The sequence below is a fragment of the Stagnihabitans sp. genome, from assembly GCF_964946895.1.
Genome location: NZ_CBBQHX010000037.1, coordinates 1 through 43042, shown reverse-complemented (window position 1 = coordinate 43042; position 43042 = coordinate 1). Strand labels below are relative to the sequence as shown.

At 62.8% G+C, this 43042-nt stretch carries 38 protein-coding genes and 1 riboswitch; of the genes, 26 read left to right on the top strand and 12 right to left on the bottom strand.

Annotation, left to right across the window (positions count from 1 at the left end):
- On the top strand, positions 1–255 hold a 255-nt coding region (locus AC1Y2B_RS19030; RefSeq protein WP_482254700.1), incomplete at its 5' end, for an integrase core domain-containing protein.
- 286 nt (positions 256–541) lie between these two features.
- Here AC1Y2B_RS19030 and AC1Y2B_RS19025 read toward each other — a convergent pair.
- The 4 genes from AC1Y2B_RS19025 to AC1Y2B_RS19010 all read right to left on the bottom strand — a co-directional run bounded on the left by AC1Y2B_RS19025 (position 542) and on the right by AC1Y2B_RS19010 (position 4518).
- Complete coding sequence (locus AC1Y2B_RS19025) at positions 542–1357, bottom strand: ATP-binding cassette domain-containing protein (protein ID WP_482254699.1); 816 nt, start codon at positions 1355–1357, stop codon at positions 542–544.
- Positions 1354–2370: an ABC transporter permease gene (locus AC1Y2B_RS19020; protein ID WP_482254698.1), complete on the bottom strand. Its 1017-nt coding sequence runs from the start codon at positions 2368–2370 to the stop codon at positions 1354–1356. Before AC1Y2B_RS19020 ends, AC1Y2B_RS19025 begins: the two co-directional genes overlap by 4 nt.
- A gap of 61 nt (positions 2371–2431) precedes the next feature.
- A complete protein-coding gene (locus AC1Y2B_RS19015) occupies positions 2432–3412 on the bottom strand; it encodes a substrate-binding domain-containing protein (RefSeq protein ID WP_482254697.1) in 981 nt (326 codons plus the stop codon).
- 107 nt (positions 3413–3519) lie between these two features.
- Complete coding sequence (locus AC1Y2B_RS19010) at positions 3520–4518, bottom strand: sterol desaturase family protein (RefSeq protein WP_482254696.1); 999 nt, start codon at positions 4516–4518, stop codon at positions 3520–3522.
- Between the two features lie 264 nt (positions 4519–4782).
- On the opposite strand from AC1Y2B_RS19010, the gene AC1Y2B_RS19005 reads away from it, so the two are divergent.
- The 3 genes from AC1Y2B_RS19005 to AC1Y2B_RS18995 all read left to right on the top strand — a co-directional run bounded on the left by AC1Y2B_RS19005 (position 4783) and on the right by AC1Y2B_RS18995 (position 7559).
- Positions 4783–5832, top strand: coding sequence for a LacI family DNA-binding transcriptional regulator (locus AC1Y2B_RS19005; protein ID WP_482254695.1), 1050 nt, complete (start codon positions 4783–4785; stop codon positions 5830–5832).
- Between the two features lie 75 nt (positions 5833–5907).
- Positions 5908–6882, top strand: a complete 975-nt coding sequence (locus AC1Y2B_RS19000; protein ID WP_482254694.1) for an aldo/keto reductase — start codon at positions 5908–5910, stop codon at positions 6880–6882.
- Positions 6879–7559: a creatininase family protein gene (locus AC1Y2B_RS18995; RefSeq protein WP_482254693.1), complete on the top strand. Its 681-nt coding sequence runs from the start codon at positions 6879–6881 to the stop codon at positions 7557–7559. The genes AC1Y2B_RS19000 and AC1Y2B_RS18995 overlap by 4 nt, the downstream gene beginning before the upstream one ends.
- A gap of 1262 nt (positions 7560–8821) precedes the next feature.
- Here the strand turns inward: AC1Y2B_RS18995 and AC1Y2B_RS18990 are convergent.
- Both AC1Y2B_RS18990 and AC1Y2B_RS18985 read right to left on the bottom strand, forming a co-directional pair.
- The gene (locus tag AC1Y2B_RS18990) at positions 8822–11206 is read right to left on the bottom strand and encodes a YbcC family protein (protein WP_482254692.1); all 2385 of its coding nucleotides are present in this window, start codon (positions 11204–11206) and stop codon (positions 8822–8824) included.
- Positions 11207–11230: 24 nt separating this feature from the next.
- Complete coding sequence (locus tag AC1Y2B_RS18985) at positions 11231–12793, bottom strand: proton-conducting transporter transmembrane domain-containing protein (RefSeq protein ID WP_482254691.1); 1563 nt, start codon at positions 12791–12793, stop codon at positions 11231–11233.
- Between the two features lie 102 nt (positions 12794–12895).
- Here AC1Y2B_RS18985 and AC1Y2B_RS18980 point away from each other — a divergent pair, with 102 nt between their 5' ends.
- The 7 genes from AC1Y2B_RS18980 (at position 12896) to AC1Y2B_RS18950 (ending at position 19129) form a co-directional block, all read left to right on the top strand.
- Complete coding sequence (locus AC1Y2B_RS18980) at positions 12896–13768, top strand: LysR family transcriptional regulator (RefSeq protein WP_482254690.1); 873 nt, start codon at positions 12896–12898, stop codon at positions 13766–13768.
- Positions 13769–14138: 370 nt separating this feature from the next.
- On the top strand, positions 14139–14381 hold the full coding sequence (locus AC1Y2B_RS18975) for a hypothetical protein (protein WP_482254689.1): 243 nt from the start codon (positions 14139–14141) through the stop codon (positions 14379–14381).
- Positions 14382–14508: 127 nt separating this feature from the next.
- A complete protein-coding gene (locus AC1Y2B_RS18970) occupies positions 14509–15522 on the top strand; it encodes a substrate-binding domain-containing protein (RefSeq protein ID WP_482254688.1) in 1014 nt (337 codons plus the stop codon).
- A gap of 36 nt (positions 15523–15558) precedes the next feature.
- Entirely contained in the window at positions 15559–17007 is a 1449-nt protein-coding gene (locus AC1Y2B_RS18965; protein WP_482254687.1) for a sugar ABC transporter ATP-binding protein, read from the top strand.
- Positions 17004–17966 carry an ABC transporter permease gene (locus tag AC1Y2B_RS18960; RefSeq protein ID WP_482254686.1) on the top strand — a complete coding sequence of 321 codons (963 nt, stop codon included), beginning with the start codon at positions 17004–17006 and terminating at the stop codon, positions 17964–17966. The genes AC1Y2B_RS18965 and AC1Y2B_RS18960 overlap by 4 nt, the downstream gene beginning before the upstream one ends.
- The gene (locus tag AC1Y2B_RS18955) at positions 17963–18904 is read left to right on the top strand and encodes an ABC transporter permease (RefSeq protein WP_482254685.1); all 942 of its coding nucleotides are present in this window, start codon (positions 17963–17965) and stop codon (positions 18902–18904) included. Before AC1Y2B_RS18960 ends, AC1Y2B_RS18955 begins: the two co-directional genes overlap by 4 nt.
- 15 nt (positions 18905–18919) lie before the next feature.
- Complete coding sequence (locus AC1Y2B_RS18950) at positions 18920–19129, top strand: tautomerase family protein (protein ID WP_482254684.1); 210 nt, start codon at positions 18920–18922, stop codon at positions 19127–19129.
- On the opposite strand, the gene AC1Y2B_RS18945 is transcribed toward AC1Y2B_RS18950, so the two are convergent.
- On the bottom strand, positions 19130–20047 hold the full coding sequence (locus AC1Y2B_RS18945) for an SMP-30/gluconolactonase/LRE family protein (RefSeq protein WP_482254683.1): 918 nt from the start codon (positions 20045–20047) through the stop codon (positions 19130–19132).
- Positions 20048–20401: 354 nt separating this feature from the next.
- Positions 20402–20635, bottom strand: a complete 234-nt coding sequence (locus AC1Y2B_RS18940; protein ID WP_482254682.1) for a hypothetical protein — start codon at positions 20633–20635, stop codon at positions 20402–20404.
- 218 nt (positions 20636–20853) lie between these two features.
- Here AC1Y2B_RS18940 and AC1Y2B_RS18935 point away from each other — a divergent pair, with 218 nt between their 5' ends.
- The 5 genes from AC1Y2B_RS18935 (at position 20854) to AC1Y2B_RS18915 (ending at position 26065) form a co-directional block, all read left to right on the top strand.
- Positions 20854–21999 (top strand): extracellular solute-binding protein, encoded by a 1146-nt coding sequence (locus AC1Y2B_RS18935; RefSeq protein WP_482254681.1) that lies wholly within the window; start codon positions 20854–20856, stop codon positions 21997–21999.
- A 71-nt stretch (positions 22000–22070) separates the two neighbouring features.
- Entirely contained in the window at positions 22071–22886 is an 816-nt protein-coding gene (locus AC1Y2B_RS18930; protein WP_482254680.1) for an ABC transporter permease, read from the top strand.
- A complete protein-coding gene (locus tag AC1Y2B_RS18925) occupies positions 22883–23683 on the top strand; it encodes an ABC transporter permease (protein ID WP_482254679.1) in 801 nt (266 codons plus the stop codon). The genes AC1Y2B_RS18930 and AC1Y2B_RS18925 overlap by 4 nt, the downstream gene beginning before the upstream one ends.
- 1 nt (position 23684) lies before the next feature.
- Positions 23685–24746: an ABC transporter ATP-binding protein gene (locus tag AC1Y2B_RS18920; RefSeq protein ID WP_482254678.1), complete on the top strand. Its 1062-nt coding sequence runs from the start codon at positions 23685–23687 to the stop codon at positions 24744–24746.
- Positions 24743–26065 carry a CehA/McbA family metallohydrolase gene (locus AC1Y2B_RS18915; protein ID WP_482254677.1) on the top strand — a complete coding sequence of 441 codons (1323 nt, stop codon included), beginning with the start codon at positions 24743–24745 and terminating at the stop codon, positions 26063–26065. Before AC1Y2B_RS18920 ends, AC1Y2B_RS18915 begins: the two co-directional genes overlap by 4 nt.
- 8 nt (positions 26066–26073) lie before the next feature.
- Here the strand turns inward: AC1Y2B_RS18915 and AC1Y2B_RS18910 are convergent, their stop codons facing one another.
- Entirely contained in the window at positions 26074–26925 is an 852-nt protein-coding gene (locus tag AC1Y2B_RS18910) for a glycerophosphodiester phosphodiesterase (RefSeq protein ID WP_482254676.1), read from the bottom strand.
- Between the two features lie 241 nt (positions 26926–27166).
- On the opposite strand from AC1Y2B_RS18910, the gene AC1Y2B_RS18905 reads away from it, so the two are divergent.
- Entirely contained in the window at positions 27167–27331 is a 165-nt protein-coding gene (locus AC1Y2B_RS18905; protein WP_482254675.1) for a hypothetical protein, read from the top strand.
- A gap of 140 nt (positions 27332–27471) precedes the next feature.
- On the opposite strand, the gene AC1Y2B_RS18900 is transcribed toward AC1Y2B_RS18905, so the two are convergent.
- Positions 27472–28416 (bottom strand): LysR family transcriptional regulator, encoded by a 945-nt coding sequence (locus tag AC1Y2B_RS18900; protein WP_482254674.1) that lies wholly within the window; start codon positions 28414–28416, stop codon positions 27472–27474.
- 91 nt (positions 28417–28507) lie between these two features.
- Between AC1Y2B_RS18900 and AC1Y2B_RS18895 the strand changes: the two genes are divergently transcribed.
- From AC1Y2B_RS18895 to feoB, 8 genes are all read left to right on the top strand, one after another.
- A complete protein-coding gene (locus tag AC1Y2B_RS18895) occupies positions 28508–29041 on the top strand; it encodes a hypothetical protein (protein ID WP_482254673.1) in 534 nt (177 codons plus the stop codon).
- Positions 29041–29613: a thiamine pyrophosphate-dependent enzyme gene (locus AC1Y2B_RS18890; RefSeq protein ID WP_482254672.1), complete on the top strand. Its 573-nt coding sequence runs from the start codon at positions 29041–29043 to the stop codon at positions 29611–29613. Before AC1Y2B_RS18895 ends, AC1Y2B_RS18890 begins: the two co-directional genes overlap by 1 nt.
- An 8-nt stretch (positions 29614–29621) precedes the next feature.
- Positions 29622–31088, top strand: coding sequence for an aldehyde dehydrogenase (locus tag AC1Y2B_RS18885; RefSeq protein WP_482254671.1), 1467 nt, complete (start codon positions 29622–29624; stop codon positions 31086–31088).
- Positions 31085–32242, top strand: a complete 1158-nt coding sequence (locus tag AC1Y2B_RS18880; RefSeq protein ID WP_482254670.1) for an NAD(P)/FAD-dependent oxidoreductase — start codon at positions 31085–31087, stop codon at positions 32240–32242. Before AC1Y2B_RS18885 ends, AC1Y2B_RS18880 begins: the two co-directional genes overlap by 4 nt.
- An 11-nt stretch (positions 32243–32253) precedes the next feature.
- Positions 32254–33015 (top strand): SDR family NAD(P)-dependent oxidoreductase, encoded by a 762-nt coding sequence (locus AC1Y2B_RS18875; RefSeq protein ID WP_482254669.1) that lies wholly within the window; start codon positions 32254–32256, stop codon positions 33013–33015.
- Between the two features lie 3 nt (positions 33016–33018).
- Complete coding sequence (locus AC1Y2B_RS18870; protein WP_482254668.1) at positions 33019–33447, top strand: VOC family protein; 429 nt, start codon at positions 33019–33021, stop codon at positions 33445–33447.
- A 302-nt stretch (positions 33448–33749) separates the two neighbouring features.
- Positions 33750–34022: a FeoA family protein gene (locus AC1Y2B_RS18865; protein WP_482254667.1), complete on the top strand. Its 273-nt coding sequence runs from the start codon at positions 33750–33752 to the stop codon at positions 34020–34022.
- A 22-nt stretch (positions 34023–34044) separates the two neighbouring features.
- Positions 34045–35919 carry a ferrous iron transporter B gene (gene feoB, locus AC1Y2B_RS18860; RefSeq protein ID WP_482254666.1) on the top strand — a complete coding sequence of 625 codons (1875 nt, stop codon included), beginning with the start codon at positions 34045–34047 and terminating at the stop codon, positions 35917–35919.
- A 12-nt stretch (positions 35920–35931) separates the two neighbouring features.
- Here the strand turns inward: feoB and AC1Y2B_RS18855 are convergent, their stop codons facing one another.
- Positions 35932–36972: a HoxN/HupN/NixA family nickel/cobalt transporter gene (locus AC1Y2B_RS18855; RefSeq protein WP_482254665.1), complete on the bottom strand. Its 1041-nt coding sequence runs from the start codon at positions 36970–36972 to the stop codon at positions 35932–35934.
- Between the two features lie 78 nt (positions 36973–37050).
- Positions 37051–37260, bottom strand: a riboswitch (cobalamin riboswitch).
- A 193-nt stretch (positions 37261–37453) separates the two neighbouring features.
- Entirely contained in the window at positions 37454–38545 is a 1092-nt protein-coding gene (locus tag AC1Y2B_RS18850) for a TIGR03032 family protein (RefSeq protein WP_482254664.1), read from the bottom strand.
- Between the two features lie 517 nt (positions 38546–39062).
- On the opposite strand from AC1Y2B_RS18850, the gene AC1Y2B_RS18845 reads away from it, so the two are divergent.
- Positions 39063–43042 (top strand): beta strand repeat-containing protein (locus AC1Y2B_RS18845; RefSeq protein WP_482254663.1); only part of this gene is annotated, 3980 nt, incomplete at its 3' end.

Here is a 43042-nt window from a genome sequence, read left to right as displayed (position 1 = left end):
CATCCTTGGACGAACGGCCAGGTCGAACGCATGAACCGGACGATCAAAGAGGCGACCGTCAAACGCTTCCACTACGATGACCACGAACAGCTGAGAAATCACCTTGCCAATTTCATCAGCGCCTACAACTTCGGGCGAAGACTGAAGACACTCAAAGGCCTCACGCCCTATGAGTTCATCTGCAAACAATGGACAATCGAGCCCGAAAAGTTCACCCTAAACCCGATCCATCAAATGCCGGGACTGAACAACTAAGACCTCCCCGTTACCGAAATCCTGACCCTAACCTCTTCCATGGACGCTTCATCCTTTGTAGAGCCCGATCACGCCCTACCTTGGCACAAGATGCCGTCAGAGGGGGCGTCCACCCTATCGCTTACCTTTGATCGAACACTCCTCGACATCTTCTTGACAGTCACCTCGAACGAACAGACCCGGGCCGGCAGTTTCCCGGCCCGGGTTTCTCGTTGTGTCCGCGTGGTGGAGAGGCACGACGGACACGTCATGGCGGTCGGGGAGTAAGCGGCCGCCGGGGATAGGATCAGGAAATCTGAGGCGCGTGGCCGTCATGCGTTGCCATGTAACCCTCTACCGAGGCTTCCAGCGAGGCCATGGTTTCGCCGCCCGCCATTAGGTCAGTTATCTCTTCTCGAGTCTTCTCGCCCTTCTTGAAATCGGCGGCGACTGCGCCGCGAATCAGGACGGCGAAGTGGTCGCCGACGGCCATTGCGTGCATAACCTGATGGGTGATGAACACCACGGCAAGACCACGGCGCTTGGCCTCGTTGACGATGCGCAGGACGTGCGCGGCCTGCTTGACGCCAAGCGCCGCAGTCGGCTCGTCGAGGATCAGCACACGGGCACCAAAATGCACCGCCCGGGCGATGGCCAGCGACTGTCGTTCGCCGCCGGAAAGACCACCCACAAGGCGGTCGCCATCTGTGATGCGGGTGATTCCGAACCCTTGCACGGCTTTGACCGCGACATCGTTTGCAAATTTGCGATCAAAGACCTTGAAGGGCCCCCAGCCTTTCGTCGGCTCGACTCCGACAAAGAAACTGCGGCCGATGCTCATCAGGGGAAAGGTGCCGCCGAACTGGTGCACTGTGGCGATGCCGCGATCGGCGGCCTCGCGGGGGGTGGCAAGACGGATCGGCGCACCATCCATCAGGATCTGACCTGAGGTGGGCTGATGCACGCCGGACAGGAGCCGGATCAGCGTCGACTTTCCGGCTCCATTGTCGCCGAGCAGGCACAGCACTTCCCCGGCGCGGATCTCCAGGTTGATGTCGTGCAGCACGTCGATGGGGCCGAAGCTTTTGTTCACACCCTTTAGCGAGACGATGGAGGCGGTCATACCTTGGCCCCTTTCTTCGGCGCATAGGACAGCGCCATCTTGCGGAAGGTGTTGTTCATCAGAACCGCCAACAGCAGCAGGACGCCGATGATCAGGCTGGCCCAGTTGGCATCAAAACCGGTGTAGTAGATGCCCTGGCTGACCACGGCGAAGGTCAGCGTGCCCAGCACGATGCCGAAGATGGACCCGTATCCGCCGGTCAGCAGCACCCCGCCGACGACGACAGAGATGATGGCGTTGAAGATATAGCTTTGTCCGGCAGAGACTTGGGCAGAGTTGTAGAGGATCGCTTGGCTTAACCCGACAAAGGCCGCGCTCATCCCCGAACACATGAACAGAATGATCGTCACACGCTCGGTCGGGATACCGGCATTGCGGGCGGATACCTTGTCGCCGCCCATAGCCAAGATCCAGTTGCCGTATTTGGAATAGTGCAGCACGAAGGCCCAGAAGGCGGCAGCGGCGATCCACCAGAAGATGGTGACCTGATAGATGGCCCCGATGAAGTGACCCAACAGGAACTTCGCCTCCGGTCCTGCTTGCAGCTTGACGCTGGTGGTGCCGGTGATGATCACCGCAAGGCCCAGGAGCAGACCGGCTACGGCGAATAGGGTGCCAAGCGTCACGATGAACGAAGGCACAGCGGTCTTGACCACCAGAAGTCCATTGACCAGCCCCACAACGGCACCTAAGGCCAAGGCCGCTACGACCCCCAGCGTGATGGGCAGGCCGAAATGGCCGGAAACGATGGCGCAGGTCATCGACCCGGCGGGGACCATCGACCCGATGGAGATATCCAGCTCTCCCGCGATCATCAGCAGGCCAATCGGAATGGCGATGATTCCCAGCGATGCCGCCACATTCAGCCAGCTTGCTGCCCCACTGAACGAGGCGAACTTGGCACCGCCAAAGATCCAGAAGAAGGCGAAGACAAGGGCGAGGCCAAGGAATGATCCGGTCTCGGGCCTGCGCAGCAAGCTGCCAAGCGACATGCGGTTGATTGGATCTGACATGAGGGACTCCGAAGGGAAGTTGGCCCGGAGGATAGCCTCCGGGCCAAGGGGACGCAGCAGCTTAGCGGTAGCCAGCCCCGGCACCGGCCAGCGTGGCGTCGATATTGGCCTTGTCAACAATGCCTGGCCCGGTCAGCACCGGAGCAGAGGCAATGGCCAGACCGTAGTTCACGTAGGCATCCGCCATCGTCACGGCGAGGAAGCCTTGCAGCCAGGGCTGCTGGTCCACCGCGAACAGTTGGGTGCCGGCCTTGATACGGCCCAGACCGGTGCCGTCCATGTCGAACGAAGCCAGTTGCACCTTGCCCGTCAGACTCGCCTGATCAATCCCGGTTGCAGCCGAGTTGGCGTCCGCCGCCGAAATCGTGATGGCGCCGTCAATCGTGGTGTCCTTCAGAAGCGTCGCCTTGATCGCCTCGGCCACGGCCGTCGGGTCACCGAAGGAGGATGCCGGCAGCGGCAGTTGGTTCGACACGCCGCCATTCTTGGCCGCGCCATCGGCCACGCCCTTGCAGCGGTCTTCCAGGTTCTGCGCGCCCGGAACCGTATTGACGCAGATCACGTTCTTGAAGCCGTGGGTCGCATAATAGGCACCAGCGGCGAGACCCGCTGTGTATTCTTCGTTGCCGATGTAGTTGATGGCGCCGAGTTCCTTGGCCTTGTCCGCGCCACCGGCGTTGTACAGGATGACCGGAATCCCAGCGGCTTGTGCGGCCTTGATCGCCTCGTCTTCCGAATCCGGCACCCAATCCGGCACCGCGATGACCGAAGCGCCTTGGCTGATCGCGGTGCGCACCAGATTGGCCGCGTCGCCGCCGATGTTGTCATAGTTCTGCAACATCAGATAGTTGACCGTGCCGCCATGCGCTTTGACGACCAGCGTGCCGTCGTCGATGCCCTTCTTGACCTTGGCAAAGAAAGGGTCATCTGCCTTGCCGCCGACCACGGCGACCGATTTGCCATCTGCCAAGGCCATCGAGGCCCCGAAGGCCAGCGCGGTGGTCGTCAGTGCCAGCCGCATGAGGGTTTTCTTCATCGTCATAGGTCTTTTCCTCCCTGAAACCGTCCTTGGGACGGGGTTTCTACGTTGGTGGTCTGGCCGTTTCTGGCCGTTGCCGGGGCAGGCTCCTCCCGTCCCCGGCAATTCTGTCAGGACTTGTTCATCCGGGCCTTCTTGGCCTCGAACCGCGATTGCATCAGCGCCTCGCCGTCTTTGGTGCCGTCATGAAAGGTGCCGAACCAGCGGTCGAAAGGGACCAGACCGTCGGAGTAGTTCACCTCGAAATACTTGTGGTGCAGATAGTGGGAATAGGCCTGCGTGCTGATGGCACCCTCACCCACCTCGATCTTGTCGAACCCGATGTGGCCCACGACCGCCCCCGTCCCGGTGACCTGCAGGTGATACAGCACCAGCAGGGGATGCGAAGGCACAACAAGATGGATCAGGATGTCGGACCAATAAAGCAGATGCTCCACCGGATGCATGGACAGGCTGGACCAAGGCGAAGGGTTGACTGAGTTGTGGTGAACCGAGTGAACGTATTTATAAAGCGGCCCCTGATGGATCAGCCAGTGGATGCAGAAGAAATGCGCCTCGTGAAAGAGCGGGATCAGCAGGCCGAAGATCACAAGGCCCCACGGATGCGCGTCAAAGGTCGTCCACGGGCCCCAGCCTATGGCCCAAAGGTGCAGCATGACGACCTCGTACGCCGTCCAGATCGGAACGCCGGTGCCAAAGCTGCGGATCATGTTGTCAAGGTTCTGGCTGCCGAACAGGAAGACGTCGGACTTCTTGTCCGCCGGAAAAAGTCCGTTGAATTTGAATCGGTTGCCCTGCGAGCGACGGACGTAGAGGCGCAGTTCCATGAGGCCGTAGAGGACGAAGACGATGGCGGAATTGCGCAGCCACAGGTAGCCGATCCAGTGCCAATCGAAGCTCTGCATCGCCTCCCGGGAAGGGGTAGCAAAGAACCAGATCGCCGCTCCGAAAGCGAAGAACAGGGCGTTCCACGGCAGGAAGTAGTGCGGCAACCATGCCAGCAATTTGGCTGGACGCGGCGGCCAGACGAACAACGGCGCGCTTTCCAGCCGGGCGCTGGGAGAGAAGTCGCCTCGCTTGTTCCTTGTGCCAAATTTCAGATCGTCCATTCAGTCCTCCGCCCTCCTTGCGGCAGGACTGGAACGGGGTCTCGAAAGACCCGTTTGTCCTGCGGCGCAAAGCATTCGTTCTGTTTTGACGCAGTTGCGTCGGTTTCCCTTTTTCCGGTCAACTCGTACGTTTGGCTGACCTTTCGCGACCCGGATGCCGAAGCTCCGATGCGCCTAGTGATACCTTCGCTTGACAAATTGTCGCAGTCTGATGTGATTGGATTCAATCATTAGTGGTCGCGACGAAATCAAGGCATTGAAAGAATGAGCAAAAAAACTTCGAGCCGAGTGACGCTTTCCGATGTTGCGGCCAAGTCTGGGGTCGCTTCGGCAACGGTCGACCGGGTGATCAATGAACGCGGCAACGTCAGTGACGAGGTCCGCAAGCGCGTGCTGGAGGCTGCGCGGGCCTTGGGGCTGAAGCGGATTCTGCCTTCGGCCCATCGCAGCGTGGTCCGGATCAACGTGATTCTGGCCCGACCTGAACTGCCCCTGATCCACCGGATGGGCTTTGAATTCCGCCGTCTGGCGCAGCGGATGGACCATTCCATCGCGATCCACCGTACTGTGCTGGAGGATGAGGAGCCTGCCACCATCGTCGACGCGCTGCGCCGTGGGCCCTACGACGCGGTGATTGTCTATGCGCAGGACCATCCCCAGATCCGCGCGGCCATTGCAGATCTTGCCGACCAAGGGCGGCCGGTGGTCACGATGATCTCGGACCTGCCCGGCTCGGCCCGGTTGGCCTATGCCGGGACGGATCACTACAAGGCGGGTCGCTCGGCCGGATATTTTCTGGGGTTTATGGCAAGGCCGGGCTCGATCGTGGTTCTGTGCAATCATCTGGGCTTTCAATCTCATGCTGAGCGGGTTCACGGCCTGAGGGACCAGTTGGCTGGCTCTCACCTGACCATTGCCGAGGTGGTGGAAGGCGGCGATGATGCCATCCGCTCCGAGGCCCGCCTGAAAGAGGCGTTCCGCCGCCATCCAGAGACGGTCGCCATCTACAATGTCGGCGCCGGGAACCGGGGTGTGGTGGGGGCGATCAAGGCCGACCTTCTGCCGCAGCGCCCGTTGTTCATCGGGCATGAACTGACGGCCTTCACCTATACCAGCCTGCGCGACGGCCTGATGACTCTGACCATCGACCAAAGCCCGGAACTGCAAGCGCAATTCGCGCTTGAGGTTCTGATGCACCATTTCGGCTTTGATGGCGCAAGCCGGGTGGCGCCGCCCTATGCCTCCACCGTGCCCATCGTGCTGTACGGGCCGCAGAACTTGCCGGAAACCATGCCAGAGACTTCGCCCAACTGATGGCTTCCCATCAGTCGTGCGCTTTTCAGCCGCAAGGCCAGGCCCTATTGCGTGCAAAAGACAGGGAGAGGCTTCATGCGGTATCGATCCTTCGGACGGACGGGCTGGCAGGTGTCAGAGATCGGCTTTGGCGGCTGGCAGATTGGCGGGCAATGGGGCCGTGTCGATGATGCAGCCTCGATCCGAACCCTGCTCCACGCTTTCGAGAAGGGCATCAACTTCGTAGACACGGCTGAACTTTACGGGGCCGGTCATTCGGAAACTGTCATCGGGCAGGCAATTCGGCAGTGGCGGGGAGGCAAAGTCTATGTTGCCACCAAAGCCCAGCCGACCGTTTGGCCCAACCCCGACGACGCGGCACCCGAAATGCGCGGCCGTTTTCCGAACTGGTACCTGCGGGCGAATGTGGACGCGTCCTTGCGGCGTTTGGGCGTCGAGCGGCTGGACCTTTTTCAACTACATTCCTGGGGCCCAGCAGGTCACCGGGAGCTCGATTGGCTGGAAACCCTGAGCGACCTGCGCGCCGAGGGCAAGATTGATCAGATCGGCGTGTCTCTGCGGGACAACCAGCCGCAGGAAGGCGTGGCGCTGGCGCGGTTGGGTTTGGTGGCCTCGGAACAGGTGATCTTCAATATGTTCGAACAGCCGCCGCGTGACGCGCTGTTCCCGGCGGCCAAATCGGGCGGCACGGCGATCATCGCGCGGGTGCCGCTCGATTCCGGGTCGCTGATCGGACATTGGACCGAAAGCAGCTACGAAGGGTTCGAGTCGGGCTCGCAACCCCACCAGATGTTCCGTGGCGACCGCTTTGCCGAAACTCTCGCCCGCGTTGCGGCCCTGAAAGCTGACGTCGCGCCCTATTATTCCAGCTTGGCGGAGGCGGCGATGCGCTACGTTCTGGCGCATGACGCGGTGTCTGTCCTGATCCCCGGCATGAAGACGCCGGAAGAGGTGGACATGAACATCCGTTACAGCGACGGCGCGAGCTTCCCGTCCGAGCTTCTGACCAAAATGCCACGCCACGCCTGGGTGAGGAATTTCTACCGATGAGACAAATCGAACGGCTCCGCCCGCATCAGATCGAGGCCGCCTTGGCCGAACGTTCTCTGATCTATCTGCCGCTGGGCACGATCGAATGGCACTGCCACCATTTGCCGGTCGGTCTGGACGCCTTGACCGCACACGGCCTGTGCCTGCTGGCCGCTGAGGAAACCGGCGGTCTGGTCTGGCCGGTGCTATATTATGGCACCGGCGGCGGGCACGGCGCCTTTCCCTGGACCGTGATGATGCCCGAACGGGTGGAGATCGAGGCCATGCTGACCCTGACCCTCAAACGCATCGGGCAGATGGGCGTGCAAGAGGTCATGCTGTTTTCGGGCCATTTCGCCGATGAGCAATTGCAGATGATCGACGAGTTGGCCGCGGGCTGGAACACACAAGGCCAAAGGCCCCGCGTGCAAGCCTTCGCCGTCAACCGAACCAACGCTCCCGGGTTTCCGCCAGATCACGCCGGTCTGTTCGAGACGACACTGCTGGCAGGTCTGACGGAAGACCTGATCGACCTTGCCGCTTTGGGACCTGCGCCTGACAGCGTCGACCGTTTCGACCCCGCCTCGCCACTCTATGGCATCGTCGGCACCGATCCCCGGAACCGTCCCCCGCTTGAAAGTGACGCTCTGGCAAAGCATGTTGTCGAAGCACTCGCTGCCAAGGCAGGGTGTCCATGAAGACGTCTTTTTCTGACGCGGCCCAAGATGCCCTCCGGCCTATTTCATCCGGCTACACTGCCGCGAGGCCTGCAATGGCCTTCTAGCAAACCATCCAACTGAGTCCGCCCGTTTCAGCCGGATGCCCATCTGTCATTCGGCTCTCAATTCTGACCCCTTATCGGCTCTCAATTCTGGGTCTGTCGCATATCTTGTGACCCAAAGCGGCGTTGGGGCTATATTTTGGCAGCTCTTGTCGGGGATTGCCCATGAGCATGCCATTGAACAGCGGAAGATGCCTTCCAGAAGGACTGACGGTGCAGAGGGTTGAGCTCGTCGAGGACAACCTGGACTTCCATGCCCATTCTCCGCGCGGATCAAATCGATGGCCTTCGCGTGTGGGAGAGCAGTCTGACGCCCTAGTTGCCCCGTCTTGAGCAGGAATGGGGTGCAGGGTGCCGCAACTGAGCCGAGTTGTGGCGCCGCCTGCGCTCAGCGGGGTTCCGGGGCAGCGGTCGCGTCGTGGGAGACTACGCCACCCGCCACCGCCGCTCGCAAGCCGCGATGGCTGTTGGAAATGGGAAATGCGCGCCCGCTCGGAAGATCGCTCGCCTCCTGACGACAGCCCGAGATCACCTGTCAAAGTCGGATGCCATCATGGTTGCCCGGGCCGAGAGGGGGCTCCCTTCTCTCGCGGCGGCACGCGGCCTGCTAGACCGGTTTACCGACATGCTGCGCAGTGGGCCCGCAGAGGGACTTTCCGGATGGCTTGACAAGGCCTAAGCCCGTGCCCTCGCCTCCGTTGCGCGCGGATTTCGAGCCGATCAGGCGCCCGTTGCCGCAGCTCTCCGCGAGCCGTGGTCAAATGGACAGACAGACGGCCAGATCAACCGTCTCAAGACCCTTAAGCGGCAGATGTATGGCCGGGCCAACATTGATCTCCTGAAGGCACGCATGATTGCTTCACACAATTTGAGTCAGAGCCAGAATTGAGAGGCGAAACACACCGCAATGTGCGACCGGCAGAAGGAGACATCATCCTTGAGCAGATTGCGAGCGTGGCGGGAACGACGCGCCAGACCCTGATCCGACGCTTTGGCCGCGTGGGTGAACAGACGCGATTGGTCAGCAGACCTGTCACATGCTTCGGTTCCGCACGCAGACTGGGGTGAACCGCGCCTGCGATCGGTCCTGACGGTGATCCCAAGGCCGGCAAGAGGCTGCCGGAGGGCCGCCACCTTGCCATGCAATTTGCCCAAGCGCGAGCCGGGTGGTCTGGAACGTCATGCGGCGTGCCGCGTCATGGTCTGGCGTTGCCATGCCAGCCGCGGCCGATAGCGGGCGACGATACGGCCCTGTTCCAAAGCGAAGAGGTGCAGCCAGCCGTTGTCGAACAGTTCGCAGACGTCGTCGTGCCGGGCCAGCACATCGGTGATGGCGGCTTGCGGCGCCTCGATCATTACTGACAGCCGCAAGGCATCATGTGCCAGCCCGACCCCATCATGCACCGCCTGCCAGGGCAGACCAGCCCGAAGCCGACCACCATTGCCCTCGATCACGCCGATCCCGCCTGTGACATTGTGGATCAGCTTGTTGCCGCCCCCGAAGGCCGCGGGCGCCACAGCAGAGCCGTAGTATTGCAGGCTGATCCAGCTTGCGACCACGACGGGCGCGGTCAGGATCAATTCCAACGTCGCAAAGCCCGCATCGGTCTGCCAGTCATAGCTGTGCAGGAACGCACGCCCGCCCAAGTTGGCCATGGACGTCGCCCCGCGTGGCGCCGCGATAAACGCAGCACAGCCCGCAAGGCCCCATTCTGGCCGGACCTCGGCCCAGTTCGCGGCCCGTGCGGAAATCGTGGCGGCGCAAGCCCCCGGCAGCCGCACCGCGCGTTCCGCCCGCGCCAGACCGCCTGCCGCGGCAAGCCATCGCTGTGCCTGCGCCAGATCCGCCGCATGACCCAAAGCCGGGCTTTCGGGGTAGAGTGTGACGTCGTCCGTTGTCGTGTTGTGGAGCCCCGCCACGAAAAGCGTGTCGGCGGCAAGGTCGATGCTGTGCGCCGGCAGGCCGGCCCGCGTCTCAGGGTCGTTCAACAATCCCGCCAGCAGCCGGGCTGAAACCTCGCCCGTGTATCCTCCGCAGGCGCCGCAGTGATAGGCGCTTTCATGGGGATTATTGGCAACCTGCGCGCCATGGCCCAGCACAAGCACCAGCCTTGCGTGGCCGGAGGTCAGGCTCATCGCCTTTAGAACGGCGGCTGCGGTTGCGGCCTTTTGCTCAGGCGTCAGTGCCAAATCGAACTGCGGTGCGGGCTCGGAGAGGGGGCCCTTGGCCCCGAGCGCAAGAGCATCCTTGGCCAGTTTCCAACCATAGGCCGGCCCCGCCGCCTCGACAAAGGCGAAAGAGGACACCGCCGCCTGCCGGAACCGGCCCCAGGCGCGGGACGTGCGGGCGCTGATGCGGGCCGCCTGTTCGCCCGCGGGTGTCCCGGACCCGTGCGAGGTGAGGCCGGGGGGCAAAAGCACGGGCAGATGCGCCTCGACCACGTCGGAGCCGAAACTGCGGTGCGCGAGGGGCAGGCCGAAGAAGCCCGCAAAACCAAGGGTCGCGATACCCCCATCTACGCTTTCAAGCGCGCGCCGGAACACTTCGGACCGCACATCGATGCAGAAGGCGGCCTGCAGGGCAGGGCGCGCCACGGCTTGGCGCTGCTGCGTTGCTGTCAACATGGACGCCATCCGCCGCTGATACGCGCGTTCGGCGGCCTCTTGCAGAATGCTGTCGATCACCTGATCCGGGCTCGGTGCCACAGACTCGGAATGGGCGGCCAGCGTGCGGACCCAGGCACTCTCCACTGGCGGGGCATGGGCAAAGACCGCCTCTTCCCAAATCAGCCGGATCGCCAGCAGGTCGATCAGGGTGGAATCCGATTGCTCCGCCCGTTCTGCCTGCCACAAAAGCCAGCGCGCATGTTGCGCCCATCCTGCCAGATCGACCAGCAGCCGGTGAAACACCGTCTCGGCGGCGCTTTCGCTGATCCGCAGCGTTTCGCAGGCCCGCAGCAGGGCGCGCTCGGCTGTATCGGGGGCAGAGGCGACATGGGCGCAGAAGCCAGATAGACCGGCCACCTCTGGCGTCAGGTCATGGCTGGCCCAAGCGCGCCACGCGGCGAACGCGCCCTGTCCTGGCGTGGGGGTCCAAAGCGCCTGACCCCGGTCAAAATGCCCCGCAGCCCACAGGCCGAAAGTGCGCTGGATGACCACAGGCCAATCCCGTCCCGTCACCTGTGCGGCAAGGTCGGCCAGCGTCGGCAGGGCTTGAATGCCAGGGCTCGGGGCATGAAGTCGCCCCTTCAGCGTTGCCAGGTCCGCAGGTTTCAGGGGCGAGGCGCTGGCGATGAGAGCGTCCGCGAGGTCCTCATCCGTAATCGTTCCGTCTGTCACCTTGGCGGCGTAGTCTGCGCGCTTCAGGGTTAACCTGACCCCGGCAACGCGGGCAAGCCTTGCCGATGCCATGGCCAGATCCTCGCCAGTCTGGCCAAGGAAGGGGTTGACGGCCACCGTCGCCTCCAGCGGGAAGGCGGGAGGGATGGCGCGTGCGGCAGCCTCGGCTGCGTTCAAGAGGCCCGTGATCCGGGCTGGGGCGATTTGGGCGTGCTTGGTGAACATGTCAGTCTCCTGAAAAGCAAAGGGTCAGAAAGGCCCGGAGGCGCGAAAACCGCCGATCAGCCTGTCAAGCAGCGCGTTGAGATAGAGCCCATTCGCCAGATGCACGCGCAGACCTGCTGTTGCAGGGTGATGCGCCCAAAGTGGGAACAGCGCCTGCGCCACGGCCACCAGCCCAAAGGACAAGATCGCCAGCACGATCAGCCCCCATTCCAGCGCATCGGGCGTCTTTGGGGTCGGCAGGGCCGCACCCCAAAGTGCCTCGGCCACGAGGTGAAAGCTGAAATAGGCCACCGCCGCCCCCAGCGAGGCCAAGGCCGTCCGCTGCGTCAGCGCCTTGGGTGCGGCATCCGCCAGTCCCTGCGCCACCAAATAGGCCACGCCAAAGATCAAGATCGCGCCAAGCGCCAGCCCTTGTGCCGATGTCTGCCCTGCCAGCATTGCGAACCCGACCGCAACCGCGCCGTAAAGCACCAATGCCAGTCCGAAGGCCTTGGCCACCGAGCGCAGGCCCGGGGCCGCAACCGGCCCCGGCCGCCGGATCGCGGCCACCGCCCGCACGGCCGTCCCCGACGAGAGAAACGCGTGGGCCTTGTACAGGGAATGCGCCACGATATGCAGCAGTGCCAGCGGCCAGAGACCCAAGCCGCATTGCAGCAGCATGAACCCCATCTGCGCCACGGTGGACCAGGCCAGCGCCGTCTTGACCGCACTTTGCGTCAGCATCACCGCCGCGCCGAACAGCGACGTAAGGCCCCCCAGCATCACCAGCGCTGCCATGGCGCCGGGGCTGGCCTGCACCACCTCGGCCATGCGAAGGAGCAGGAAGCCGCCGCCGTTGATGATGCCCGCATGCAGCAGGGCGGATACCGGGGTCGGCGCCTCCATGACCTCGGTCAGCCAGCCATGCACTGGAAAGGTTGCGGTCTTGAGGGCAGCGGCCACCACCACAAGCGCCACGGCCACCTTGGCGGTCAGCGGCAGCCCCGACTGTGCCGCAGTCCCAAGCGCGACAAGGTCCATCGTGCCGTAAGCCGCCCAAAACAGCCCTGCCGCCAGAACAAGGGCCAGGTCCCCTGCGCCCCAGACCAGCGAGAATTTCGCCGCCGCCCGCCGCGCCTCGGCTCTTTCGCGGTAGAACAGCAGCAACTGATGCAACCCAAGGCCGACCCCAGCGGACGCCAGCACCAGAACGCCCAGACTGCCCGACTGCACCAGCACAAGAACCGCCGCCAGCGTCGTCAGCAGGAGCCCGTGAAACGCCCCCTCGCGCGCCTCGCCATCCAGATAGGTGCGGGCATAGCGCACCACGATCCAACCGACAAAGCTGACCAGCAACGTCATCGTGGCACTGACAGCGTCAAGCCGGCAGGCCAGCACTGCGGCCCCCGTGCCGACAGACAGCGTCGTAGTCCCTTGGGTCAGAAGTTGGCACAGACCGGCCAGCGCCAGCGCCAGCGCTGCGAGGGCGGCGCCCTCAGCCCAGGCAGGCAAAAGGCCGGGTCGGCTGTTCGGCCGGGTCGCTGCAATCGCGGCCACGGTCAGCAGCAGGATCGGGGCAAGTGCGGGAAGGGATGGAAGCAGTGTCACCTGGCAGGCTCCTGTTCAATCGACATGGACCTGTAAATAGCCCTTGCTGAACATTCAGAAAAATAGATATTTTAATCGAAACCGTTCTGATTTTTGGAGTGGGTGGAAATCCTGAACCTGCATCACTTGCGTCTGTTCCGCGCAGTCGCCACCGATGGCACGCTGACCGGTGCAGCACGGGGACTGAACTTGTCTCAATCGGCGCTTTCGACCCAGATCAAGACGCTGGAGGCAGCTTTGGGCCATGACCTTTTCGAGCGGCGCGGGCGCGGATTGGTGCTGACCGAGGCCGGGCGCATCGCTCTTGACCACGCAGAGGCAATCTTTCGCACGGCCAATGACCTGACCGCAACGCTGCGCGAGACGAGTCAGGCCCGGCGGCCCTTGCGGGTCGGCGCCTTGGCCACCCTCTCGCGCAACTTTCAGATGCAGTTCGTGCGACCGCTGATCGGGCGCTCTGATGTTGAACTGGTTCTGCGGTCGGGCAGTCAGGCGGAACTTCTGCGAGACCTGGATGCGCTGGCCCTTGATGTGGTGCTGACCAACCTTGCCCCAAGCCGTGAGGTGGGCAGTCTTTGGGTGGTGCATCAACTGGCAGGACAACCTGTAAGTCTGATAGGAACGCCGTCCCGTATTGGGGTCGCTCCACGCTCGTTACTGGACCTCCTGTCGGAAGAGCCGCTGATCCTGCCCGCCCCTGGCACGTCTTTGCGTCTTGCCTTTGACGCCTTGGCTGCGCGCCTGCAAATTGCACCGATCATTGCCGCCGAGGCGGATGACATGGCCATGCTGCGCCTTTTGGCCCGTGAAGATGCTGGGCTTGCATTGATACCATCGATCGTGGTGCAGGATGAATTGACCACGGGTCTTCTTGTCGAGGCCGCGCAGATCGAGGGGGTGTCTGAAACCTTCTATGCCATCATCCGAGAGCGGCGATTTCCCAATCCGCTGCTGGCACTCTTGTTACAATATTGAGCCGAGGGCTCCCGAAAGCGGCGGTCGTCGATGGACGGGAAACGCGAAGAACCGGAAGGCTGCGCTCTTCAGGACGTGTGATTGGCAGCCCGTCGACGCCCCAAGCTGCGGCAACCTCTGGATCGGGTCTCGCCCGATCAGGGGATCGCCAGCCTCACCGCCACTGCCACCTTCGCTACCCGAAAGTAACGCAACGCCAGAGCTGCCCAAGGTGCCGCGCGCATTCCGCCCCAAAGGAACACCAATTCCTGAAACCCTGACGGCCCGTGGCACTTGCACACAGGTAAGCCTTTGCACGTCAACCCGCTGCGGCCGGCCAATCTGGCGACGATGGAGCGGTGATCGGTGCCGCCGCCGCGTCGAGACGAAGATGTACAGTGTGACACTGCTGGGTCCGCGCCGCATGGCGCGGGACTTCGACCGTCAGGTTGCCGACGTCCAAGTCGGTGCTGCCGTCCTGAACGGCTTTACCGCCTCGGCAGACCCGTCACGGAAGCCGTGGAATGAACCCCGTGCGGGACTGGGGAAGGTTCGCCGATCCCTGGATTTGCGCAAAAGGGCCTTGGGCCTACGGTCTTCGTTGGGCTTTGCGCGTGGCCATGAGACCCTTTGATCTGTGTCGGGGGCCGTGCCGTATTTTGCGAATTGACTAACTAACATGCTAGTGTGAAGCTGTCTGCGCCACCCGGTCTGCCACAGAAGCGGAATCATGTTGGTGGCAAATAGGGAGGAAATCACCAATGAAAACGACGCTCGCACTTGCGGCTTTGCTGCTGTCTGCCGCCTCGACAGCCAGCTTTGCTGATACGTCTTCGATGAAGATCGCATTCTCGAACAACTATGCCGGCAACTCGTGGCGCCAAGCCATGCTGACCAGCTATGGCAAAGTGTCAGAGAAGGCCGTGGCCGATAAGGTTGTAGCCGCCTCGGATGTCTTTACCACCCCCGACAAGGAAGTGCCGACCCAGGCTGCGCAGATCCAGAATCTGATCCTGCAAGGTTATAACGGCATCGTCATCAACGCCGGCTCTCCCGACGCCCTGAATGGTGCCGTCAAGCAGGCCTGCGATGCCGGCATCGTCGTCGTCTCGTTCGACGGCATCGTGACCGAGCCCTGCGCCTACCGCGTCGTCGTCGACTTCAAGGCGATGGGCAAGGAAGAGGTCGAGCAGATGGCCAAGTTCCAGCCCAAAGGCGGCAACCTCTTGGAAATCCGCGGCCTTGCGGGGACCTCGATCGACGAAGCGATCCACGCAGGCATCTTGGAAGGTGTTGCCGCACACCCTGAGTTCAAGATCGTGAACTCTGTCACCGGTGATTGGGACCAGACCACGGCGCAAAAAGCGGTCGCCACCGTTCTGCCGTCGCTCCCCGATGTTGTCGGGATCGTCGACCAGGGGGGGGACGGCTATGGTGCAGCGCAGGCTTTTGCCGCCGCTGGCAAGCCGCGTCCGACCATCATCATGGGCAACCGTCAGGACGAGCTGAAGTGGTGGAAAGAGCAGAAGGCCAAGGACGGCTATGCCACCTGGTCCGCATCCATCGCGCCGGGCGTTTCCTCGCTGGCGTTCTGGGTGGCGCAACAGGTTCTGGATGGCCGCAAGGACATTCCGCATGACCTGCTGGTGCCCTACCTTGCCTTCACCCAAGACGACTTTGAGGCCGAATTGCCCAACATTGCCGAGGGCGGCGTCGCCAGCCACGAATACACCCAGGAAGAGGCATTGGCCGCCATCAAGGCGAACATGAAGTGATGAAACTGCGCGCGACATCGGTCACTTTTGGCAATCATGACTGATCCCACGCGTAGCGTTGCTCGGTTGGACGGCGTCAGGAAAAGCTTTGGCGCCGTCCGTGCTCTCGACGGGGTGGACCTTTTGGTCCGCCCTTCGGAGTGCATTGGACTTGTCGGTCACAACGGAGCCGGCAAGTCCACTTTGATGAGCATTCTGGCCGGAACCGGAGCCCCGGATCATGGCCAGATCGCGATTGATGAGGCGGTGCAGCCTGCCTGGACGATCCAGCGCGCCCGATCGCTTGGCGTTCGCTGCGTGTTTCAGGAGCTGTCGTTGTGTCCCAACCTCAGCGTTGCCGAGAACACACGCGTCAGCCACGCCGCCCTGAGCGGATGGGGGGGCGCGCGGCGGGCTGCGGATTTGATCCGCACCAGCCTTGATGAAATCTTCCCCGGCCATGGCATCAGCCCGCAGGATATCGTGGGTGATCTTCCGATTGGCCAGCGTCAGATGGTGGAAGTGGCGCGTGCCTTTACCGTCACGCTTGACCCCCTCAATCTGGTGATACTGGACGAACCGACGTCTTCGCTTGACGCTGAAACCGCACGGCAGTTGCTGGCTCATGTCCGGCGTGCGGTGGAAAAGGGGATCAGTTGTATCTTGATCTCTCACATTCTGGGCGAAATTCTGGATACCAGCGACCGTGTCGTGGTGATGCGCGATGGTAAGGTGGTCGCGGATGCTGCGGCCAAAGACTTAACACGCGAGAGCCTGGTCGCGGCGATGGGGGGAGCCCGTTTGCGCGATAAGGCGGCGCGCTCCACTCAGAGGAATGCGCGGCCGGTTGTTGTATCCGTTCCGGGCCCGATCGGGTTGCAGGCGCGCCAGGGCGAGATCATCGGGCTGGCAGGGCTCGCGGGGCACGGCCAGACCAGGACGCTGATGCAGGTGTTCGAAGCTGCTGATGGGCAAAGGGGGGCCGTTCAAGTATCCGGCGCGGTCGCCCTGGTGGCGGGCGACCGGCAAACCGATGGCATTTTCCCCCTGTGGTCCATTGCCCAGAACATATCTATCCGTTCGCTTGGAGCCCTGCGCCGCGGGATGTTCATTGCGGCCGACGCGGAAGCGGCCATGGCCTCATCCTGGCGGGCAAAGATTGGCATCAGGACGGATGACCTTGATAACAACATTCTGTCGCTATCCGGCGGCAATCAGCAAAAAGCACTGTTTGCGCGGGCTTTGGGGTCTGATGCGCAGATCATCCTGATGGATGACCCGATGCGTGGCGTCGACATTGGCACCAAGCTGGATGTTTACGAGCTGATACGTGCCGAGTCGCAGCTTGGACGCACCTTCCTATGGTACACGACCGAGACGGATGAACTGGACAACTGCGACCGTGTCTATGTGTTCCGAAATGGCCAGATTGTCGCATCACTTGACCACAGCGAGTTGACCGAGGAGAGGATCATCCAGTCCTCCTTCGCCGAGGGGACAGCATGAGCCGATTTGCCCAACCAGCGGCCCGGCCATCACTGAACCGGGGGCGCTTTTTGCGCACCATGCTGCCCGCGCTGTCGATGACGCTGATCCTGCTGGCGATTGCGTGGCTGAACCCAAGGGCTATCAGCTATTTCGGCTTCAGTCTGATGCTGAACCTTGCGATCCCGATAGCGCTGGCCACCGTGGCGCAGATGTTCGTCATCACGATCAATGAGTTGGACCTGTCGATTGGCACTTTTGTCGGCTTTGTTGGATGTGTGACCGCGACGTGGCTGCACGACACGCCATGGCTGGGGGTGCTGGTGCTGGTGGCATCGGTCGGGGTCTATGCGGGCTTGGGCGCGCTGATCCACCTGAGAAACCTGCCTTCGATTGTCGTCACCCTCGGTATGAGTTTCGTCTGGCAAGGGCTCGCCATCCTGCTGTTGCCCAAGCCCGGCGGAGCGGCGCCCGATTGGCTCAAGGGCTTCATGGGGCTGCAGCCGCCTTTCGTACCTTTTCCGATCGTTGCTGCCGTTGTCATTGCGCTGATTGTCTATTTCGGACTGATGCGCAGTTCCTACGGCGCGGTTTTGCGGGGTGCAGGTGGCAATCAACAGGCCATCGGCCGGGCTGGCTGGTCGCTTCTGAAGACCAAGGTGGTGATGTTTGCCCTGACCGGCGCTTTCGGCGTCGTCTCTGGCATGGCGTTGATTGGGATAACGACCTCGGCAGATGCCAATATCGGGAATGGCTACACTCTTCTGTCCATCGCCGGAGTGATCCTGGGCGGAGGTGAGTTTGTCGGCGGACGCGTGTCGCCCATCGGCGCGGTCATCGGGGCATTGACGCTGGCGCTGGCGGCCTCTCCGTTGCTGACCTTCATGCATGTGCCACCTGATTGGCAGGTGGCTGCCAATGGTGTGATCCTGATCACGGTGCTTGCGGCGCGTGCTCTGATCAGCCGAAGGGGGGCATGATGAAGAAACTCTTCTCAACCCCGTGGATATGGTCCTTCATAGGCGCTTTGATTGTCTGGCTGGCCGCGGTGATCTTCACCGGAGGTCACGGCGCAGGCGGCATGATCACGGCGGCCCTGTCGCTGGCAGTCTTCACGGTGATCGTGGGGCTCGGGCAGATGTTCGTCATCACGCTTGGGCCCGGCAACGTGGACCTCTCGCTGCCCGCCAACATCGGCCTGGCCAGCGCCGTGGCCATGAAAACGATGGACGGCAATGACAGCATGATCGCTGTGGGCCTTCTGGCGGCACTCGCGTGCGGCGCGGTCATAGGACTTGCCAACTATGCGCTGATCCGCCTTCTGCGAATCCCGCCGATCATCGCCACGCTGTCCTCAAGCTTCATCATCCTGTCGACCGACATCCACTATGGGCGCGGCTTGCAGATCAAGCCGCCGCAGGGCTTTGCCGATTTTGCCAACGTGCAGATCCTTGGCTTTCCGATCCTTGCGGTGTTTGGCGTGGCCTTGGCACTCGTCGCATGGGTGGCCTTGCAGAGGATGGTCTATGGCCGATCGGTCCTCGCCATAGGCCAGAACATGCGGGCGGCGAAGCTTGCGGGCATCCCGGTGGAGCGGGTCAGGCTTTTGACCTATACCCTCTCCGGCGCGCTTGGCGGTATCAACGGGGCGCTGCTTGCAGGCTATTTCCGGGGCGCGAGCGTGGATATCGGCAACGAATACCTCTTGTCCTCGATCGCCGTCGTGGTGATCGGCGGCACCTCGGTGGCGGGCGGCAAAGCCAATGTGCCGGGCATCTGGGGCGCCTCGCTGTTTCTTGTTCTGCTTCTGACCATGCTCAACACCTTCGGCGTCAGCGCCGGTCTGCGGCTTCTGCTGACCGGGCTGATCATCGTGGGTGTCATCACCGCGGCCGGGGGGCACAAGACCGGACGCTGAACCAAGGGGCCACCCATGCCATTCGTCAACATCCGCATCGTCAAGGAAGTCATCGCCGACGATCCGGTCGGCAAAAAGACCGCGATGGCCGAGAAGATCGTCGCCGCCATCGCCGAGACGGCTGGCATCTCGAAGAACGACGTCTGGGTGGTTTTCGAAGAGGTTGCCGCCCGCGACTGGTTCGTGGGCGACAGCAGCGTGCATGACCGGCGGCTGAAGTCCTGATCAGGGCTTCTGCGCACCGGTGGCCGCAACGTAGATGGAATAAAGCGACGAGGTCGCCGCGATGAACAGGCGGTTCTTCATCGGGCCGCCGAAGGTCAGGTTGGCCACCGTCTCGGGCACGAAGATCTTGCCCAGACGGGTTCCATCCGGGGCAAAGCAGTGCACCCCATCCCCGGCGCTTGACCATATATTTCCTTCGACATCGACCCGGATGCCGTCCGGCAGTCCCTCGTCGATCTCGGCAAAGACACGGCCATTGGACAGCCTGCCCCCCGCCACATCAAACACCCGAATGTGGCGCGGCGCGGAAGGGTCATGGCTGAAGGCGCTGTCGGCGATGTATAGCTTGGTCTCGTCGGGCGAGAAGACCAGCCCGTTCGGCTGTGCAAAGTCATCCGCCACCAGCGTAATCGCCCCCGAGGGGTCAATCCGGTAGACGCCATGCACGGGCTGTTCGGGCGTGGCGCGGTAGCCTTCATAATCCGACAGAATCCCATAGGTCGGGTCGGTGAACCAGACCGAGCCGTCCGAATGCACGATGACGTCATTGGGAGAGTTCAGCCGCTTGCCCTGAAACTGGTCCGCCAGCACGGTGACAGAGCCGTCAATCTCTGTCCGCGTGACGCGCCGTGAGCCGTGTTCGCACGATACCAGCCGCCCCTGCCCATCCCGCGTGTGGCCATTGGCAAAGTTCGATTGGGTCCGAAACACCGACACGCCCTGACCATCCAGCGGATTGGCCGAATAGCGCAGGATGCGCTGGTTGGGAATGTCGCTCCACAAAAGGCAACCCAGATCGTTGAACCAGACGGGCCCCTCGGCCCAACGGCAACCACCATAAAGCTTATCCAGGCGGGACGAACCCACCGTCAGAAACAGAAACCGTGCGTCGTCGATCTGATATTGTGGCTGTGTCATCGCTTCCCTCTCCGCGCTCCGCCTTGTCAGTTTCAGGCCGCCGGCGTGCCGAAAGGCCAACTCAAGCGGTCTGACGCGGTTGCCTGATCCAAGTGGTTGGACACCAATCGCACGTTCATCAGAACGCGAACGCGCCCACCACAAAAGCATGATGGAATAGAACCCGCGACCTTGATAGGCCAAAAAGAACGCGCAGGTGCTTCGTGGCAGGTTTGATGTCGCACGCCCCGGGTCGTGCAAAGCCTGCTGAAGGAACGTCCGACAGTGGCAAACGCTTCCTTGGCGTCAAAGCGCGGCGGGCTGGGCACAGTATGACACCCATGTGCAACTTGCCGTTCCAGGCCGTTCCGAGCGTCATGCGGCGATTGCGAGTGCAGGGTCTTGAAGCAATCCTGCCCCCGTCACCAGATATTCTGTCGTTTTGACAACCTCCTGTTCGCAGGTGCTTTGTTGCGCGCTGATCAACTCATGGCCAAGGCTGCACTGCAGTATCGCCGTCAGATCCCACGTCTGAATCCCTGTGGATAACTTGCGCTTGCCCTCTGTCTCGACCGCGCTGACAGTACCCTTTTCGATCAGGCCAGTCACGACACGCGGGGCGCACCCGCCCCAACATTCACGGCCCGCGAGCCCTGGATGTTCTGGACCCGTCTTTGCCAGTCTGCCGGCACCCCTGCCGGGATGAGGGTCGGGCAGGGGCATCAGGCGCCAGTTTCGTCACGCAATGTTCATGCCGGCTTCACCCAGCGGTCACCCGTCAGGGGCATCCTGTTCTTCACTGTGCCATTGATCAAAGGAGCCGTCTCATGTTGTCGCGCCGCCATTTCCTTGTTTCTTCCGCTGCACTGACCCTTTTCGCTGCGACTGGCGTCAAGGCGCAGGACAAGAAAACCCTGCAAGTCTTCATCGACGGAGATACCAATATCTCCGACTGGTGGAACAACATCCTCAAGCCCGCATTCGAGGTCGCCAACCCGGGTCTGACCTTCAACGTCACCATCACGCGTGGCGTGGCGGACGGTAACGGCACCATCGCCGCCCGTGCGCTGGCGGCCCTTCAATCCAAGGCCGATCCGCAGGTTGACTACTTCGAAGAGATCGAGCCGGCTTCGGTTGCCGGTTCGGTTGAGGCTGGCCTTTGGGAAGAGATGACACAGGCAAACGTGCCGAACCTCAAGCTGATCAACCCGGCTGCGGTCGAAACACCCATCCGTCTGCCCTATCGTGGCAGCCAGGTGCTGATCGCCTATGACAGTGCCAAAATCGCCAATCCGCCGAAGACATTCGCGGATCTGGTTGCTTGGGCCAAGGCCAATCCGGGCCGCTTTACCTATGGTCGGCCTGACAAAGGAGGTTCGGGGTCGAACTTCGTGATCCGCGCAATCCATGAGGCCAACGGCCGCGATCCTGCCGCCTTCACCAAAGACAACTTTGACGCCGCAAAGGCCGAAGTGATGCTGCAAAAAGGCTGGGCGATCCTGAAGGACCTGCACCCGTTTACCTTTGGCGGCGGCACCTACCCGGCGGGCAACACCCCGGCGCTGCAACTTCTGGCGCAAGGCGCTGTCGACATGGTGCCGGCGTGGTCGGATCAGGCCTTGCAGGCACTGAAGCAGGGCGTTCTGCCAGAGACCGTCAAGCTGGTGCAGTTGCAAGACCTCGCGCTTTGCGGCGGGTTTGCTTATTCGGCCATTCCGTCCAATGCGACGGACCTGAAAGGCGCATTGGCGCTGGCGAACTTCATGCTGTCGCCCGAAACCCAGACCTCTTGCGTCAAGGACATCGGCGGCTTCCCGGGCATTTCGTGGGACAACCTGCCAGCGGACCTGAAGGCCGAATACATCGACGTGATCCCGGTTTCGATCCCGACCTTCCCCTCGGGCGACTGGCAGACCGCCAAGAATGACGGCTGGTACAAGAACGTCGCCACCAACCTGACCCAAGGCGGATGACAGGCTTCGCTCCAAAGGCCGGAGGGAGCACCTCCGGCCAACCCCGAAGCCCCGGCCTTGGCAAGCAAGCCGTGTTCGGTCTTGCCCTTGTGGCCCTGCCGGTGGCGCTGCTCTTGACGCTGACCCTGTGGCCGACGGTCAGCATGGTGGTTTCGACATTTGACGTGGACGGCACCCTGAAGGCCGACCGCTATATCTATTTCTTCAGCGACGCCTATTCGATGGCCAACCTGCGGTACACGATGGCGATGGGTCTGATCTCGTCTGTGACGGCGCTGGCCATATCCTTCGGCCTTGCCCTGTACCTGCGGTTTTCCGCAGGCCGCATCGCCACGATGATCCATGCCCTGTCGCTGTTTCCACTGTTTGTGCCGTCGATCATCATTTCCTACGCCTTGGTGCGGTTCCTTGGCCCGAATGGCCTGTTCCAGTTGCTGCTGGAACAGGTGGGCATCGCGCATTACCAGACCCCCTACCTCACTCCCGTCGGCCCATTTCTTGCCTTCGTCTGGGAAGCCCTGCCTTTGCCGGTTCTGGTGATCAGTGCCGGTTTGACCCAAGTGTCAGACCATGCGGTCGAAGCCGCCAAAGATCTTGGGGCAGGCCCCGTCCGAATTTTGTGGGAGGTGTTGTTGCCGCAGGTGCGCCGGTCCCTTCTGATCGCATTCGCGCTGATCTTCCTTGGCATCATCGGGGCTTACACCGTGCCCTACATGCTGGGTCCCGCAGCCCCAGAGATGATGGGCCCCTTCATGCAGCGCACCCTTGGCAATCTGCACGACGCCGGTGCCGCGCAGGTGCAGGCGGTGGTTCTGATGGTGATCTCCTCGGTCGTCGGCGGCTTCTACATCGCCACCATGCTGAAATCGCAGGAGGGCGCCCGATGACACGCACCCCGCTGGGTGGCCTGCTGATCCTGTGCACGATGGCCTTGGCGATGATCGGCCCGATCCTGACCGTGATCCTCTGGGCCTTCGCTGTGAAATGGCGCTATCCCCACCTGCTGCCCACCGAGTGGGGCCTGAAGTTCTGGTTCGGCATGCTGGGGCGCGAGACGGTGATCACCCCGGTTCTGACCTCGCTGGCGCTGACCTCGATCGCCACCACAGCCGCCGCCCTGATCTGCTGGCCCGCCGCCTACGCCTTCGCGCGGCTGAAATTCCCCGGCCGCCAGTTGATGCTGTTCTCGTTCATCGCAGCGCAAGCCGTCCCGAAATTCGCCCTTTTCGTTTCCATCGCGGTGATCTTTCTGCGGCTTGGGCTTGTGGGCAATTTCTGGGGCGTCGTGCTTGTGCAGATGCTGTCGGCGGTACTTTACATGATCTGGATCCCCACTGCCGCGTTTCGCGGTATCCCTCCGGCGCTGGAAGAAGCCGGCTTCGACCTTGGCGCCTCTGGCCTGCGGGTGTTTGTGCAAATCACCCTGCCGCAAGCGCTTCCTGCCCTGGCGGCAAGCTATGTTCTGGCGTTCGTCTCAATCCTGTTTGAGGTCGACGGCGCCCTGTTGATCGGTGCACCCACGGTCACCACCATGCCTTTGCTGCTGATGAGCCTGTCGGCACAGGTCATCGTGCAAGAGGCCGCCGTTCTGTGCGTCATGATCTGGATTCCGTGCTTTGCGCTTCTTCTTCTCACCCGTCGTTTCATGACCGCCCGGGGCATCGCCCAAGGCTTTGGAGCCTGACATGTTGCAGATCGACGACCTCTACAAGGCTTTCGCGGGCACGCCGGCGGTGCGTGGTGTCAGCTTCACGGTGGATCGGGGGGAATTGGTTTGCCTGTTGGGCCCGTCGGGCTGCGGGAAATCCACGTTGTTGCGCGTCATCTCTGGTCTGTCCGAGGCCGACAGCGGGGCGATCCGGATCGAGGGCGTGGATATGACCCGCGCTGCCGCCAACCGACGCCCGACAGCGATGGTCTTTCAAAGCCACGCCTTGTGGTCGCATATGACCGTGGCGCAGAATGTGGGCTTCGGTCTGCGCGTGCGCCGCCTGCCCAAAGCCGAAATCGCAGCCAAGGTGGCAGCGGTGCTGGAGCTTGTGGGATTGCAGGCCTATGGCAAGCGCCTGCCTGCGGAATTGTCCGGCGGTCAGGCACAACGCGTGGCACTGGCCCGCTGCCTTGTGGTGGAGCCCAAGGTTCTGTTGATGGATGAACCCTTTTCAGCGCTTGACGCTCATCTGCGCAAATCCCTGCGCGAAGAGCTGAAATCGCTGCAACGCCGTCTGGACCTGACCACGATCTTCGTGACGCATGATCAGGAAGAGGCGATGGAACTGGCCGACCGCATCGTTGTGATGCAGTCTGGACGGCTGGAGCAGTTCGCAGCCCCCGGCAGCCTGTACCGCAACCCGCAAACCCTTGGCGTGGCGCAGTTCATTGGTGCCATGAACACCTGCACCACCCGCGTCGGCCCATCCGGGGCCCTTTGGCACGGCTGCCCGTTGCGTCTTGCGCTCCCCGAGGGCGAGGTGGCCCTTTTGTGTCGGCCAGAAGACCTTTATCCGGCAACTGCCGGCGCCCCCGCCCGTGTGATCCGCGTCATCGACCTCGGCCCCGTGACCAAGGTCAACCTGATGACCGACGACGGCGATCTGCTGGTCTGGACCTGCCTGCGGGACGCGGCCCCTGCCGTCGGCGAGACTGTCGCGCTTTTACCCCGCCGCCTGCACGCTTTCCGCGACCAAACGCTGCTGGCCCTGATCGATCACCCCGAACCTGCCCTGTGTAAGAGAGCCCTTGCATGATCATCCATGGCCAACTGACCGCAGCCCAGCACAAGAGCCATATTCCTCTGGAGTTCGAGGTGCCCCACGGCACGACCCGACTGACGGCCCGGTTCTTGACCAGTCCGGCCCGCGAACCCGGCGCTCTCTTTGACAATATGGTCTGCCTTAGCCTCTTCGGTCCCAACGGTGCGCGTGGTGCGCGCCACAACAACCCTGGTCGGGACTTCGTGATCGAGGCGGGTCATGCCACACCCGGTTTCCTGCCGGGCAAGATCGAGCCTGGCCTGTGGACCGTCTACCTGGACTGCTTCCGACTGTTGGGCGTCGTAGACTACCGGCTTGAAATCACTTGCGAAACCGACCCTGTTCCCCTGAGGCCGGCCTTCCGGGCCCGGCCTGTCAATCCGCGGGGGCCGGGCTGGTATCGCGGTGATCTGCACGCGCACACGCTGCATTCCGACGGCTCTTGGGATGTGCCGGATCTGGTGGACTGGGCCCATTCCCGCGCCCTTGATTTCCTGACTTTGAGCGACCACAACACCACCTCCGGTCATGCGGAAGTTCACGCGCTTGCCAGTGACAACCTGCTGACCCTGGGCGGGATGGAGTTGACAACCCATTGGGGCCATGCGCTTTCCCTTGGCGGGTCGAACCTGCCCGAGTGGCGGGTCGGGCCCGTTACAGGCCGAACCATGCCCATGTTGGCCGATGATATCATGGCAACGGGCGCGTTATTCGTCATCGCGCATCCCATGTCGCCCGGCGACCCATCCTGCACCGGGTGTCGCTGGGAATATGGCGACATGATGCCGGGGAATGCGCATCTGGTTGAAATCTGGAATGGCGGCCCGTGGTCGGACTACAATGAAAATGGCTTGGCCCTGTTCCAGCACTGGCTTGCATTGGGCCACCGTTTGCGCGCGACCGCAGGCAGCGACATCCACGGCGTCGAGGGTGGCAAGGGTCTGATTGGGTTCAATAATGTCGAAGCTGACGCCCTGACTGAAGCCGCGATCCTGCGTGCGGTTTCGCAGGGCCGCAACTACCTTTCCTCGGGTCCGAGACTGATCCTGACCGCGCAAACGCCCGAAGGCCGCGCTGCAGGGATGGGCGATACGGTGCCCTCCGGATCGCGGTTCCAGGCTGATTGGCAAAGCGATCACATGCCGCTGAAGCTGCACTTCGTCGACGCGAATGGGCGCCATGCCGGCCATGCTATTCCCGCCGAAGCCTCTGGTCTGGCGGAATTTCAGGCCGCGACGGGCTTTGTCATGGCCGAACTGCGCGACGACGGCGGGCGACTGCATGCGGTGACCAATCCGATCTTCACCGTCTGACCCTTGGGTCAGGTGATCTGACGGGCGAGGTATGCAGCCTCTGTCGCAACGGGATCATCGGTGGTGATCTGGTCGGGTTGCAGGGCCATCAAAGCAGAAAACTCGGCCCATTCGGCATCGGTAAAGCCCTGAGAGGGGTTTTGCATCCGATGGGTCCAGGCATCGACGCGAACCCCGTTGTCGTGGGCGATGGCGATCATGTCCAGCCCTTGCCGGCTGGCCTCTACCACCATCTGCCATTGCAAATAGACCATGTCCGGCTTGACGTCATCCTGCAGCACGCGGCGCAACTGGCGTTCCAAAGCGTGCAGCCCGGCGGGCCAGAGTGCCAGAAGATCGTCGGTCGGATCATAGCCGCGCTTGAGGTCAGGAATGCGCCGGGCCATGGCGCGGATCAGCGGGATTGACCCGCTTGAAATGATGATCGACGCGCAGCGATCTGCGAAATGCTGGGCGAAGTGGTCAAGCCCGCGGGCGCCGACCTCTTCCGCATTGTTTTTCATATCAAATTGCAGCAGGGCGGCCGGATGGGCCGCCACCAGCAAGCCCGCCAGATCCTCGGACAGGATCGGTGGGCAGGGCTGGCTGCGGTAAAGCAGGGCGGCAAGGTCACGACCGCTTTGGGCCGCGACGAGGCCGTGTCCGGTTGTCTCGCGCTGCAGCGTTTCATCGTGCAGCACAACGAAGCCCCCATCCGCGCGGACCTGCAAATCCAGTTCCATCGAAGCGCCCAGACGGAAGCCTTCGGCCATGACTGCCGCGCCAAATTCCGGGTCGGACCGGGCGCGGCGCAGACGGTGCCACTTCAGCCGGGTGACGTGGCCCTTGCGTTCGATCTGCAGTCCCAACCCCTGTGACATGTCCGCCCCCTGATGTGCCGTTGCATCAGATCAGAGGGGCATGACAGTTTTTCGGCCGAACGCCGGAGTTCCGGGCAAGAGTTTGGGAGCGCAGCATTAATTGCAGAATATTCGGCATTTCGACCGTCTTTTTCCTGTCTTTCTTCTGTCTTGCTTGTGTCTCTACGCGCGGCAAGACGGCGCGATGTTAACCATGCCTGCGAATCGGGGATGCCCCGCGGCCGCGATCTTGGTCCTCACCTTGGCTGAGCGCCTTGGCACCGCCAAGATGACCCCCGCAGGCCGTGGCCGCCTGATCCACCGCCGCGACATACTGCAGACCGGGAATAACGCGGTCCGGTCCAAGGCCACGCCAGCCGCAGCACCCCGCAAAAAGCAGATCGCCCAGACTTTGGCCCAAGCCTGAGCCCCGGTCCCCATGGCTGAGCCCGGTCCTGATGAGAAATCCAGGCCAGCAAGGGCGCAAGATCAAACCGCTTGTCTGATGGGTCTTGGTCGTCAATCGCAGCTTTGTGCCCTGCCAACAAAGACGGGCAGCGAGATCCGCTAGGGTGCGATCGGATCGGGCTGCGGCAGACGGCCGGGCCAGAGGCCGATGCGCACCATTTCGTTGACGTTCTGGGCGATGATCTGTCCGGCAAAGCGGGCAAGGCGGGGGATCGGGCGGTCTGTCGGGTAGGACAGGATCAGGCGCCGCATCGGGATGGGATGGTGCAGGGGGGCGGCGCACAGGTCGCCCGCCGCAAGGTCCCGGTGGATCGGGGCAAGGGGCAGGATCGTCTGGCCATGTCCGGCACGGACCAGATCTTTCAGCGTCGCATAACTGTCAGCCTCGACCGGAACCGAGAGGGTAAAGCCGCGCTCGGCCGCGCAGCTTTCCACAATGGTGCGCAGGCCATGCCCCGGACTGGGCAACAAAAGGCGTTGCCCCTGCAAGGCCGCGAAATCCACCGGATGGTCCAGAGACAGGCCCGCGCCGGGGGGGCCGATCAGAAACAGAACCTCGTCCAGCAGGGGGTGAACGCGCAAGGTGCGGGCGGATTTGGGATCATACAGGATCGACGCGTCGATTTCGCCGCGGTGCATCCAGTCCAGCAGATAGCCGGAATAGGCGCTGACAATGCGGAGGGTCGCATCAGGATGGGCCGCGCGGAAGGCCGATACCAGCGGTTCTGACAGGATATCCGCCACCGTGGGCGGCATGCCGATCGAGACATGGCCGCGCAAGGGGGCATCCTCGTCTGCGACCGTCGCCCGAATCTCGTCAAGTTCGGCCATGACCCGCAGGGCATGGCGCAGCACGTCCCGCCCCTGATCGGTAACGCCCATTCCCCGACCATGGCGGTCAAACAGTCGGACCCCAAGTTCGGCTTCCAGAAGCCGGATTTGCCGCGACAGGGCAGGTTGGGCGATGTGCAGCCGGTCGGCGGCCTTGGACAGGCTGCCAAGTTCGGCGACATGGATCAGGGTGCGCAGTTGGGACAGCTCCATGCCATACAATACCGCTATAGCTGTTCACGCAAAAGGGTCGATGTGATCGCATTCCGGCAAGGCTATGGTCGGGCGAAACAAGGAGGCGTGGATGACTGACCTGATGGCGCGGGATTTGGCGACGGATTGTCCAGAGGCCTTGTATGATGTGCTGAAGGCGGCGCGGATCGCGCAGATGGCTTATGTCCCCGACGCCGGCCATTCGACGCTGATCCGGTTGTTTGGGGCAGACCCGGACGTGCGCTGCAACGTGCTGACCACCGAGGAAGAGGGCGTGGCCATCGCCTGCGGGGCATGGCTTGGTGGGCAAAGGTCGGTTCTCTTGATGCAATCCTCGGGGGTGGGGAACTGCATCAACATGCTGTCCTTGCCGGTGCAAAGCCGGACGCCCTTGCTGATGCTGGTGACGATGCGCGGCGAATGGGGCGAGTTCAATCCCTGGCAGGTGCCAATGGGGCAGGCGGTTGAGGCGAGTTTGCGCGCCATCGGCATCACGGTCTTGCGCGCTGAAACCGGGGCCGATCTGGTCGAGACGGTCGCGCAGGCGGCGGGCATGGCCTTTGACGGCGATCAGCAGATTGCCGTCCTGATCGGGCAGCGGCTTTTGGGGAAGAAGAAATGGTGATGGATCGGCGCGAGGCGGTGGCGCAGCTTCTGGCGGCGCGAGAGGGGGCTTTGGTGGTGACGGGGTTGGGCTCTCCGTCCTATGACGTCCATGCGGCGGGGGATCGCGATGACAATTACTATCTGTGGGGCGCGATGGGGGGGGCGGCCTTGACGGGCTTGGGGTTGGCGCAGGCGCAACCCGGACGGCGCGTCATGGTGATCACCGGCGATGGCGAGATGCTGATGGCCTACGGTGCGCTGGCCACGATTGCCGTGGCCCGGCCCGTGAACCTCGACATCATCGTGCTGGACAACCAGCATTATGGCGAGACGGGGATGCAGGCCAGTCACACCGGGCAGGGCATTGCCTTGGACAAGGTCGCTGCGGCCTCTGGGTTTGCCGAGACGGCCGAATTGCGGGACCTGGCAGAGGTTGTGGCCCTGACAGACCGCCTGCGTCAGCCTGCCTTGGGGCCACGGCTTTACGTGCTGAAGATCAAGGCGGAAAACCTGCCGCGTTCGTTGCCGCCGCGGGATGCGGTCTTCATCAAGAACCGGTTCAGGGCCCATCTTGGCCTTGGCACCTGCTAGGGGGCGGCATGGAGCGGTTTTTCAACACGGTTGGCGGCAAGGTGCAGGCGGCGCGTGCGGTCTTCGAAAGCTTTGATCCCTACACCGGCAAGCCTTGGGCGTTGATCCCCGCCGACGGCGCGGCAGAGGTGGACGCTGCTGTCGCCGCAGCCAAGGCCGCCTTCCGCGCGCCCGCTTGGGCGGGGCTGACGGCCACGGCACGCGGCAAGCTGCTGGTCAGGTTGGCCGATCTGATCGCAGCCAACGCGGACCGGTTGGCCGCATTGGAGACGCGCGACAACGGCAAGCTGATTGCCGAGATGGGGGCGCAGCTGCGCTATATCCCGGAATGGTTCCGCTATTTCGGCGGGCTGGCTGACAAGATCGAGGGCGCGGTTCTGCCCATCGACAAGCCCGGTATGTTCGCTTTCACGCGGCGCGAACCCTTGGGCGTGGTGGCGGCCATCGTGCCGTGGAACTCGCCCCTGATGCTGCTGACGTGGAAACTTGCTCCTTTGCTGGCGGCGGGCAACACGGTGGTGATCAAGCCGTCCGAACACACCTCGGCCTCGTGTCTGGAGTTCGTCAAGCTTTTCGAACAGGCGGGTTTTCCCGCGGGCGTTGTCAATACCGTGACGGGCATGCCGCACGAGGTGGGCGTGCCCTTGGTGCGTCATCCGGATGTGGCCAAGATCGCCTTCACGGGCGGCGAGCCGGGCGGCATCGCGGTCTATCGCGCGGCGGCAGAGGGGTTGAAGACCGTCACGCTGGAATTGGGCGGAAAGTCGGCCAATATCGTCTTTGCCGATGCAAAAATCGAGAATGCGGTGAACGGCGCGGTCTCGGGGATTTTCGCAGCGTCGGGGCAGACCTGCATCGCAGGCTCGCGGCTTCTGGTGCAGCGGTCGGTGCATGATCAGGTGGTGGACGGCGTGGTGAAGCTGGCCGCCACGGCGCGGATGGGCAACCCGGCCGAGATGACGACGCAAGTCGGCCCGATCACCACCCGCGCACAACGCGCCAAGGTGCTGTCCTATCTGGACATCGCCCGCGCCGAAGGGGCCGAAACCGCCCTTGGCGGCAAGTCTCCCGATGGGATGGGGGAGGGCTGGTTCGTGGAGCCGACGATCTTCACCGGTGTGCACAACCAGATGCGCATCGCCCGGGAAGAGGTTTTCGGCCCGGTCCTGTCGATCATCCCCTTCGAGGACGAGGAGGAGGCCTACGCCATCGCCAACGACAGCCCCTATGGTCTTGCCGCAGGGCTTTGGACCTCGGACATGGGACGCGCCTTGCGGGGCAGTGCAGCCTTGGAGGCGGGGACGGTCTGGGTCAATTCCTACCGGGCGGTCAGCTATATGGCGCCCTTCGGTGGCATGAAGCGCAGCGGAATCGGGCGGGAAAGCGGCCAGGAGGCGATGGGCGAATATCTGCAGACCAAGACGGTCTGGATCGACACCGGCGGCGTGATAGCCAATCCCTTCGTCATCCGATGAGCCCGGTTGTGATCATCGGCGGCGCGATCATCGGCAGTTTCGTCGCATGGTCGCTGCGCCGTGAGGGGTTTGCCGGGGCCATCACCGTGGTGGAAAAGGACCCGAGCTATCGTTTGTGCTCCACCGCGTTGTCGGCGGCGGCGATCCGCACCCAGTTCGGCACGCCGGTCAACATCCGGATGAGCCTTTACGCCATCGACCTTTTCCGCCGCCTGTCGCAGGTGTTTGGGGCCGGTGCCGATATCGGCTACCGCGAGAAGGGCTATCTGATCCTGGGCGGGCCAGAGACTGTCGCCGCCCGCCGGGCCGCCGCCGCGATGCAGCGGGCCGAGGGTGCGGATATTCTCGCCCTGACGCCGGATGAGGTCGCCGCCCGCTTCCCCTACATGGCGCTGAATGGTGTCGGTGTCGGCACTTTCGGTGCGACGGGCGAGGGTTGGTTTGACGCGTGGTCCCTGCTGTCCCTGGTCAAGACTGCGGCGCGGGCGGCGGGGGTGACCTATGTTGACGCCGAGGTGACCGGGTTCGATGTGACTGCCGACCGCATCACGGCGGTGCGGATCGGCGATCAGAGCTTGGCTTGCGACACCTGCGTGCTGGCGGCGGGCGCGGCCTCGGGGGGATTGATGGCAAGGCTGGATCAGCCGCTGGCGGTTTCACCGCGCAAGCGGACGGTCTTCAACTTCCGCGCGCCGCTGACGGCGCCGAACTTCCCGATGTTGTTTGACACCTCCGGCATCTGGATCAGACCGGAAGGTGCGGGGTATATCGGCGGCATCCAGCCCCCGGCCGACCAAGACCCTGACGCGACAGGGGATTTCGAGCCGCATCACCACCTTCTGGAAGACATCTATTGGCCCGCGCTTGCCGCCCGTCTGCCCGCGATGGAGAGCCTGCGACTGGAGCGGTCCTGGGCCGGGCATTACGAGGTCAACGCGCTGGACCACAACGCCGTCATCGGACGCCATGACGAGATTGCCAACCTGATCCTTGCCACCGGCTTTTCCGGCCACGGCGTCATGCACGCGCCCGCAGCGGGGCGCGGCGTGGCGGAACTTCTGACTCATGGGGGCTATACCTCGCTGGACCTGTCGCCTTTGGGCTATCATCGCATTCGGTCAGGCCAAGCGCTGACCGAATCCATCGTCTATTGAAGGAAATATCCATGCGCTTTACCGGGAAAGTTGTCGTCATCACGGGGGGCGCGCAGGGCATCGGCCGGGCCACCGCCGAGCGGTTCCTGACGGAAGGCGCCAAGGTGGTCATCGCCGACATCAACGCCGAAAAGCTGGCGGCAACGGCGGCCCAGACCGGTGCCTTGGCCGTCGTCACCGACGTGTCGGACAAGGCGCAGGTCGATGCCCTGATCGCCGCTGCGGTGGCAGCCTATGGCCGGATCGACGTCATGGTGAACAACGCCGGCATCGCCCCGGTGATGGACTTCCTCGACGTCTCATCCGAAAGCTTCGACCGGGTGATCGGCGTCAACCTCAAGGGCGCTTTCCTTGGGACCCAAGCCGCCGCACGGGCGATGATCGCGCAAGGGCAGGGCGGGGTGATCATCAACATGTCCTCGATCAACTCTGGCCTCGCCAACCCGAGTGTCGCGACCTATGCGATTTCCAAGGGCGGGATGAACCAGGTGACCTCCACCGCCGCCGTGGCCTTTGCGCCGCATGGCATCCGGGTGTGCGGTGTGGGCCCCGGGACGATTGCAACCGAGATCATCAAGGGCGCCTTCACGGAACGGGCCGGCATGCACGCCATCCTTGCCCGCACCCCCTTGGGCCGCTTGGGAGAGCCGGAAGAGATCGCCGCCGTGGTGGCCTTCCTCGCCTCGGACGATGCATCCTATATCACCGGTGAGACGATCTATCCTGACGGCGGGCGGCGCATCCTGAATTACACGGTTCCGGTCAGGGAGTAGGCCATGATCTTCGACAAGCTGCATCACGTTTGCATCGTCGTCCATGACATCGACAAAAGTCAGGCATATTATGAAAGCATCGGCATCGGCCCCTGGGTCGCCTATCCCCCGCTGTCGGAATATGTCGATTTGCAGGTGCCAAGCCGCGAAGGCTTCACTGCCATGCAGTACCGCATCTGCAACCTGCCCAGCATCCAGCTGCAACTTTGCCAACCCGACCACAACCCCAGCCCGCAGCGCCAGCATCTGGATGAAAAGGGCGAGGGCGTGTTCCATCTGGGTTTCGAGGTTCCAGATGCAGACGCGGCCGAGGCAGCCTTGGGCCTGCCGGTCAAGATGAGGGGGCGGCGGGCCAATGGCACGGGCTTCACCTATTACGACACGCCGATCGTGACGCTGCTGACGCGGGCCACCAACAAGCCCGGCACGTGATCGGGATGGATCGGGGCGATGAGGCCACGGCTGGCCGATTGCGGATGCAAAGGGCAGCCACGACATCCTGCATCCGCACGCAGGAATGGGGAAAGTGCGGACTGCCGCAGCACTTGGGCGAAGGTGGTTGTGCGACCGGATCTGGCGGATGACCTGACGGGCTTTTGACCGCAGCGGCGGAATGGTCAATGATTTTACGCGGCCATATATCTTGACTGTTTTGCTTTCCGAGGGCTACAAGGGCACGTCGGCGGGACCTACCGCGCCGCGCCCGGGCAATTCGGCCTCAGGAACCTGCCGCCATGTCCTTTCCTGCCCCAGACGCGCCGTTTTGCCTTGGAATGGCGGCCAAGGGGTTTGCAGGGCAGGTCATGGCCATCGTGGTCAGTGATCCGGCATCCAGCCTGTCGCCCGCCGAAATGGAGCGGCGTCTGATCGAGTTGGGGTTTGTCGAGGGGGCGCAGGTGCAAATCCTCCACGAGGGCCTGTTTGGCCGCGACCCCATCGCTGTGCGGGTGAACGGGGCCACCGTGGCACTGCGCCGGCGCGAAGCGATGGCCATTCAGGTCGCCTGATCAATACCAAAGGAATACCGTCATGGCCGATCTTATCGCGACCCAAGAGCTGCGCTTTGCCATTGTGGGCGCACCGAACTGCGGCAAGACTGCGGTCTTCAACGCGCTGACCGGCAGCCGCCAGAAGGTTGGCAACTATGCCGGTGTCACCGTTGAACGCAAATCCGGCCTGGCCCGCACGCCCGAAGGGCGGATGCTGCAGATCGTGGACCTGCCCGGCACCTATTCCCTGCGAGCCCGCAGCCCCGACGAGGAAGTGACGCGCGATGTCGTGCTGGGCACCCATGCGCGTGAGCCCGTGCCGGATATGTTGCTGGTGGTGGCCGATGCGACCTCGCCGCGGTCAGGCCTGCGGCTGGTGATGGAGTTGCGCAAGGTCGGGCGGCCGATGATCCTGATCCTGAACATGATCGATATCGCGCGGCATCGGGGCATCGAGATTGATCTGGCCAAAATGTCGACTGGCCTTGGGATTCCGGTGGTGGCTGCCACCGCCGTCCGCCGAGGCGGTCTTGATGCCCTGTGGCAGGCACTCGATGCCGCCGTGACACAGGGCATTGAACCCGCCGGCACGAACCGTTGGGCTCCGCCGACCGCCGGCGATCTGCGGCAGGGCCATCGCGCGGCGGACGCTTTGATCGCTGCGGCCGTGAAAGAGCCGGCAAAGCCCGATACGCTGACCAACCGGATCGATCAGGTCCTGTTGCACCCGGTGGCTGGGCTGGTGATCCTGCTGGGGCTGATGTTCCTGATGTTTCAGGCGGTGTTCAGCTGGGCCAAGCCGCTGATGGACGGGATCTCGTTCATATTTGACCACATGGGCTTGATCGTTGGCCAGGTGCTGCCCGAGGGCCTGCTGCAAAGCTTCCTGCGCGATGGCGTGATCTCGGGCGTGGGCGGGGTGCTGATTTTTCTGCCGCAGATCCTGATCCTGTTCCTGTTCATCCTGTTGCTGGAGGATCTGGGCTACATGGCGCGCGCTGCCTTTCTGATGGATCGGATCATGGGCGGGGCAGGGCTGCATGGCCGGGCCTTCATCCCGCTGTTGTCCAGCTTCGCCTGCGCCATTCCCGGCATCATGGCGGCGCGGGTGATCGACAACCGCCGCGACCGGCTGACCACCATTCTGGTGGCGCCGTTGATCACCTGTTCGGCGCGCATCCCGGTTTATACCCTGATCATCGCGGCCTTCATCCCGTCGCGTCAGGTGGCGGGTGTCTTCAACCTGCAAGGGCTGGTGATGTTCGGCCTTTATGCGGCAGGCATCGGGGCGGCGCTGGGCGTGTCGGCGCTGGCCAAGCTTCTGTTCTGGCGCAACCAGCCCGCGCCGCCGTTCATGCTGGAACTGCCAGATTACAAGATGCCGCAGGCCCGAGGCGTGCTGCTGGGGCTGGCCACCCGGGCGCAGATCTTTCTCAAACGCGCCGGGACCACGATTTTCAGCATGACGGTTCTGATCTGGCTTCTGGCCACGTTTCCCCGCGCCCCCCTGGTCGCGACCGAGCCCGGCATCCTGTACAGCTTCGCCGCGATGATCGGTCATGTCATCCAGCCGGTTCTGGCCCCGATCGGGTTCAACTGGCAGATCAGCATCGCGCTTGTGCCCGGCATGGCCGCCCGTGAGGTTGCCGTATCATCGCTTGGCACCGTCTACGCCATTCAGGGCGATGGCGGTCTGATCGGCCAGACGCTGGCCCACAGCTGGAGCCTTGCGACTGCCCTGTCGTTTCTGGTCTGGTACATCTTCGCCCCGCAGTGCGCCTCGACCCTTGCGGTGATCCGGCGCGAGACCGGGGGCTGGACCTGGATGTGGGTGACCTTCTTCTACATGTTGGCGCTGGCCTATCTGGGGGCCTTTGTGACCTATCAGACAGCGGTTCTGCTGGGTGCCGGATAAGATGCGGGGCGATCAGACCTCGTCATAGCCGCGCAGTTTGTACAGCGCCAACGAGGCGACCCAGCCCAGAATGAACAGACCGATGATGCCATAGCCCAACAAGCCGAAGCTGTCGTTCAATGCCCCGACGCCATCCCAGAAGGTGCCCGCCAGTCCAAGCTTGTCCTGCACCAGGCCCAAAGTCTCGATCCCGCCAACAAGAACGGCCACCATCACCGACAGCGCCGTGATGGTCAGGTTGTAGTAAAGTTTGCGGATCGGCTTCTGGAAGGCCCAGCCATAGGCCCCCAGCATCAGAATGCCATCCGAGGTGTCAATCAGGGCCATGCCGGCGCAGAACAGCGTCGGAAAGACCATGATCGACCACGGCGAAAGGCCGCCCGCAACACCGGCGGCCGAGATGCCCAGCAGGCTGACCTCAGTCGCGGTGTCAAAGCCCAGGCCGAACAGCAGGCCCAGCAGATAGATGTGCCAATCCCGCTCGATCAGCCGGAACAGACGACGAAAGATCCGCGCCATCAGGCCGCCACCGGACAGCAGCAGGTCGAGGTCGTCTTCTGCCAGCGTGCCGCCGCCTTTGACTTTCTGAAAGCTGCGCCAGGTGTTGATCAGGATGAAGAGGTTTGCACCGGCGAGGGTGAACAGGAAGAAGGCCGAGATCATGGTGGAGGCCACCCCACCTATCGCCCGGTAGGCCTCGAACCCCTGACCCTGCAGCATATGGGCCGTCAGGGCGACGACCAGTGACATCAGCACGACAATGGTGGAATGGCCAAGCGAGAAGAACAGGCCGACCGCGACGGGCCGCTTGCCTTCTTGCATCAACTTGCGGGTGATGTTGTCGACGGCGGCAATGTGGTCGGCATCGACGGCATGGCGCAGGCCGAAGCTGTAGGCCAAAAGCGCCGTGCCCAGCAGCAGCGGATAATCCCGAAAGGCCACGAAGGCCCAAAGCCAGGCCACCGCGTTGAAGGCCAGCAGAAAGCCCATCACCAAGATGACCTTGCGTTTCAACTGGGGCGGGGCGGACGCGAAGATCCGGTTCAGCATCATCTTCCACTTTCTCCCGGACACCCTCCGTGTCGGGTAAAGACCGATGCGCCACGCCAGAGCCCTGGCATGGCTTTGCGGCCATTGGCACGATGACGGGCAGGTCTCCTGGCTCGCGGGTCTATCGACTTGTCCGGCCTTCCCGGTTTCCCAGTGGCATGTCGGACAGATCGTCGCCGCTTACAGTTGCGGGGGCAGCCACGGATCAGGCCCCTGTTGGGTCATCCCTACCGTGTTCCCTATTACTCCATCAGGCTTGGCCTGATTGGAACCAGTCGAGGTGCAGAAGTACCCAGCGGCCCGCAGTTGTCCAGACCAATTGCGACCCATCCGGGCCAGGATGCGGCGAAAGCAGGCGGTCCGTTTCGCCGCGTCACCTGTGATCGGCAACTCCAAGACCTGTCTGCCTTCGTCCGCCGCAAGCGCGGGCCAGAACCTTGGTGATCATCCTGTCAGCGGGCGGGCAATGCCTGCCGCCGGTCATTCAGGCCAAGGCGGGATGTGCCGCAGCCTTGGGCAGCTGCGGAGCCACCGAGATCATGCGGTTGATTTCGGTGCCTTTCAGGCCGATGGCCTTGGGGTTGCGGATGCCGGGCAGGAAGGCGACGTCGAACAGTTCGTCAATCACCCCCTCGATGCGGACCCATTCGACGACCGCGCCACTGCGCGTGTCGATGACCAGAAGGCCGGTGCGGGCATCGACGTCATGCGCGCGCAAAGCCTCTTCCAGGGCCAGTCCGCCAAAGGTGCGGTTCTCGCGGGCGCGGGACAGGCCCACCACGGCGTAGGGGCCGGCAAAGGTCAAACCCCGGGCATAGCCGGGGCAGAAGGTGACGGGGCGAAACTGGCCATCCTCGATCCAGCCGAATTCGCCGCTGCCCGAGTTCAAAAGCCACAGCTTGCCGTCATGCAGCCTGGGCGAATGCGGCATCGACAGGCCCGCGGCCACGACCTTGCCCGAGGCCACCTCGACCACCACCCCGCCGTCGCGTCGGCGGTCGCGCCAGCCATCCGCGACATCCGATCGCGACACACAGGTCACATAGCGCGGTGTGCCACCCTCCATCGCGAGGCCGTTGAGGTGGCAGCAATCCTCTGGCGCCAACTTTCGGATGAACGGCGGCTGCCACAGGGGGCGAAAGCTGTGACCTTCGGCCGTTGTGGCAAGGCAGTTGAACAAGGTGTTGGCAAAGACCGGCTGACCCTGCGCGTCCAGGCCCACATCATGGATGTCGATGTCGCCGGTGATCCAGGTCTGGTGCGGGGCGTAGAGGGCGTCCGTGTCCCCATCGACGGACCCGGCCGGAAGAAGATTGTCGAAACGGTAAAGCTGGATTTCCGTCGCAAGATACAGCGAGCGGGCATCCTGCGACACCGCAAGGCCCATGCAGCGCGGGAACGAGCGGTCGAAGACGGCCAGCGATCCATCGGGCTTGGCCCCAAGGAAGAACACCTTGCCACCCTGATAGGTCGTGAACGCCAGCGACCCGCCCACCACTGACAACCAAGACATGAACCCGCGTGACGTGGTCAGCGCGAAGGCGGGCGTTTGGTCGGCAGGGACTTCGGATGTCATGGCGCGCTTTCCGGAAGGGTGTATTTTGCACTACGCCTGCACGAATTAAGTTGTCAATCTTTGCCTTGCATTGAATTGGACGAATGGCGCGACACCCAAGGAAAAGACAGGGTTTTGCGAAAGTATTTCACGATAAACGAAAGTTTATAAAATGGTACAACCGTATATTCTTGGCCCCCTTATTTGCAATTTCATGGCGGCCGGATTAAAGCGTCATGTCAAGCTCTTTGAATACACTTCATCTCCGACTAACATAAATAGTTAACTATATCAGTATCTTACATATTTCTCATGGTTATCCACTTGTGCCACACAAGTGGACGGCAGAGCGAAAGTCTGGCTTGATGGATTTGAACGACTTCTGTTGACGCATTGCCGATCTTCGGTGGGGTTTGCGAAGTCGCCGTCCATAGATCCGTAGCAGGATCACATATGAACCAGGGCTGGGGGTTTGCTTGACTCTGCGGTGCGCCGCACGGGTGGGGATCCTTTGGCACGCAAGGCACAAGAGGCGTGAATGACCTATCAACTCGGCAACCTGACTTCGGATCAAGGCTTCACGATCTTCGGGGAAAATGCCTTTAGCTATGCCGGCATCAGCGTCCACTCGGCCGGCGACGTGAATGGTGACAACATCGCTGATGTAATCGTCGGGTCTATGGGGACGGCCTATGTGGTCTATGGCACGACTTCGACCACGCGGGCCGATATCGATCTTAACAACCTTGCCCCGTCAGACGGCTTCAAAATCTCTGGTACAGGCAATGCATATTTCGGGTACACTGTTTCTGCTGCGGGTGACGTCAACGGCGACGGCTTTGCTGATGTGATCGTGGGCGTTCCATTTGAGGGCAATGGCTTGGGAGCCAGCGCTTATGTGGTGTTTGGTGCGGCGTCTCAGCCGGTTGGCGGTGTCGATGTCACGACGATGACCGCGGCCCAAGGGGTCCACATTGAAGCGGCGGCAGTCAACGCTACCGATAGCTGGATAAGTGTGTCGAATGCCGGTGACCTGAATGGCGACGGCTACGATGATTTGATCATCGGGATTCCCACCGTACAAGGCTACCAGGGTGCGGCCTATGTGGTCTCTGGCCTCGCTGTGACGAATGCGTCGAATGGCGTGATCAATCTTAGCGCATTGGCTAACGATCAGGGCGCGGCGATTTCCGGCGCTGCCTTTGGGGCGGCGCAGCTTGGGGTCAGCGTCGCAGGCGGCGGGGACTTCAACCATGATGGCCACCCTGATTTGCTTATTGGTATCCCCTACCTGTCAGCGGCTTACGTTCATGCCGGAGGCGCACTGCTGCTGAACTCCCAAAATTTTGTGGCCAGTGCGTTGATTACAGCGACGGTACCGTACGAGAACAGCGGGCGCAAAGTTGCATTTGTAGGTGATATCAACGGCGATGGCATAGATGACATCACTCTCAGCAACAAAGATATGGGCGGGTACGGCGATCACGGCGGTATGGTCTACGTTTTGTACGGCAATACGGCCCTTATGGGACCAGCGGGTAGCCACGTTGCTGAAGTAGGCTTGAACATGCTTCCGGCCGATGGCTTTGTCATCGTCGGCGGTCAGGATTGGGCCCAAGCTGGCATCAGCGTCTCTTCGGCGGGCGACTTCAACGGCGACGGCATTGGTGACCTGTTGGTGGGTGCCATCGGCGTATATGGAAATACCGGTGCAGCTTACATCGTCTTCGGGGTTGACGGAGGCACGCGCGGCCTACTTGATCTGAGCCAGCTGAGCCCCGATCAAGGCATCCCCCTGTACGGCACCAACGACTCCGAAGCAGGCTTCAGTGTTTCTGCGGCGGGAGATGTCAACGGCGACGGCTTCGACGATATCATTATCGGCGCGCGGTTTAACAGCTACGATATCAATAATTCTTATGGCAATTCAGGCAGCGGCTACGACATCGGCGCGGCCTATGTGGTCTATGGCTCCGGGACGACCCCTCCGCCGCCGCCCGCCGTGAACACGATCACCGGGACGAATGGCGGCGACGCGCTTCTTGGCACTTCGGGCGTTGATGAGATTTTCGGCCTTGACGGCAACGACGTCATCGACGGCAATGGTGGCGATGACACGATGCACGGCGGTGCGGGGAACGACAACTACACCGTCGACAGCGCAGGCGACGTGGTGATCGAGGCGGCGGATGAAGGCAATGACTATGTCAATGCTTGGATCAGCTACGCATTGACCGACAACGTCGAGAACCTGAACCTGCAAGGGTCCGATGGGATCAATGGAACCGGCAACGGGCTGAACAATCAACTGATCGGCAACACGGGAAACAACGTACTGGATGGCGGGGCCGGGAATGACATTCTGATCGGCGGCGATGGCAGTGACACGATGATTGGCGGCTTGGGTGATGATGTCCTTGTCGTCGATAGCAATGGCGATGTGGTGATCGAAGCTGCTGGTGAAGGTAATGACCGTGTTGTCGCGTCGATCAGCTACACACTGACGGACAACGTCGAGAACCTGACGCTGACGGGGTCATCTGCGATCAATGGGACGGGCAATGCGCTCGACAACCAATTGACGGGTAACTCCGGCAACAACGTGCTGGATGGCGGTGCGGGCAACGACACGATGATAGGTGGCGCCGGCGACGACACCTATGTCGTCGACGCCGCTGGCGATGTGATCACCGAGATGACGGGCGAAGGCACCGACCTTGTGCAATCGTCGATCACCTTCACACTGGTCGACAATGTCGAGAACCTGACCCTGACGGGATCGAACGCAATCAATGGAACGGGCAACGCGCTCGACAACCATTTGACAGGTAACTCCGCGGCAAACGTGCTGGATGGCGGTGCGGGCAATGACACGATCACCGGCGGTGGCGGCAATGACACGATCAACGGTGGCGATGGCGTGGACTATGCGGTCTATGACCAGAACCGCGCTGATGTGTCAGTGACCTACAACGAGGCAACCGGTACCTTCACTGTGACGTCGGCGAATGGTGGGACGGATACTGTATCGAACGTCGAAAATTTCCGATTTGCGGATGGTGATGTCAGCGCTTCAGCATTCACGGGAACCCTTCTGGACGGCACCAACAACACTTGGACGGGCACGGGGCTGGATGATCAGGTCCATGGTCTGGCCGGGAATGACACGCTGTCTGGGCTTGACGGCAATGACACGCTTTATGGCGGAGACGGCAATGACAGCCTTTCGGGGGGGGCTGGCAATGACAGTCTGGAGGGCGGGGCTGGCAACGACACTTTGCTGTTCGGGGCGGGCGATGACACGGTGCATGGCGGTGACGGAAACGATTTCATCGATGATGTGGTTGGCGGCGCGCTGGCGGGGGCCAATCTGATTGATGGCGGTGCGGGCAATGACACTGTCTGGGCTGGCAGCGGCAACGACTCGCTGTGGGGCAACGACGGCGCCGACCGGCTTTCGGGCGAGGCCGGGTCGGACGCGCTGTTTGGCGGTGACGGCGCCGATACGCTCGACGGGGGGTCGGGCAACGACAGTCTGGCGGGCGGGGCGGGCAACGACAGCTTCCTGGTGTTGGCGGGAACCGACACGGTCACCGACCTTGGCGGCAGCGATGTGCTGACCGTGGCCGCGGGCGCCACGGGGAACGCCGCCTTGGCGGCGGCCTGGACGGCCACGTCCGCCACCAGCAATGCCGGCCTGGCCATGCTGACCACGGCGGGCTATGCGGTGAACCTGTCGGCCGCGGCGGGCACCCTGGGCTACAGCGTGACCAACACCGGCGCGGCCACCAGCCTGACGGGCTCAAACCTGGCCGATACGCTGATCGGCGGCACGTCCAATGACACGCTGGCGGGCGGCGGCGGCAACGACAGGCTGGACGGGGGGGCTGGCAATGACAGCCTCACCGGAGGTGCGGGCACGGATACCTTCGTGATCGGCAGCGGCACCGACACCGTCACCGATCTTGGCGGACAGGATGTGCTGACCGTCGCCTCTGGTGCCAGCGTGGTGGCCACGGTCGGGACGGTCTGGTCGGCCGGCGGTGCCACCCTGAACGCCGGCAGTGTGACGCTGACCACCGAGGGCCATGCCGTGAACCTGAGTGCCGCAAGCGGACCGAACGGCTACATGGTGACCAACAGCGGGGCTGCGACGACGCTGACCGGCTCGGGCCTGGCCGATACCCTGATCGGGGGCGCGGGGGCCGACACGCTGGTCGGCGGCGCCGGCAATGACAGTCTGAACGGCGGCCTTGGCAATGACGTTCTGGTCGGGGGCGCGGGCAACGACAGCTTTGTGATTGCGGCCGGGACCGACACGGTGGCCGACCTCGGCGGCGGGGATGGCCTGTCGGTTGCCTTTGGCGCGGTGGCACATGTCGCCGTGACCGCCGCCTTCACGGCGACCAGTGCGATCACGAACGCAGGCACCGCCAGCTTCACGACCGCGGGCCTTGCGATCAACCTTGCCGCGGCAAGCGGTCCCGTGGGCTATGGCCTGACGAACATCGGGGGCGC

What these genes read in the sequence shown, in the direction of transcription:
- AC1Y2B_RS18960 (WP_482254686.1), top strand. Translation starts at nt 17,004, where the DNA reads ATGAGCCGATTTGCCCAACCAGCGGCCCGGCCATCACTGAACCGGGGG.
- AC1Y2B_RS18925 (WP_482254679.1), top strand. Translation starts at nt 22,883, where the DNA reads ATGACACGCACCCCGCTGGGTGGCCTGCTGATCCTGTGCACGATGGCC.
- AC1Y2B_RS18875 (WP_482254669.1), top strand. Translation starts at nt 32,254, where the DNA reads ATGCGCTTTACCGGGAAAGTTGTCGTCATCACGGGGGGCGCGCAGGGC.
- AC1Y2B_RS18955 (WP_482254685.1), top strand. Translation starts at nt 17,963, where the DNA reads ATGATGAAGAAACTCTTCTCAACCCCGTGGATATGGTCCTTCATAGGC.
- AC1Y2B_RS18870 (WP_482254668.1), top strand. Translation starts at nt 33,019, where the DNA reads ATGATCTTCGACAAGCTGCATCACGTTTGCATCGTCGTCCATGACATC.
- AC1Y2B_RS18920 (WP_482254678.1), top strand. Translation starts at nt 23,685, where the DNA reads ATGTTGCAGATCGACGACCTCTACAAGGCTTTCGCGGGCACGCCGGCG.
- AC1Y2B_RS19000 (WP_482254694.1), top strand. Translation starts at nt 5,908, where the DNA reads ATGCGGTATCGATCCTTCGGACGGACGGGCTGGCAGGTGTCAGAGATC.
- feoB (WP_482254666.1), top strand. Translation starts at nt 34,045, where the DNA reads ATGGCCGATCTTATCGCGACCCAAGAGCTGCGCTTTGCCATTGTGGGC.
- AC1Y2B_RS18880 (WP_482254670.1), top strand. Translation starts at nt 31,085, where the DNA reads ATGAGCCCGGTTGTGATCATCGGCGGCGCGATCATCGGCAGTTTCGTC.
- AC1Y2B_RS18950 (WP_482254684.1), top strand. Translation starts at nt 18,920, where the DNA reads ATGCCATTCGTCAACATCCGCATCGTCAAGGAAGTCATCGCCGACGAT.
- AC1Y2B_RS18915 (WP_482254677.1), top strand. Translation starts at nt 24,743, where the DNA reads ATGATCATCCATGGCCAACTGACCGCAGCCCAGCACAAGAGCCATATT.
- AC1Y2B_RS18890 (WP_482254672.1), top strand. Translation starts at nt 29,041, where the DNA reads ATGGATCGGCGCGAGGCGGTGGCGCAGCTTCTGGCGGCGCGAGAGGGG.
- AC1Y2B_RS19010 (WP_482254696.1), bottom strand. Translation starts at nt 4,518, where the DNA reads ATGGACGATCTGAAATTTGGCACAAGGAACAAGCGAGGCGACTTCTCT.
- AC1Y2B_RS18945 (WP_482254683.1), bottom strand. Translation starts at nt 20,047, where the DNA reads ATGACACAGCCACAATATCAGATCGACGACGCACGGTTTCTGTTTCTG.
- AC1Y2B_RS18965 (WP_482254687.1), top strand. Translation starts at nt 15,559, where the DNA reads ATGACTGATCCCACGCGTAGCGTTGCTCGGTTGGACGGCGTCAGGAAA.
- AC1Y2B_RS18885 (WP_482254671.1), top strand. Translation starts at nt 29,622, where the DNA reads ATGGAGCGGTTTTTCAACACGGTTGGCGGCAAGGTGCAGGCGGCGCGT.
- AC1Y2B_RS18975 (WP_482254689.1), top strand. Translation starts at nt 14,139, where the DNA reads ATGTACAGTGTGACACTGCTGGGTCCGCGCCGCATGGCGCGGGACTTC.
- AC1Y2B_RS19020 (WP_482254698.1), bottom strand. Translation starts at nt 2,370, where the DNA reads ATGTCAGATCCAATCAACCGCATGTCGCTTGGCAGCTTGCTGCGCAGG.
- AC1Y2B_RS18855 (WP_482254665.1), bottom strand. Translation starts at nt 36,972, where the DNA reads ATGATGCTGAACCGGATCTTCGCGTCCGCCCCGCCCCAGTTGAAACGC.
- AC1Y2B_RS19025 (WP_482254699.1), bottom strand. Translation starts at nt 1,357, where the DNA reads ATGACCGCCTCCATCGTCTCGCTAAAGGGTGTGAACAAAAGCTTCGGC.
- AC1Y2B_RS18895 (WP_482254673.1), top strand. Translation starts at nt 28,508, where the DNA reads ATGACTGACCTGATGGCGCGGGATTTGGCGACGGATTGTCCAGAGGCC.
- AC1Y2B_RS19015 (WP_482254697.1), bottom strand. Translation starts at nt 3,412, where the DNA reads ATGACGATGAAGAAAACCCTCATGCGGCTGGCACTGACGACCACCGCG.
- AC1Y2B_RS18850 (WP_482254664.1), bottom strand. Translation starts at nt 38,545, where the DNA reads ATGACATCCGAAGTCCCTGCCGACCAAACGCCCGCCTTCGCGCTGACC.
- AC1Y2B_RS18865 (WP_482254667.1), top strand. Translation starts at nt 33,750, where the DNA reads ATGTCCTTTCCTGCCCCAGACGCGCCGTTTTGCCTTGGAATGGCGGCC.
- AC1Y2B_RS18970 (WP_482254688.1), top strand. Translation starts at nt 14,509, where the DNA reads ATGAAAACGACGCTCGCACTTGCGGCTTTGCTGCTGTCTGCCGCCTCG.
- AC1Y2B_RS18935 (WP_482254681.1), top strand. Translation starts at nt 20,854, where the DNA reads ATGTTGTCGCGCCGCCATTTCCTTGTTTCTTCCGCTGCACTGACCCTT.
- AC1Y2B_RS18900 (WP_482254674.1), bottom strand. Translation starts at nt 28,416, where the DNA reads ATGGAGCTGTCCCAACTGCGCACCCTGATCCATGTCGCCGAACTTGGC.
- AC1Y2B_RS19005 (WP_482254695.1), top strand. Translation starts at nt 4,783, where the DNA reads ATGAGCAAAAAAACTTCGAGCCGAGTGACGCTTTCCGATGTTGCGGCC.
- AC1Y2B_RS18910 (WP_482254676.1), bottom strand. Translation starts at nt 26,925, where the DNA reads ATGTCACAGGGGTTGGGACTGCAGATCGAACGCAAGGGCCACGTCACC.
- AC1Y2B_RS18990 (WP_482254692.1), bottom strand. Translation starts at nt 11,206, where the DNA reads ATGTTCACCAAGCACGCCCAAATCGCCCCAGCCCGGATCACGGGCCTC.
- AC1Y2B_RS18995 (WP_482254693.1), top strand. Translation starts at nt 6,879, where the DNA reads ATGAGACAAATCGAACGGCTCCGCCCGCATCAGATCGAGGCCGCCTTG.